Here is a 57,671-nt window from a genome sequence, read left to right on the forward strand (position 1 = left end):
TACGAAGTGCAGGCAGTGGATTACCTTCTTAAACCTTTTACATTTGAGCGTTTTACGGCGGCTGTCCAAAGGGCACAACAGCGTTTACAGGCATTGCGGCAGACGGCTGGCACAGCCACTGACGGTGAACCGGCTCATGTTTTTTTCCGGGTGGATTATGGCCTGGTAAAAGTCGGGCTTAATGATATTCTTTTTATTGAAGGCCTGGATAATTATCTCAAAATCCATATCCGTAACACGCGTCCCCTGGTGGTGCGTATGACCATGAAAGCGATGCTGGATAAATTGCCTCACACAAACTTTTTGCGCGTGCACCGTTCCTACATTGTTGCATTGGACAAAATCCAGGGTGTCCGCAGCAAGATCATCGCCATTGGAGATGAAGAGATCCCAATCGGCAACAGCTACGAAAACGATTTTACTACAAGATTTCTTAACTAATACCTGCCCCAGATTTTGCTTCATTGATAACAATGCAATCTTCTTGGCCACCACATTCGCCTGATTAGCCACAACTTTCTCACACTTTTGTCCTCACCTGCGAAATTTGAATCATAGATAAACAGCGAACTATTATTCACTTATCAATCAGACAGATGAAAGCAATTCTAAAATCAGGATGGGGCCTGATCTTTTTTACCATTTTTACGTTGGCCTGCAGCTCAGATGATACCGGCGTTACGCCGGAAACCGGCAGCACTTCGTCTTCAATCACAGCGGCATTGCTTACAACAACCAGCGGTAACACCGCTTGCAGTACTTCCACTGGCGTGGCCAGAGCCGTTTGCCTTGCCGAAGCCTTCAAGGCAACGCTGAGCAGCAGCCAGGTTGCCACCATGCAGCTGACTTACAGCCAAACCAATGCTAAAAAATGGTCCAATCTTCCGGCAGGCTTGTCGAGCCGGATCGGGATTAAGCTGGGATCACTCAATGACTCACAATTGGCTGCATTTCGGGACCTGATGGTGGCTTTGCTGGATGTAAGCACAAGCAATGAAGGCTATGACGAAATGCTGGGCAACCTGGTAGCGGACGATTATCTGAACACCATCGGTGGCGGTTCCGATTACGGGGCGGGTGAATATTATCTGGCATTTCTGGGGACGCCAAGCGCAACAGGGCTCTGGGAAATCCTTTTTACAGGCCATCACTATACACAACCCTATACTTTCAACAGCGGCAAGCTGACTGGCGTGACACCTGCTTTCCGTGGCGTTGAACCGGCAAGCGCGGTAACAGCAAATGGTAATACCTACCAGCCTTTCGAGCAGGAAAGAGCCGTATTTGCTACGATGCTGGGCGGACTAAGTACTGCTGAGCAGGCAACAGCAAAACTTTCCAGCACCTTTTCGGATATATTGCTGGGTCCGGGCAAGGACGGATCTTTCCCTTCAACCAAATCAGGGTTACAGGTCGGCTCCCTGACTGCGGCCAAACAGGAACTCGTTCTGAATGCTATCAGGCTTTATGTCAATGACCTGGATCAGGCTTCTGCTGCATCGATACTGGCTACCTACACCAACGAACTGGCCGACACCTACATTTCCTACTCGGGAACAACAACCGTTGCATCACAAAATGACTACGTACGTATCGACGGCCCCAGTGTTTGGATCGAATTCTCCTATCAGGGAGGCGTTATTGTACGCAATACCCCGCACCCACATTCTGTCTGGCGTGACCGGAGCAGGGATTACGGAGGGAACTAACCTTTTGTTCTAAAGTCAATGGCTGCTTTGTAGCATTTGCACCGGAACGCTTGTCCGGTGCAAGAAGTAAAATTTAGTATCACTTAACAAACCTGTAAATATCAAACAACTATGAATAGACTATTTTCAATTTTCACACTTCTGCTCGGCTTCTTTCTGGCGACGATGATTGCCTGCGACGACCATGTAACGCCAGATCCGGATCCGGAGGTGCCAGGTGACTCGACAGGAACAGGCATGCCCGGAGATTCGGCCGGAAGCCCGGGTGGTCCCGGCGGAAATGGTGGCCCGGGCGGCAGTGGTTCGGGTGCATCCGTGGATACTTCTACGGCTATAACCGCTGCCATGTATACGATGACGATGACCAATACGAGCTGTGCAGGTGCTACTGGCCTGGCAAAAGTCGTTTGTCTCACACAGGCTTTTGAAGCAACACTGAGTGACAGCCTTTTATCTGCTGTACAACTTCCGTACACCCTGGCCAATGCGCAAAAGTGGTCTAATTTACCTGCCGGATTGTCTGCACGTTATGGTATCAGCCTGGCCTCGCTTAATGGAACCCAGCGCACCGCTTTTAAAGATTTGATGCTGGCGGTACTTGCCTTGAACGGAACCGATGAAGGCTATGATGAGATGATCGGGAGTATGGTTGCCGACAATTACCTGGCAGTAAACGGAGGTGGGACTACTTACGGCGCAGGTAACTTTTATGTATCAATCCTGGGCACACCAAGCACAACAGGCCTTTGGGAGCTACTTTTTACCGGGCATCACTACACGCAGCCGTATACGTTCAATGGTTCTGCCGGCAGTGGCTATACGCCGGCATTCCGGGCAATTGAGCCTACATACACGGTGACTGAAAATGGCAAGACTTACCAACCCATGGAGCAGGAGCGCCTGGCATTTGCAGCCTTGCTCACCAGTTTGAGCAGCAGCGAACAGACGACGGCCAAGCTGAGTTCTACATTTGGGGACGTAGTACTGGGTCCGGGGCAGGACTGGAAATTCCCGGCCACAAAGGTTGGCTTAAAAGTGGGCAGCCTGACTGCCGATAAGCAGACCCTTGTCCTGAATGCCATTAAGCTTTATGTCAATGACCTGGATGCGGCTTCAGCAGCGGCAGTTTTGGCCAAATATACCAGCGAGCTGGCCGATACCTATTTATCTTACGCGGGAAACACGAGCGTGACTGCTGCCAATGATTATATTCGCATTGACGGGCCAAACGTATGGATTGAATTCTCCTATCAGGGAGGGGTCATTATCAAAAATATGCCACATCCGCACTCAGTTTGGCGTGACCATACCACCGACTATGGCGGAACTAAATAAATCTATTTTGAAAAACCCGTTAATGATCATCAGTCACGCAAGAAAGTGGCTGATGACCCTGGTAATTTCTGCTACATGCTGCTTGAATGCCTATAACACGGTGGCGCATCCGATGCCAAACTCGGTTGTATTATTAACCGTACATTCCGATTACATCAGTGCCGAATTGCAGATACCACTTAGTGAATTGCAAGCTGCCATCGGTTTGGCAGTCAATGATTCTTCCGCACAGCTGATCGGCAGGCATGCTCCCCAGCTCCGAGCTTATTTAGTTCAACATATCAGGCCGAAAACAAGAGATGGAAAGCTTTGGCGCGTAACTGTCGGAGCATTAAAAGTGCATGAAACGCAAAATGCCATTCATGGTGTTTACCGCGAGCTTACTGCGCAGCTGGACCTTATCCCACCAGCTGATGCAGATGTCAGAAAATTCATTTTTGACTACGATGCAGTACTTCACCAGGTCGTAACGCATAAGATATTAGTATCAGTAAGCCAGGATTGGGCTGCCGGCAAACTTGCAGAAGAATCTCCCAATCAGGTAGGGGTAATCGAGCTCGATATTGTCAACAACAGGATATTACCCCTGCTAGTTAACCTTGAACCCGGAAATAGCTGGAAAGGCTTTCTATCCATGGTCAGGCTTGGCATACAGCATATTGCCGAAGGTACAGACCACTTGCTTTTTTTATTGGTGCTGCTACTTCCCGCACCGCTGCTATACACACGCAGGCGCTGGACTGGTTTTGGAGGTACCCGGTACAGCCTGTCACGTCTTTTGTGGATTGTAACAGCTTTTACAGCCGGGCATTCTATAACATTATTGCTTGGCGCATTTGGCTGGGTCAGACTGCCGGGGCAACCTGTTGAAATACTGATTGCCTTGTCTATTCTGATTTCTGCCTTACATGCCATGCGGCCATTTTTTCCAGGCAAGGAAACCTGGATCGCTGCCGGTTTTGGGCTGATCCATGGGCTGGCTTTTGCAAACACACTGGAAAATCTATCCCTTGATGCCGGCAGCATGGCACTCAGCATTTTGGGGTTCAATGCAGGTATCGAGCTGATGCAGCTGCTGATTATTTTGGTTACCATTCCCTGGCTGATTTTATTAAGCCGCACACCTGTTTATCGATCTGTCCGGCTTACAGGTGCCGTATTGGCTGCGGTGGCTGCCATTGCCTGGACGGCCGAACGTGTGACCGGAAATGCAAATGCCGGGGGCGCAGTAATCGAACGTATCGCGGATTATGCCCCTTTTATACTTTTGGCTCTGGCTGTGTCGGCGGTTTATTTTACGTTAAAAACCAGGCAAGCAAATAAAGCCTGACTTCCATATGAAATCGTTATTACTCTCATTTTTGCTTTTGATCATCCGCATAGCTGCTTATGCGCACCTGGGTTCGCTGGAAGGGCGCGTGACAGACGCAGCAAGCGGCCTTCCGCTTCGCGGGGTAAGCGTGCAGCTGGCAGGAACAGGTAAGGCAACCTTGACCAATGAACTGGGTCAATATCGGTTTAGTGAGCTGGTGGCATCGGCTTACAAGCTGGAATTCTCATACATTGGCTATGCGCCCCACATTCAGGAGGTGACAGTAACTGATGAATTGACTACAAAAGTCCAAACTAAAATGACCGTAGCGCCTGTTATGCTGAGCACCGTTACAGTATCGGGTTTGAAAGCACATGATCAGCAGTTGATCAGCAGCCTGGATATCCGACTGCGCCCTGTTACCAATTCTCAGGAAATACTCCGGATTGTGCCTGGCCTTTTTATTGGGCAGCATGCAGGTGGTGGGAAAGCCGAGCAAATTTTTCTGCGCGGGTTCGATATTGACCATGGGACTGACATTCGTCTAAGCTTGGATGGCATGCCGGTCAACATGGTCTCGCATGCACACGGGCAAGGTTATGCTGACCTGCATTTTGTGATTCCGGAGCTTGTCGAAACGGTTAATTTCAAAAAAGGCCCCTACACCACCGATATAGGCAATTTTACGACTGCGGGTTGGGCCAATCTGAAAACAAAAACAACTTTGGATAACAGCTTTATAAAACTCGAAGGAGGCCAGTTCGGGACATTTAGGGCGGTGGGCGGACTAGATTTGTTGAGGCGAAAAGACAAAAATCAATCGGCTTACCTGGCTTCGGAATATTCCTATTCGGATTCCTATTTTGACAATCCTCAGAACTTTAAGCGGTTCAACCTGCAAGGAAAATACCACGGCCATTTATCTGCAAATACCAATCTGACTGTAACTGGCTCAACATTCTGGAGTAAATGGAACCACTCCGGGCAAATCCCGAACCGGGCAGTTGCATCCGGGCTCACCGGCTTTTTCGGATCGGTGGACCCTACGGAGGGTGGCCAGACCAGCCGGACCAATTTCAATGCTGAAACAGTAACCGTCACGTCAAGCGGCTATACCTTAAAAAATCAGCTCTTTTACAGCAATTACCATTTTGAGCTTTATTCCAATTTTACATTTTTCCTCAAAGATTCTATCAATGGCGATCAGATCCGCCAAAAAGAAATGCGCGACCTTTTTGGTTATCAGGGCAGCATTGCACGCACCAATTACGTCGGGAATGTAGCCTTGATCTCTACCGCCGGCTTGCAGTACCGCCAGGACCTAACTCGAGGAACTGAACTTTCGCATACCAAAAACCGCACAGAAACACTTGAACGCCAGCAGTACGGCAAAATCAATGAGCTTAATGCAAGTGCTTATCTGGACGAAGTGATCCAATTTTCAGATCGCTTTTCTGCCAATGCCGGCATACGGTTTGATTATTTCCGAAACCAGTATGAAGACTTGCTGCTAACCCCGGCAGCCAAAAGGCGAAGTACATCGGCTATCATTTCGCCGAAATTAAACCTTTACTATACCGCCAATCCCGGCCTGCAATTGTATCTGAACTCGGGCAAGAGTTTTCACTCCAATGATACCAGGGTTGTAGTGGCAGATAATGGCCGCAAAACCCTTCCCCCGGCTTACGGGTTTGATGCCGGTACGATTTTCAAGCCATTTCCGAAGCTTCTGGTCAACGCGGCTGCCTGGTATTTGTGGCTTGCGCAGGAGTTTGTGTATGTGGGCGACGAAGGTGTTGTAGAGCCGAGTGGCAAAACAAGGCGCTACGGCCTGGACCTTTCCATACGCTACGAGCTGACCCGGCATTTGTATGCGGACCTGGATCTGAATGCTGCCAAACCGCGGACAATTGGTGTTGAGGCGGGCCAGGACTATCTGCCCCTTGCCCCTACCCTGACTTCTGTCGGCGGATTATCGCTTCGCAATGCCGGTGCATGGAGTGGATCACTGCGCTACCGTTATATGGGTACAAGGCCTGCCAATGAAGACAACAGCATCGTTGCCAAAGGTTATTTTGTAAATGATTTACAGCTCAATTACACCAGGCCCAGCTATGCGCTGGGACTTTCCGTACAAAACCTTTTTAACACACGCTGGAAGGAAACACAGTTTGCAACCGAAAGCCGGCTGCGAGGCGAGACTGCATCCGTTGAAGAAATCCATTTCACTCCCGGCACGCCATTGGCTGCCAAGCTTAGCTTTACCTATTTTCTTAAATGAGAAAATACCAGATGAATAGCTTGATAGGTGTTCAAGGTAATTAAATAAACCATTTTTCAATTAAAGTTCACGGTTCCGGAATCCCGGTGATCCTTGCTGATTTTTGTTATTTATTACAATCCAGAAAAGGAATGCTTTTAAATAAAATGAAAGCAATAGTCAGGTTAATCAACCGGACGGCGGTCGCATCGTCTGTAAAAAGACGGGAATGGTAGTAACTTTTCCAATTTTCGGCCAGGGCCACTCAATTTGTATTTCCATTTTTATAGGTACGCCTTTAGTACTGATCTTAATAAAATCCGTAAATTCCTGTATACGCTAAATTTACTATATGACTGCTATCTTGTCCAATGCCGATCCCTTTCGTCTGGAAGCTGCCATCGCTCAAAATCACAGCGACCTGTTTTATTTGGATGCCCTTGCGAAAGGAGGAATGGTGCGGCAGGAAACCGGTTGCAGCTGGACCTACATACCCGAAGAACAGTGTGGGGACATCCTTTTTCCTAAGCAGCTTAATGGCACTGCTGCGCTGGATGCAATGTTCGACTTCTATCGGACGCACCCGGTGCGCGACCTGTGCTGCTGGTCCCTGAATCCTCCTGAGACAACCGATCTGGATGTTCTGCTCCTGGCAAGGGGATTTCAGCCAGGATGGAAGCCATGCTGGATGGCGCTTGAGATTTCCGCAATTCGCCCCAGCTTTGTTGCGCCAGCAGATCTTGTGATAAAACCAGATAATGAAATGTCGCTGAGCGCCATTGCCGGTCTTCCTTATGCTGGAAACAATGATCTTGGAAACAAGAACCTACCGCAGCTAAATCCCAAACAGGTGCAGCGTTTCGTAGCCCTGAAACAGGGACGGGTCGTGGCGCAGACCTTGATGCTATTTGGTGGCGGTGTCGCAGGTATCTACAATGTCGGTGTAGTACCCGAGTACAGTAGGCAAGGCATAGGTAAAGCCATTGTTACAGCAGCTTGCCTACATGCCTTTCAGGAAGGCTATCATTATGTGACGCTGAACGCCAACTCCAATGGTCGACCATTATATGAGCAGTTGGGTTTTAAATGGATCAATGATGGCCTTACCTGGTCCATCACTGATGACCGACTGAATACCCGTTCCCCCGGCCCCGCACAGGTGGCCTTGGCAGAGGCCATAGGCAAAGGCGATTTAACCATGCTTGACAGTCTTCCGGCTACTGACTTGAATGTGCCGCTTTGCAATGGCATGCGACCATTAGAGCTGGCTGCACATTTCAGGCAAACGATCTGTGCTGAATGGCTGATCGCGCACGGAGCTTTGTGCAGCGTTCTCGATGCTTGGGATATGGGATGGAGAGATCGCAGTGCCGCCCTGCTTGCCGACGATCCCGAAGCGGTAAATCAATTGTATGGAGTCTATCAGTATACCCTGCTGCATGTCGCTGCAGAAAGAAATGATAGTGTGCTGGCGCAATTAGTCTTGTCCTTTGATCCTAACCTGCAGCTTCGGGACATGGTATACCAAGGCACCGCATTGGAATGGGCTAGGCACCTGCAACGAAAGGAGATAGAAGCATTAATCGGCATCCATATGTCAGGGGTAAGCGACTGAGGAGGCAAATGCTGTTGCACAACTTTTACTGGCAATTACTATCTCACTTGGCTCGTCACCTTACACGTTGAGAATTGTACTGACGATAGAGAAGAATTTTCGATTGACCACCTATGGAAACCTCGTAGGCTTTAACGCCAGTAGGATTGTTACCGATTAGCAGTATTCGAGTTGTGCAACAGCTACGGGAGTATTTCAGAACAATTGCTTTTTATCAACCTAAACTCTGGACAGTAGAATTTTTAATGAATTTGGCCTATGAAGAAGTGTCGGCTTTTCAAACTGAAACATCCTGTGCAGTCCTGCCGGTCAGGACTATTCTTTTATCCAGATATTCAGATTCTTAACATGTTGGCAGTACTATAAGGGAGCTTAACAGACATGCTTTTTGCAAAAAAGTTTAACATTAGATTAAGAGCAATTTTCAGACTGCAACATTTCCTCTCATTTTAATATGATGAGTCCGTGTAAACACTCTTTCAAATAATGCCTGGCAGGCTGGTTCACCAAATCTGACTGCATGGAAGGCTGGAAAAAATGGCAGCTATTTTTGCCCTTGAAATACCCTGTTAAAAGGTGTTTCGGCAACTCTTGTAAAGCTGCTGAATCCGGCCAGGATTGCAACCTCTTCTAACGCATCATCACTGGCAACGGTTCCTAAAGCGTAAGGCCCAAAGGCAATGGCATTCGGCGTACAACATAATACGGATGCTCCCGAGTACACACGGCCGACCGGATTGAAGTTTTCTTCCGTCTTTCTTCCGGCCATAGGTTCTATCACCATTACCGCCCCATCCTGTGAGAGCGCTTTATAAGCCTGCTTCAAGGAGCTGACAGGATCACCCATGTCGTGAAGGCAGTCAAAATAAGTGATCAGATCATTGTTCTCACCAGAAAATTCCTAGGCGCTGGCTACATTGAATTTGACCCTGTTTTCCACCCCTTGCTCTTTGGCAATCTGATTGGCACGCTCAATGGAAGGCTGATGATTATCAAAACCAAAGAAAAGAGAGTCAGGAAATGCCTGGGCCATGATCATAGTAGAAATACCATGCCCGTGCCAATGTCGGCAACCTTAGCGCCTGTTTGAAGTTTTTGTACGGCTCCTTCTACTGCCGGTAACCAGTTCTGTAATAAATTTCTGATGTAACTGGGTTTGGAAAAAGCGTTCGGTACCCTGAAATAAATCATGGTGGTGCTCACCCCATAGCATTCCTTTTCCGGTACGAAAGCCGTCTATGATCCGCTCATTTGCCTTGTTCATCGCGTTCACAATCTGAAACCCGCCTACAACATAAAACGGGCTGTCCTCTACCGTCAGGGCCATAGCGTGCTCATCAGGCAAAGTGTATTTTTTGCTCGGCGGATCATAGTCCAAGTATCCCCCGGCTGCCTGGTTAACAAGCCATTCCCGCACATAGCGCGGATCAGTATTGGTTTTCTGAGCCAGTTCTTCGCTGGAAAGTGGGCCGGCAAAAGCCATCGCTTTGTATAAACCCAATTTATCGCCAATGTAGCATAGTGGAGCACTGAAGGCAGCGCCGAAGTCTGTTACTACCTCCCCCAGAAAAGCTTCTATTTTCTGATTATCCATGGTAGGCACTTCGGCCCAATAAAAGGTTTCGGGTTCTTTGATATTAACTCGTAATCAAGATAGCCGAGCAACTGGTTAGAATGATTTCCTCCAATGGAACAAATTATGGCACTTATGCTGGAATCCGAAAACATCTCGTGGATATCATCAACTCTGGCCTTTATGGAGTCCGAAACATATCCAGTAGAGCTGAGGGCATTTTGCGCTGGCCTAACATTCAGCCCCATTCTTTTAAGGCAATCCACACTTTGCTTGTAGCGATGCGGAAACGCTCCGGCGCCACCAAAAGACGGAGAGATCACTCCGATTGTGTCGCCAATATGAAGGCATCTTGGTGTAAACATTAAATCTTTTTGGTTTTGTAGTGATCTTCTTTCAGATTATAAGACAGTTTGAATTTGAGTTTGCGGTGTATTTGGTGATCTTCCAAATTCCGGACAATCAAAGCTGGAAAATCGGGCTTTTTTTCTTCTCTTTTCACCAGCAACCCGACTTCATTTGATGCCGTCCGCGGTTAAATTCCCAAGTGAACTGTGTGGCCGAAAACTGTTAATTTGATTCGCCAACTAATTAAATGAACTAATCGCACCGGCTACCAGGCTGTTTTTACAATTTTGTCCAACTGTTCAGAGCTCTAAGACAGGACGAAACTCGAACCGCATTATTTGCCCTATGCAAAACCAGCTTAGAGCGGAATGATTGTCAAGGGTTCTGACGAAGGAGGAACTTGCAAAGCCCTTGACAATCATGGAGCGAAGGCTAGCTTTGCATTGGTAAATAAGACGCATAGTCTTCTAAACTGATTTGCCAAAACAGTCCGAATAATAGGGGGTCGAAACAGTTGGACAACTGCCATCCAACGATATAGCGGCTATACAGATCAATTGTGGCTGTCAGATACTTAAACCATGCTTCATTGGTATATAGCTGATGTCCAAAGCCCAAACCTGATTGGGACGGTTAATTTGAAGGCCTCTGAGTAAATATGGGTGAATGTATTTTGCTTTTCCCAAACGGCTAAGGTTACGTTTTGGATAAATCGGCTAAATAGCCATCTTCCTCATCAGCCGACGGATGCGCTTGACATTGTAGTCCAGCCCTTTTTCACTCAGCTCATCCTGCATTCCCAGCACACCCAGGGTTGGATCAGAAAGGAACAGCTTATCCATAGTCTTCATCAGCACCAGGTTTTCTTTCGCTTCGGCGATCCGATTTTTCACCAGCAGGCCTGTAATACAACTGGCTGCGGTTAATGCTCAGAATTTCTGACTGCCGACGAATGCTCAATGGGTGGCTAGTATCGATCAATGCTATGCGCTCTTTCATAGACTGGCTTATTTTAAGCTTTTTTTTAAATAGTCGTTCTCCACCTGTAGCTGACCAATCTGCTTAAAAAGATTGTCAACATCCACGGATTTTTCCTCATTGGCTGTTTCATCTCCGAAAGCCTTCTCAGCCCGTTCCAGAAATTCACGCTTCCATGCAGAGACCTGCGTCGGGTGGATTTCAAATCTGGTTGCCAATTCAGTCAGTGACTGCCGCTCTTTTAAGGCTTCAACGGCTACTATCGCCTTAAACTTTGATGTAAACTTTCTCCGGCTTTGTTTCATTTTGTTCATCGGTTTTATGTTAAGTTACTAAACTTAACCGATGGTCTCAATTTTGGGGAGTATTACACAGTTTCTTCCTCGCTGACTGTTTCATCTCCGAAAGCCTTCTCAGCCCGTTCCAGAAATTCACGCTTCCATGCTGATACCTGGGTTGGATGAATCGCCAGGCGACCCTGTTCAAATCTGGTCGCCAATTCGCTTAGCGATTGCCGCTCTTTCAAGGCTTCAACGGCTACCATCGCCTTGAACTTTGCTGTAAATTTTCACCGGCTCTGTTTCATTTTGTTCATCGGTTTTATGTCAAGTTAATAAACTTAATCGATGGTCTCAATTTTGGGGAGTATTACAGCAGAGATCTTTGCTTACATAATACTAAATATGTATATGTGACACTCCTTTTCTGCTGCTCTCCATGAAACACCTTTTATCACTAATCGTTTGGTTAATTAACTGGATGCCAGCTGGTGCGCAGTCCACTTCGTACTCCAGAGATGTGAATGAAAAAATTCGGCAGGTCGAGCAACGCTTAGCCTCAGGTATACGCCTGCCTGCCGATAAAGACTGGACCATCCAGGAACGAATGCAGTACTATGACGTGCCCGGGATCAGTATTGCAGTAGTGAATAATTACCAGATCGAATGGGCCAAAGCCTACGGATGGGCTGATGCTGATCAGCGCCGGCCTCTCACTACCCAAACCCGTTTTCAGGCAGGTCGGATCAATCAGGCCGTACATGGAACAGGCGTCATGGTCCAGGTACAAAACAAAAAAATCGATCTTTTTGCCGACATTAATACTTACCTGACCAGCTGGAAGTTTCCTTATGATTCGGTTGCAAAAGGGAAGCGGATCAACCTTATGCAGTTGCTGACTCACCGGGCAGGCCTTGTGCCCGTTCTATTTTCAGGTTACCCGGTGGGAGTACCTTTGCCTACTGTCGTACAAATTCTAGAGGGTCGCAAACCGGCCAGTACGCCGGCTATCCGGTCTGTTTCCGAGCCCGGCGTCAGGACAAAGTACTCTGGTGGCGGCCTGATGATTTCCCAACAGCTGCTCATGGACGTGACCGGCCAGACCTATGATCCATATATGTCAGAGAATGTGTTCAAGCCGCTAGGAATGATAAACAGTTCTTATATCCTGGCTTCTGGTAAGGACGATGACTTAGCCAGTGGCCACGACTTTACCGGTCAGGTAATAGAAGGGCACTACAAAATTTATCCTGAACAGGCTGCTACGGGCTTGTGGACTACCCCCAGCGATCTGGCCCGTTATATGATCGAAATGCAACTGGCATATGGAGGAAAGTCAGGTCAGGTGCTGACACCAGAAACCGCTCGGCTGCAGTTGATGCCCTATGAGGGTAGCTCAAACGCTGTGGGCCTGAATACATTTCCCGATGCGCAGCCTCCGCTCTTCACCGATTCATATGGCCCGTCTACGGCAGGATTCAACGTTTCCTTTGTAGAAAGCCTGACACAAGGCTATGGCGCCGTAATCCTGATGAATTCCGTTAACGGCTTTATTGCCGATGAAATCCTGAATAGCATTGCACGCGTTTATCAATGGCCAAATTTTTACAAGCCTACGGTCCGGCAAACAGTAGTTGTTCCTGAGTCAGTTTTGGAAGCCTATGTTGGCAATTATCAGGAAGACAATCTCATTTATACTATTACACGAGAAAACAACAGGCTGTTTGAGCACGTCAAGGGTAGCAGTCGGGCTGAACTATTCCCCAAGTCCCCCACCCAGTTTTTCTTTCGCAGCTTTGACGCAGAGGTTGAGTTTGTCCGGGATGCGTCGGGAAAGGTTGTCAAGCGGACGATGGTATACAATGGGCAAAAAAGTGAAGCAAAGCGGATCAATTAATTGAATTACTTGTAGGGGTTCATAGTTCCGCTGCATCGAATAGCCGGTAAAATTCAGGGCAATGCTACGTTTTATTTTTCATTGCTGACTTTACCATCCATAGGTCTCACTACCAGGCCTGTTCCCTGATGCGTTCTTTTGTTCAAGTGCAGCGAATGTTATGAACCAGCACACATTAATGCATTTAATTCTTCTGTGTCGCCATGCTTGCTCTACTCTCGCTTCAACACAAAATATCCATAAACCTCATCCATGCTTAGTCCTGTAACCTGACCTTTTTGTTCTTGAAACAAATAATTGCTATTCCCATCCGACCACATATTTCCCTTGCTATAATTAAGCGTTTGAGGCTTTTCCTTTTCAAGTGCTACAAGAAGAGAGAGGCCGTTTTTACTAATTTTTACATTCATGTCCTGGCCACGTCCTCTGCCTTTGTAGCTACCTGTAAATTTTGTTAGGTCATCCCGAAACTGAACAGGCTCATTGAATTGGAAATCCTTTAAAACAAGATCTGCTATTTTATCAGCAACCTCCCTTGCACCAACACTGGTGGTGTTGATCAAAACAATGATGCTTACATCTTCATCCGGAAAATAACTGTTCTGGGAAAGAAAGCCGTTAATTCCCCCACCATGTTCCACAAGGCGTTTTCCCTTCCAATTTGTTACTGTAATGCCCTTTGCATACCGAGTCACCGTATCGTCGTTCAGGCTTACAGGTGTTAAAAATTCATTATAACTTTTCTTATTAAGGATTTTCCCATGATGCAGAGCATTGTTCCACTTCTCCAGATCTTCTACAGTAGAGCACAATGAACCTGCTGAAAAAGGCCAGGTATGATCAAGATATGCGGCTCTCACCAACCCTTTTTCGGCTTTGTCATAACCGTGAGCCCTGTTTTTGGTAATCTTCTGTTCGCTGCAGTAATAGGAGTTTGTCATCTGTGCCTTATCGAACAAATTCTTTTTAACATATTCTTCGTAGGACATTCCACTCACCTTTTCGATGATCAGGCCCAACATGAAAAATCCCGTATTATTATAAATCAATGCTTCACCGGGTTCGAAATCAAATTGTTCTTTTTCGACAATGCGTAAATGGGTATCTCTGCTATGTTTTTGAACCGATAACATTTCAAAACTGGGTAGCTCAGTGTATCCTTTAATGCCGGAGGTGTGACTCAGTAACTGTCGTATCGTAACTTTCCTGTTACGGGTATTAAAATCCAGATACTTTTCTATATCATCATCCAATGTTATTTTCCCTTGTTCGGCAAGCTGCAAAATGGCTACTCCGGTAAATTGTTTCGTAACCGAGCCAATTTCGAATGAAGCATTAATCGGAAGCTTGACATCCAACTCCAGATCAGCGAACCCATAGGCCTTATGAAACAAAGGTTTGTGGTTTTTAAAAACACCGATGGCCATGCCTGCCGCTTCAGTTTTGTCGATGTGCGGTTTGACAATACCATCAATCTTGGCTTCCAGGCCGGAGTCAGTTGAGGACTTGTTTTGGTTCTTCTCGCAGGAAAGAATTAACAACAATGGAAGCAAACCAAGTAAGTATTTCATAAAGCCAAAATATTGAGGTTGACTAGGATACAAATTAAAGATTTAATAGATTTTTAAACCTTGATTATCTCCAAATAATCCGGTTCATTTTAAAATGTTAATTAAGCTAGCTTTTTATTAATGAGATGAATTTGAATCCGCAACGCCCTATTTTATTCGCAACCCTCCGAATCTGCCAGTGGGAATTGCGATAAAAAATAAGCATCAAGTTAACGAATATCCAGCACCATCAAAGATGCAATTAAAATGCTTTATAGAATTGATGAGTGGCTGTAAGTGTAGCGAATGTAATGAACCATCAAAGCTAAGAAGTGCATTGCTCTATCAGGGTCATACGCTATTTAGCAACCTGTTTCTTTTCTCCGGATTTTAGATATTTATCCAAAAATACAAGTGTCCTGCTGTCCGTAGTGATCTGGTTCTTCTTCTTTACAAAGCCATGGCCTTCATCGGGATATAGGACATATTCCACAGGCACACCATTCTTTTTGACACCGGCTACAATTTCGTCACTTTCTATTTGCAACACACGCACATCATTGGAACCCTGAAATACGATCAGCGGTTTTTTGATTTTTGTGTAATTGTATAATGGCGATGTGTTTTTTAGCATGACGCTGTCCTTTGAATCGGGATCGCCCATTTCGTCATACAAAGCCTTTTTCGCCGACTCCCAATAAGGAGGTATACTGCGCAGCGTACGCAGCCAATTGGCAACACCAAACAAATTCACCCCGACCTTGAATTCGTCCGGATGGAGCGAAAGAGCATTCAGCACCATGTTACCTCCATAGCTGCCGCCCAAGATTCCAATTGCATTGCTATCTATATACGCTTGTTGGCTCAGCCATTTTTTTCCCCAAATACAGTCTTTCAGGTCACCATAGCCATGGTCTTTATTGTCGAGTTTGTAAAATTCCTTTCCATAGCCACTGCTACCGCGGTTATTAACAGCGAGTACCGCATAGCCATGGTTAACCAAAAACTGAATACTGTTGCTGAAATCGGTCCGACTCTGGCCACCAGGACCGCCGTGTACCCAAACCAGGGCCGGCACCGGATGATCCTTGTCGGCCTGAAGGGGTTTATAATAAATTGCAGGAATCTTCCGGCCGTCAAAAGAGGTAAACCGGACTACTTCTGCAGGAACCAGATCCTGCTGGTCAACCGCTTTGTTAAGCGTGCTGGTGAGCTGCTTTACGTTTTTGGCTTCTGCATTATACACATATAAATTAGAAGGGCTCGTGCTGCTGCCTACAGTGAGCAGGAAATTCTTTTCACTCCTGCTGATGGCCACATCCTGGATCTCTCCACCTTTGATATCCGGAAAACTGACCGGCTTGATCGTGGCATGGTCAAACAGGAGCACTTTATTCTTGCCATCTTCATTGATGTAAATGGTATGGTACTTTTCATTTTCGCTTAATCCGAAACCAACCACGTCCCATTGGGTTTCAAACATTTTTTGGCCTTTACCACTGGCTATGTTGTACCTGACCAGATAAGCAAATTCTGCTTCGTCATTGGTGATGTAGTACAATGTACTGTCGTTTTTTTCAAAGCCCGAAGCGTACCAAACCGCCTCATGATCATTGCTTATAGCCTTGATGGATTTATCGGTGCGGTCAAATAGATACAAATCTTCCTTATCCGTTGTAATGCTTTTGCCCAGTGCAATGTATCGTTCGCTTTTGCTGACAGAGGAAATGTTGTAAGCCTGATCATTTTTAAAAAGCAACACCGGCTCCCATTGAAGCGTATCGAGCTTCCACAAATCAAATACCTTGGGATCTCGTTTGTTGCTCACCACATACATGGCCTTTTTGTCTTCGCTCCACCCGAAGAAATTGTTTTTACTGCCTGGCCACGGCGTGATGTCCTTTGGCCTGGTGCTTCCTTTTTTACTCAGATATAAATGGTTGTTTTCATCGCCGTTATTGTCAGCTGAATAGATGAACGCATCCTGGCCCGGAAGATAGTCAACCGAAAAAAAGGACTCCTTGCCAGATTCTGTTAACGGCATGCTGACAGAGTCGGCCATGTTGATCTGGTATACATTGTAAATTCCGGTCACATTGCTGCTCAGCAGCACTCCGGATTCATCTGCATTAAACCCTGATCCGAATACGTTTACATTATTTCGCAGCTGCTCTGCGGAATATTGTTTCGGGATTCTCAATTTCTGTGTATCGCGTTGGCAGATGCCAAGTGCCGCAAACAGGACAGGAAGTACATACAGGAGTTGGTAGTTGCTTTTCATATTCATTAGGTTTAAAAATGTTTGATAAGACATAAGACATATGAAAATTGAGCTTTCCAGTTATAAAAGGCGTTTTGCTTAGTCGGTAGTGGGCTATCGTCGCTAAAATCACACATTCCTTGTAGATAATATGTTGCCCAGTGTGGGTGTTAGCTTGCAAAATGGCTTCCAACAATACCTTGTATTTCGTCGGATTCGTACAGCGCCTAAGCTGTTCACTTAAATGCAAAAAACTTTAATAACTAATGGTGTTCATGATTAAACGCTTTCGCCCCCGCCCGGCTCATGCGCAGCATAATTAGAGCCGAGTAGCGTGTGAAATCTGGCTTGCTCACCGGAAACGGTCATTGCATTCACAAAGCCGCCAATCCGCTTAATGTCTTTCAGAGCATTTGGATTCAAGAGCATAGACGCGTTCTGTGCCAGGAATGCCATGCCGGATAAGCTGCCCGCGCGTACCCAAAGCAGGAAAAAGCAATGTTTTTTCATGGGAAAAAGGATACTTTGACCAAACATAACAGGTAATTCCAATACCTTGGTCACTGGCTGATCACCTTGTCCCAAACTTTATAGTTTTTGTCTCAAACCAGCTGGTTACACGCTCCATAAGCAGAGATCTTTGCTTCCATTCAACTCAGTTGCTACGATCCTTTACGCCCATTTCTTCCATGAAACATTTGGCTTCAATGGTTTTTTCACCCCTTTACCTGGTCGCAGCAACCTATCCTGCTCCTGGGCAAAATCCCTCATCCACCCAAATGCCTACTCTGAATGGCCAGACAGGCAAGGATGTCAGGAAAGACTCCATGATCTCCGGGCAGATGCTGTTTTCCCTGGCGCGGCTAAATCCGGAGAAGCCGGCGCCTATCCGGCCACGATTTGGCAGGACACCATTTCATTTATTGATAAAACCTATTCCACTTTATTCTACCCATGGCAACCTTGAAACGAACCTGGAAATACTGGATATCCCGCTCGTTATTGCTGATTCTGTTGATCGCTGCCGGCTGGCTTATCAATCTGATCTGGTTTCGCCCGTTTAATATTCGGCATTTCTACGACCGCGTTTTTATTACCGGCATGCTGCGTAGTCCGGAAACAATCACCTATCTGGGTCTGCCTGTCCTGTATGACTGGACCAAAGACAAATGGGATGATGCAACGGATGCTCAGCAATGGCGCAGTTTTGAACAAATGAAAGACGATTTCCAGATGCTGCAGCACTATGATTTTGAGAGTCAGTCGCCGGAGAATAAGTTAAACACCAAAATTCTAAGCTGGTATTTGGAAAGTAACACAGACGGCAAAGTATTCTTCTACTATAATTACCCGCTCAACCAGATGGATGGAGCCCAGCTTGAAGTTGTCGATCTGCTACTGAACAAGCACAAGCTACGGAACCGAAGCGACATGGATGCCTATATTACCCGACTTAAAGGCATTGCCACCAAGTTTGATCAGGTATTGCAAGGGCTGATCATCAGAGAGCATAAAGGCATTGTCCCACCCAGGATTATTGTGCAGCGAGTGCTGGAACAGATGAAAGCATTTATAAATGGTGAAATTAGCAAGAACGTACTTTACACCAATTTCAATCAAAAGATAGCACGCATCAGGGATGTATCAGCGGAAGAAAAAAAGATCTATTCCAACCGGGTTGCCAAGGTTATCCGGACATCCGTTTTTGGCGCTTATCAAAAACTAATCCGCTACAACCAGTTCTTATACCAGCGTACTTCTCCGGATGAGGGCGTCTGGAAGCATCCTTATGGTGATGACTATTATAGTCATCAGCTAAGAATTCATACCACGACCGATCTAAGCCCGGAGCAAATACATCAGATTGGTTTACGCGAGGTTCGCCGGATTACGCAGGAAATGAGGGCCATTTTGAAAAGTCAGGGTTATGCCGATACCAGCCATACGATTGGAACGGTTCTTCAGCGGCTGGCTAAAGAACGTCGCTTTTTGTATCCAGATACACCCGCTGGCAAAGGGTTGATTCTGGCTGAATATAAACGCATTATTGACGACGCCAGTAAGCGGGTGGATGTCGCCTTTACCCTTCGCCCGAAAGCCTCCATAACGGTTGAGCCAATGCCCGTGTTTCAGCAAAATACAGGCGCTCTCGGTAAGTATGATCTGCCTGCCCTGGATGGCTCGAAAGGAGGAGTTTTTGTGGCGAATCTGCGAACGGCATCCGAACACCCGAAATTTTCCATGAAGACGCTTGCCTATCACGAAGCTATCCCCGGCCATCATTTCCAATTGGGTATACAGACCGAACTAAAAGGCTTGCCCATCTTCCGTACTGTCATTCCCTTTAACGCGTATATCGAAGGATGGGCTTTGTACAGCGAGCAACTGGCTTATGAAATGGGCTTTTACCAGCATGATCCGTTCGGAAACCTAGGCCGTTTGCGTGATGAGCTATTTCGAGCCGTCCGACTCGTGGTCGATACAGGAATTCATTATAAACGCTGGTCACGAGAGCAGGCCATTACCTATATGGTTGCCAATACGGGCTGGGCTACCAGTGCCATAACAACTGAAGTCGAGCGGTATATAGTCTGGCCGGGTCAGGCCTGCTCGTACAAGATTGGAATGATGAAGATTCTGGAACTACGTGAAAAGGCCAGACAAGCACTTGGTTCCCGGTTCGATTTAAAGCAGTTTCATCAAGCCGTGTTGGCCAATGGCTCTGTGCCACTGCCCATTTTAGAAGAAATTGTCAATACTTACATCCAGCAGACAAAACCTTGATTGAATATTAAGAAATAAACCCAACCTATTTTTTACTTACCTCTAATCCCATGTTTATGCCATTTGCTACCAAAATGATTCCGCTAGGGATGCTCATCCTGACTCTGACAGCCTGTCAGTCCGGCGAAAAGTCCGACCCAATAATGCAGCAATCCAACTATCCTCCCCCTCCGACTGTGACCAGCAAACCGCAGACGTTCACCGAACACGGCTACTCCCGTGTAGATAATTACTTCTGGCTCAAAGATAAAACCAACCCGGAAGTAATCAACTATCTGAAAGCCGAAAACACTTATACAGACACCGTACTGGCGCATACGAAGGCCTTGCAGGATAGGTTATTTGCCGAACTGAAGGGTCGGATCAAAGAGGAAGATGAGTCGGTGCCTACTCTTAATAATGGCTACTATTATTACTCGCGCGACCAAAAAGGCAAGCAGTACAGTATTTTTTGCCGAAAGAAAGGAGCGCTTACTGCCCCGGAAGAAGTTCTGCTGGATTGCAATAAAGTATCCGAAGGCAAATCAGCGTTCATTTTTGCAGGATATCAGATTTCTGACGATAACAACATCTTTGCCTACGCCAGCAATTTCACCGGCTCTTATGCAGAGTTTACACTTAAGTTTATTGACCTGCGCACCGGTAAGCCGCTGCCCGACGTGGTGGATAAGGTCGTGGGATTTGCTTGGTCGGCCGACAACAAGACATTTTTTTACACGACCTATACCCCAGCTTTAAGGCCGTATCGAGTGATGCGCCAGCAGCTTGGCGCGAAGGCACCAGCCTCGCTGGTGTATGAAGAAGAAAATGAGCTATTCAATGTGTATGTAAGCCGCAGTAAATCGAAGAAGCTTATTTACGTGACAACGGAGAGTTTCACGAGTTCGGAAACCCGGTTGCTGCCCGCCGATCAGCCCACGACTACGCCTGTCATATTTCTACCTCGCCAGAAGGACATACAGTACAATTTGAACGATCACCCGGACCATTTTTTTCTGATGTGGAAAGACCCGCGGAATAAAAACAAGAAAGTATATGCGCTACCCAAAACGGGTTATCAGGACCGCAAAACATGGCAGGAAGTCATTCCACATAATCCTAAAACACTCATAGAGCGCATAGATGTGTACCAGACGTTTATGGTGATTCAGTCGCGGAGCAACGGGTTAGTAAATATTCAGGTGCGCGATTTACAAAATGGCCAGACGAAAAATGTTGATTTTCCGGAACCGGTCTATGCTGCTTCAGAGGTCAGACTACCCGAATTTGATGCGAAGCAGATCCGGTATGCCTATACCTCGCTGAACCGTCCAAACTCGACTTTTGAGTACGACGTTGCAACAGGCATAAGCAAACTGCTCAAGCAACAGGAAATTCCTAGTGGCTTCGATCCTGATAAGTACGAGGTAAAACGGCTGTGGGCACCCGCTAAAGATGCACGGTCCGGCGTAACGGTGAAAATACCGATGGCAATTGTCTACAAAAAAGGGCTGGACCTAAACGGCCAGAATCCAACGCTGCTGTACGCATATGGATCGTACGGGGTCACTATGGATGCCAACTTCAACCGCAACGTGTTTAGTCTGGTGGACCGTGGATTTTTGTATGCCATTGCGCAGATTCGGGGCGGTTCTGACCTGGGCGAAGCATGGTATGAAGACGGTAAACTACAAAAGAAATTGAACACGTTTACGGACTTCATTGCCTGTGCCGAGCATTTGATCGCCGAGAAATACACCAACCCCAAAAAGCTGGCCATCGAAGGTGGCTCAGCAGGTGGGCTTCTCATGGGTGCGGTAACGAACCTACGGCCTGACCTTTTTCAGGTAGTAGTTGCTAAAGTGCCGTTTGTAGACGTCATCAACACGATGCTGGACACGAGTCTGCCGCTAACCACGCAAGAATACGAGCAGTGGGGCAATCCGAACGTCAAGGCCGATTACGACTATATCCGGCAGTATTCGCCTTACGATAATGTGGACAAAAAGGCCTATCCGAATATCCTTGCTACTGGCGGATTGAACGACTCGCAGGTCGGCTTTCAGGAACCCACCAAATGGGTGGCGAAGCTACGTTCGTACAAAACCGATCAGAATCTGGTTTTACTGAAAACTAATATGGAATCGGGGCACGGCGGGGCTACAGGCCGCTTTGATTACCTGAAAGAAGAAGCACTGATTTACGCCTTCATCCTGGATCGCTTGGGATTAACAAAGTAAGGTAACAAACCTAGCGCCTGTTTCAAACTTTACAGTATTTGTCTCAAATGACATGGCCTCTCTATGCATAAGCCACTTATTTAAGAGTGGCTTATGCATTTAGTCACTGGATTTTTGATTCTGTACACACCATGAATTACCACCGTTTACCCTTCCTCTTTTTTATAAGCCTCATAGTTCTGTCCAAAGGGTTGCCTTAGCAGCCTACTCCTAACCACCGGATCACTCGAACGCATCTGCTTCGACCATATTACCGTAGATTATGGGCTTAATCCAGAGTTGGTAAATAGAAAGATTTTCCAGCTTTTCTTCATCACCAAGCCGACAGGCGAGGTAACGGAGTTAAATTTGTTATAAAGAAATGCCTTACGCTGTTTCAGAACAAACCAGACAACACACCATTTCTGGCTATCTGCCAATGATTTAGATTTAAAAGCAGCATCTGACGAATACCGGAATGATCCAAGTTTGGCACAACGGCAAGTATTCCCGACTCGGTAAAGCCTAAAATATTCCAACCATTTTTCACTACTAAGCCTACGACGGGCGAGGGTACCGGCTTGGGCTTGTTCATGAGCTATAACATCATCACCAAAGGACATAGAGGAAGCTTAACAGTTGACAGCACGTCCAACGGGGAGACCAATTTATGATTACCCTGCCGCTTTTATATTTCAACGGTTAACGATTGCAAAACATGAATCAACTTGTCAGTCGTCCAAAGTTTTACCGTTAAATATCAGGTTATTGACAAGCCGGAATATTCGATTATTTTTGTTTGCCACCCTAAGACCTTACTCCTTTGATGACGACCAAAATTCTACTGGCCGATGATGAAACAGATCTGGAAGACTTATTCCGTCAGCAGTTTCGTCAACAAATTCAAGCAAAAACCTACGAATTTATTTTTGCCACGGACGGCCAGCAGGCTCTGGCCATTCTCGAGCAACATCCCGACATTGATGTGCTGCTGAGTGATATTAACATGCCCATTGTCGATGGCTTGACCTTGCTCACCAAAGTACCGCAAGTAAACCCCAGATTACGAACGGTTATTATCACCGCTTATGGCGACATGAGTAATATTCGTACCGCCATGAATGAGGGCGCCTTCGACTTTTTGACCAAGCCCATTAAGTTCTCTGACCTGAAAAAAACGCTGGAAAAAGCCATTCACTCCGCTGCACAACAACGTGAACTGGTTGAATTGAAAGTGATGGATGAGATGAAAACACGTTTTTTTGCCAACATCACCCATGAACTCCGCACCCCACTCTCGTTAATAGTTGCTCCCGTAGACAATCTGCTGGAAACGGCTGAGCTTCCACCCGCCCACCAATACCAGTTGGCTACTGTACAACGCAACGCTCGTCAATTACTGCGGTTATTCAATCAATTGCTGGATATCAACAAACTCGAAGCCCAACAGATGAAACTGGCCAACGAGGTAGGCGATTTGCCCGAATTCGTCCGTCAAATCGTTGAGCTGTTCCGCCCCTCAGCCAATATTAAACAACTGTCACTAAGTTATCAGACCGATTTTCCAACCGGCAACTATGTTTTCGATGCCGATAAATGGGAGAAGATCCTGTACAATTTACTGGCAAACGCCATCAAATTTACCGAGGCCGGGGGAATTTGTGTAAGTCTATTTAAAACATCAGCAACGGCCCAGTTGCTGGTGAGTGATAGCGGTATTGGTATTGATGCTGAACAGCTGCCCCATATTTTCAACCGGTTTTATCAGGTCAATCAGTCATCCAGCCGAACCCCAATTGGTACCGGCATTGGCCTGGCACTGGTACACGAATTAGTCGTCCGACTGGGCGGTACTATTCGGGCCTACCAGCAGGAAACCGGTTCGGGTACCCACTTCCTGGTGGAGCTACCCATCCAATCAGCAGGCGCTGAAGGAGCTTCGTTCAACCTGAGCTCACTTCCCCAGCCCGATTTATTAGCAGCACCACCTATAACAGTCAGTTCTCACGCTGAATGGGTATCCGAACAGCCCGAAACGGCCCCTCTGCTCCTGATCGTCGAGGACAATTCTGAACTGCGGGAGTTTATGATGACTGAATTAATTACTACGTTTCGGATTCGGTCAGCCGCCAATGGGTATGATGGCTGGTTGATCGCCAAAGACGAAATGCCCGACCTCATCGTGACGGATCTTGTGATGCCCGTCCAGACCGGTCCGCACCTGGATGGCTACGCGCTAATTGAGCAACTCCGGCTTCATCCAGAAACCGATCATATTCCAGTTGTGCTGTTAACGGCAAGTCATGATCCGGCAAAGCGGCTGCACGGCTTACGGGCTGGCGTCGACGACTACCTGACCAAACCGTTTAGTATGGGTGAGTTGCGGTTACGTCTACGTAACATTCTGAACCGGCAGGATAAACTGCGGGAAGCGTATCGCCGACAACTTTCTGAGCTCCAAGCTAATCAAAGATCCGAGCCAATGGAAACGGTTCAGGACCAGTTTCTAAATCAGCTGTATCAAATCCTGGAAAGCCGACTCGATGATTCGACGCTGAGTGTCGAATGGCTAGCCGACGAATTAGCCATGAGCCGTCGAAAGTTACACCGTAAGCTTCAGAGTTTGCTGCAATTATCTCCTCACGATGTGATGCGTCAATATCGGCTACGGAAAGCTGTTGATCTACTGCGAGTAGGCTATAATGTATCGGAAACGGCGTATAAAGTAGGCTTTGAGTCTCCCTCCTATTTTACGAAGCTTTTCAAAGAGTTCTACCATCAGACGCCTACCGATTATACGCAGCATTAATGGAAAATCTATTCTTTTCAAACAAAGCATGAACGACGTAATGGTTACAGCTAGTCCTCTTATAAAAACTGTCTTGTATTAATATTAAGTATCCATTACACTTGTCCACAAGAATCATAGTCTAGTTTCAAGCGTGACAGAAAGGCCAACTCCAAAATACGTGTCCCAACACATGGAAAACGGAGCCAAACAGGAAAATGTAACTTGTTAACTCCCGCTTGTCCTAAACGAGACAGGCTTTGTCCCAAACGAGCTAGGTACGGCCAAAGCCACCAGGCTATCTTTGGTCTATTCGAACACCTATCCCCTTTCTAACGCCATGAAACGCTCCGTAGACACAATCTTTACGCTGGTAGTAATCGCTTTCGTTGGGATCTTTTGCATTACCTTGTTGATATCTACATCACGCTTAATTAGAAGCGTAGAAATTCCTCAGATCGTACTTCCAACTGACTTCTAGCCTCCCGAATCAGTGTTCAATTCCAAGTCCAAATTTCCTTTCACCATAAACCTATTCTCTATGAGCATGCCAGTAACTGAGGCTGCCCCAGCCAACATCACTGCACCACGTCCCGTAGCGCAAGCCGAACGTATCCAGATTATCGACATCCTGCGAGGTGTAGCCCTGCTGGGCATCCTGATGATGAACATTCCCGTGTTTTCTATGGCCGACCGATTTTCGGATACCTTCCGCAACGATCCGACCAACGTCAATTTCTGGGTCAGTGCTGTCATTACCGTGCTTTTTGAAGGTAAGATGCGAGCTTTGTTCTCCATGATCTTCGGAGTAGGTATCATCTTGTTTATCGCTCGGAAAGAGCAATCGGGTCAGGCAGTAACGGGCCTGTTTTTCCGGCGCATGGGCTGGCTGGTACTGTTCGGCCTGATTGATTCACACGTGCTGCTCTGGATGGGTGACATTCTATATTTCTATGGGATCATCGGGATGATTGCCTTCTGGTTCCGAAAAATCAAACCGGGCTATCTGGCGTTGGGCGTAATTCTGGTCGCCATCTTTGACAATGTGATGTATGTATCCTTTTATCAGGATATGCGCAACAAACGGCTGGCTTACGTGGCTGTTGAACAGCAGCAGAAGCAGGGGCATAAACTGACGGCGGCCCAGGAGCAGACCGTTAAAGACTGGCAAGACGTACAAAAATCGTTTTTACCCAACAAAGTCGAAGCTGCCGAGCATACCCGGCTCATGAAGTCGCCCGATTATTTGACAGTTGCTTCACGTTATCGAAAAGAGGTATGGGATTTTCAAACCAAATACCTGCTTCATGGAATCTGGGACCCGCTCGCGCTGATGTTACTGGGTATGGCGCTTTACAAATGGGGGTTCGTGACAGGCCAATGGCCACGACGACGTTATATTCAAACCATGCTATTGGGCTACGGGCTGGGCCTGCCGCTGGTAATGTTTAGTTTTTATTACGGCTACAGTCGGCACATCACCGATTCAGAGGCCTTCATCCGGTATATGGAAAAGCATTCAATTATCTGGGCCAATCTGATTTATCCATTCCAGCGCATTCTGCTGGTGATGGCCCATGCCAGTTTAATAATTCTGATTATACAATCCCATAAGGGACAGGGGCTCCAGTATCGGCTGGGTGCAATCGGCCAGATGGCCTTTACCAACTACGTCATGCACACGGTAATCTGTACACTGGTATTCTACGGCTATGGCCTCAACCAATATGCCGAGTGGGAATTCTATCAACTGTATTTTCTGGTAGCTGCTATCTGGGTTCTGCAATTGATTGTCAGCCCTATCTGGCTGCGTCACTTCCAGTTTGGGCCCCTCGAATGGGTATGGCGAAGCTTGACCTATTGGCAACGGCAGCCATTCCGCCGAACTATACCGGTTTCAAAGCTTTAAAATCAAGAAAGCCTGAGAATGGAATTTATATTATCCATCTCAGGCTTAACGCTCATCGCATGAAATTGTTTCTACTCTTTATTTTTATGAATCGAATTCACCTGGTAGCCTGAGGGCAACCTATTTTCCGCCTTGACAATTTATCTCAACAAGGGAATCATTCTCAACTAACAAGTATTTATTTGCTTACATTTAATTCGTATCTTGGCTTTGCTATCTTTCACTGCCATGCATCGATGTGTAGTAACTTGTTTGCTCTTTTGGTTCACTATTCAGGTGGTACTGGCCCAGTCTCAGCCAATTAACAGCACTTTGAAGGCTAGAATTGATAGTCTGCAGAGATTGCTGACCAAACCGTCTTCCTCTGATACGCTGAAAGTTATCCGATTACATGCACTTGCCCGACTATGCTTTGCTGATTTACAATTTAAGCGTGGACTACTGGCCACCAGACAAGCCCAAATGCTTACCAAACAAGTACAATATGCCAATGGAGTGGGACTATATCAGCAAACATTAGCCGCCTTTACTTATACAACAAGTCTGTGGTATTATTACGAGTTCCAGTCGGGCATAGCTGCTGACAAGCATCAGCTGGCTCCACCCTTCAAATCTGGAATGAGTTTTAGTCTCGGTTATCCGCTTAGCCTAGATTATTCAGCCGTAAATCGACAGTTGGAGACGGCCTTAACTTACTTTACCGCGGAACAGGATGCCGAGATGATGGCCGTTATCCTATGTTTTATCAGTACAAACTATCGCTATCTGCATAAAGTTGATGAAAGCTTAAAGTACTTAGACCGTTCCATCCAAGCTTTCCGGCAAGCCCATCAATTTGAAGCTTTTTATTACTTATTAGCCTATAAAACCCGGCTGCTCCAAGGACCGAATCGGTTGCCAGAAGCCAAACGTTTAGAAGGTCTCGTCAACCAATTTATGACCAGGCACGCCAACAGCCGGCAAGCCGCCCTGATTGCCTATCAACTGAGCTGGTATTACGTAACCAGGAACCAACTAGTTCGCTCTTTTGAGGTATCCTTTAAGGCCAATGCTGTGTTGGAGCGCCAAGGTGAAGTGCATCTTCGCCCATTTATCCTTGAAAATTTAGGATATATATATACCACTCTGAAGGCACCTAAAAAAGCATTGGCTTACTATAAACAAGCAGCCTGGCTATTGGAAAAAACCAATAACCAGTCAAGGCTGGCCTGGATGTACAATAAAGTAGCGTTCACCTTAATCGAATTAAAACGCTTCGATGAGGCCAACGACTACATTATCAAAGCAAAACGTCTTGCAGATACCGGACTCGGGTCCTTGCAGCCCAAAGTAGATTTAGCAAAATATTATGACGCTACAGGACAGCGGTTGATGGGCCTGGGGCATTATCAGCAAGCGGTGCCTAACCTCTTAAAAGCACTCCAGATTGACCATACACCAGGTGGCAATGGTCTAGCGTTCTATTTTAATTTTTATCTCGCCCAATGTTACCAAAAGCTGGGTAATTTCCCGGCTAGTATCAGCTACGGCCTGAAAAGCTATCAAAAAGCCATTGGCGATAGCAGTAGTGACGGCCGGGTAATCACGTTGAAATCAAGCCAACTTTTGGTTGAAAATTACCAGCGACAAGGGCAGCCTATGGCCGCTTATCCATATCTGAAAACATATTACTTGTTTCGCAAGGCAATGGACGACCAAAATGCGGCCAATCGCCTAGCGGAAATTGAAATTCAGACGATTATCCAGAAAGCTGAGCAGGACAAAGCTCGTTTAGAACAATCTCGTTTGTTGAAAGAGAAAGAAAACCTGCAGCAGCGCTGGTGGTTGTTTAGCAGTGCAGCGGCCCTCGTCTGCACACTGATTTTACTGAGCTTGCTTTACCGAAACAATCAGCACAAGCAGCGAGCCAACAGCTTATTAAACCAGCAAAAGCAGGAAATAGAGCGTCATCGATCCAAGGCGGAAAAAGCATTGCAGGACTTAAAAGTGACGCAAGACCAACTTATCCAAAAGGAAAAACTGGCTAACCTGGGCGAACTAACGGCAGGCATCGCTCACGAGATTCAAAATCCCTTAAACTTTGTTATTAATTACTCGGAAGTCAGTGCCGACCTGCTCAACGACCAAAAGCTGGCGTTAGTTAAAAGTGATTTTCAGGGAGCGCAATTGATAGCTGACGACTTAATACATACCCTGCACAAGATTCTTCATCACGGAAACCGGGCTAGTAGTATCGTTAATGGCATGCTGGAGCACAGTCGCCTAGATTCTGGAGAGAAGCGGCCGATTAATCTCAACGCTTTGGCCAATGAATGTTTCAAGCTGGCTTTTCACGGCCTGCGGGCTAAGGACACCGCCTTTAATTGTCAATTGGTAACCGAATTAGACACTCACCTGGACCCGGTAACAGTAGATCCACAGGAAATTGGGCGGGTCCTGCTCAACCTTTATAACAATGCCTTCTATGCAGTCCGAGCGCGTCAACAGCAATCCGACGCTACTTATCAACCGACAGTCATAGTTACCACCGCGAAGACCAAAGAAGGGGTTCAGATAAGCGTTAGTGATAATGGTATCGGAATGCCCGAAAGCGTTATGCAGAAAATATTCCAGCCTTTCTTCACCACCAAACCCAATGGGGAAGGCACAGGGTTAGGGTTGTCTTTGAGTTATGATATTGTTACTAAAGGGCATGGGGGCTTGCTGAGGGTGGAGAGCCAAATGGGCGTTGGGAGCGTCTTTACCATCCAGTTGCCCCAAGCAGATCAATCGAATGTCTTGATTTGAGGCAGAGTTCCTTAAGATGAAACGCCCCATGAGTTTACCACAGGAATTGGTTGTTGGAAATACTACATCAAAGATCCAGATTTGCTGCTAAACGAAATACTGAAATCTCACTCCTTTCTAACTTTTCTCCCATCTAGTTTAATGGTTATCTCCAAGCCAAAGGCTTCTACTTGCCATATAATGGTATTATGGAATAAAATACTACTTGGCAAATATTCAAGTGTAATACTCCCCAAAATTGAGACCATCGGTTAAGTTTATTAACCTAATATTGAGGGTCTCCCAAATTTTGGACAATCAAAGCTGGAAAATCGGACATTTATGAGGGTCTCCCAAATTCTGGACAATCAAAGCTGAAAAATCGGGCTTTTATTTTCTTCTTTTTTCACCCGCAACCCGACTTCATCCGGGGTTAGATTTCCCAGTGAACTGTGCGGCCGAAAGCTGTTATACTCTTGTCGCCAACTTTCAATTTTTTTCTGTGCATCTTCTAAGGACAAAAATCAATGAGCATTCAAACATTCATCCGCGCGGCGTCCGCTCTGAGGCTTCCATTAAATGATTCAATAAATGGATTATCTGTTGGTTTTCCAGGCCTGGAAAAATCAAGTGTGACACCGTTATCATAACACCATTTATCTAGCACTTTGGAAATAAATTCTGCACCATTGTCGACCGCCAAGCGGCTATAATACTCCCAAAAATCTGGACAGCTACTTAAATTTCTAATTTAGTAGTTGACTATGAAAAAGGAACGTAGAAAATTCAGCGCGAGCTTTAAAGCCAAGGTGGCCATTGAAGCAATCAAAGAGGTTCAAACCGTCCAGGAACTGGCCTCTAAGTATGAGATTCATCCAACGCAGATAGCGGCCTGGAAGAGAGAGTTTCTGGAAAAGGCGGAGCTAGTGTTCAGTAAGGAATCTCCACCGACTGGGCATGACGCTGAAAATACAAAGGAGAAGGAATTATATTCCAAAATCGGAGAGCTGCAAGTCCAAGTGGATTTTTTAAAAAAGGTAAATGCAATAGGTCGCCTTGCCGACTTTCATGTTACAACATACCTTTAAACAGATACTCAGGTGTCTGTTTGACGAAGCACAATATGGATTTGGGTTTGTGTAAGTTTCATTGTTTTCACAAGTGATTTTTTAATAGTTAAGTTATCAAATTCATTCGATTTTTTTATAATTATCGATTGTCCAGCTTTGTAGGGAATGTCAAGTTTGCTACTAATTGGAAATATATGATTTTCAACTTGAATAATTGTTTTTTGTTTAATCAAAATATGTAATTTCATAGAGTAAACATAACAATGACAACAACTTGATAATCTGAAACATTATGAAAATACGTCTATTGTTTGGCATATTATTTGTTCTGCCCGGGATTATAAATGCCCAGCGCATTGAACTGTTGAAAGATATCAACCAGACTCCAACCGGCATTCAGGTTTATTCCAGTGTTACTGCCAATAATCTGCTGTTTTTTAGTCTCTCGGTAAGAAATGCCGGCCAGCTCTGGCGAACGGATGGTACTGACGAGGGCACCATTCAGCTGACGGACAATCAGGCAAATGAGAATGATTATCTTACAGATGCGGGTAGTTACATGGTTTATACCACCTATAACGGGAATGAAACCTGGCTTTACCGTAGTGACGGTACGGTCGGGGGTACTTTCTTAATTCATAAAACGGGTGTTTATTCAAGAATTACTGCGATTGCAAATGTAAACGGGACCGCCTTTTTCTCTGTTGAAGTACCGGTTTCCGAAGAGGTTGTCCGGCATCAGCTATGGAAAACCGACGGATCTGTTGCCGGAACAATGCTGGTAAAAGACTTTGGCACCACTCCGGCCGGCGAATCCGGGCTAAGCAGTCTTTTCAACTTTAATGGAAAGCTCTCTTTTATAGTCCAGGGATCACCAGCCATGCTATGGCTCAGTGACGGAACCGAAGCAGGCACACAGCCCGTAGGTACATTGACAGAAAACAATATCCAGCCTGCTGTTTTGGGTAATTACCTGTATTTCGACCAGGGCAGCGGCTTTTACAGAACCGATGGCAAAACAATCTCATTGATCAAAGATGGTTTTGTTTTCATCCGGGAGGGTCTGGTAATCGGCAATACCATCTACTTTGCTGCACGGAACACAACGTACGGAGCAGAGCTCTGGAAGTCCGACGGTACTACGGAAGGAACTGTTCTTGTAAAGGATATTTATCCCGGGCCCAGCAATTCATCCGACCCTGCTGATTTGTCCAACCTGAACGGAACCCTTTTTTTCAGGGTAAAGACTGCGGAAGGGTTCCGGCTCTGGAAAAGTGACGGCACACCGGAAGGAACCATTCAGGTATCCAGTACAGAACTCAACGTTGGCAGTTACTTTCCATCCGGATTTCGCACCGTAGGCAATCAGATTGCATTTCCTGATGAAACCGATAAACTTTACAAATCAGACGGAACAGAAGCAGGAACAAAGCAGCTTACAACATTTAGCGTCCGGATTCATGGTCAGCTCGGAAATGAAATCTATTTCTCCGGCTCGGATGGAAGCGGTACCCAACTTTACAAAAGTGACCTTACAGAAGCTGGCACAAAAGCGGTTACAAACCGGTCTGTTACCGCAGGCTCCAACCCACGACAACTGACCGATGTGAACGGCAATGCCTTTTTTATAGCTTCTCCTCAGAGCGGTCAGTTTGAGCTTTGGAAAAGTGACGGCACGCCGGATGGCACCGTGAAGATCAAAGATACCAGCACGAAAAAAAGCGATTATCCTCCGGGCTTATTAACCAATGTCAATGGAACCCTGTATTTTGTGGTAAACCAGAATGAAATCTGGAAGAGCAATGGCACTACTGAAGGTACCGTGCAGGTTTACAAGGAAAACGATCCTGATTTTATCAATCCGATTAATGAATTGATTCAGACGGACAAGATCCTTATCTACAACCAGAATTTCTTCAGAAATCATTTATGGAGAACAGATGGTACCACAGCGGGAACACGCCGCTTTACGGGCAGCAATGCAGTTGAATTGGGTACCATTACCGGGTTGACCAACGTGAATGAAACCGTATTCTTTGGCTCCCGAAGAAGTAAGTATAATGATGCTACGGATGAATTTGAATATTTTACTGACTTGTGGAAAACAAACGGTGAAACTCAGAACACAATCCTGCTGCGGACATTTAACCCGCACCTGACTTTCAATCCGGTTGCATTCAAAGGAGAACTGTATTTTGGAGCCTGGGACGAAACCAACAGTGTGGAACTCTGGAAGAGCGACGGCACCGTAACAGGCACCAAGGTCGTAAGCCAGGTTACGGACAGCCTGGGTACCATTCTGGAACAGGCGGGAACAATCGTCACTGCCGGAAATTACCTGTACTACATTACCAATGCTGCGGGAAGTTACCCGCTGGTCAGAACGGACGGAACACAGGCCGGTACAAAGGTGATCAAAAACCTGTTCCCCGGTGGAAATCTGAAAGACTTTAATCTTTACACGGCTATGGGACTCGTGTATCTCACGGCACATGATTCTGACAATAACCAGGAACTCCTCTGGAGAACGGACGGAACTGCGGAAGGAACTTATCAGCTTGGCACTTTTGATGCATTTGAGTCCAGTGATTTTGGAAAACCAAGGCCGGCCATCCGCATAAAAGGGGAAGTGAACGGTAAGCTTTTGTTTGTGCCGTTCAGCCGGCAACTCGGCGATCAGCTCTGGACTACGGACGGAACATCAGAAGGCACCATCATGCTCACGCCGCCTGTTTCAACACCCTATGATTTTACCATTTCTCCAACAGTCCGCTACGGCAATCTTTTCTATTTTGTCATGCATGATCCGCAAACCGGAACAGAGCTCTGGCAAAGCGACGGCACGCCGGAAGGCACGCACCTTGCCGCAGAACTGAACCCGAAAGGCAACGCAGTGATCACCGAATTGGCCCTCATAGGCGGTACGCTGTTCATGTCGGCAGGTGATGGCAATACAGGCGTGGAACTTTATAAATATATCCAGTCACCCGCTGAGGATCAAACACTATATCCCGTGGCAGATGCATTTATACGCAATGTGCCTTTTGAGAAAACCAACTTTGGTACCAGTCAGGAACTGGGCGTAAAAGCCGGCAGCCGAGAAGGGTATCAACGGAAAACATACTTAAAGTTCCCGCTTGTCAGCAAAGGCAACGTAACGTCGGCCAGGCTCAGGATCTACGGTTTTAATTACCAGAATGAACAGCAAGTCCAAATGGCCGTGACAGGCATTGAAAACGACAATTGGACAGAAACGGGCATTATCTGGCCGAATGCACCTTCGGTTTCGGGCGAACTGCTGGATTCGGTATTTGTAAATGATCAGCAACGGTACCACGAACTGGATGTAACCAGCTTTGTGCAAGCGCAGCTTGCGGGTGACAAGACGGCTACTTTTGTCCTGACCAATCCTACGGAAAGCAACATACGCCTGTTTTTGAGCAGCCGTGAAAACAAAGTGAACCCGCCGGAGCTGATCATATCCAGCCACAACGACTCTGATGCAAGAAGGTCAGCTATGAATGAACCGGAAAAAAAGCGCAGAGAAGCCTCTGTTCTCTATCCCAATCCGGTGCGGGACCGGTTTTCCGTTCAGCTTTCAGAACAGCATAAAGGGAATGCACAGCTCCTGCTCACCTATCCGAACGGCAAAACACAAAAGCTCCATACGGCTGGCAGCACACCACAGATGCAAGTTGATATTTCCTCCATGAAGCTCACAACCGGAAAATACCTGCTTCAGGTAAAATCCGACTCACATCAGGAAACTTTCAGCGTGATTGTTTCCAACTGAGAATGCGTATAGCAATTTTTTAAATTTTATTTCTTACAGCTATTTTTCTGAAAGTTACTGTAAGAAATAAAATGATATAGCAAAGGGCATTGAAAGAAGTTGAAAAGCCAAAACGAAACAAACAAATAGACTGTCACTTACTCTGCCACCATTACCTTGATTGTTTCAACAGCCTGCTCGGACTGAATCTGCAGCAAGTAAATGCCCGGTTTCAAAGACAGGTTTGAAATGTCAATGACATCAGTACTCGCCTGTTGAATAGACCTTTTGACAGCAAAAGATCTTCCTGACCGATCAATCAGTTTCATGGCCATGTCACCTTCATGCCTGCCGGAAAGTTTTAGTCTGATCTGCTTTTTCACAGGGTTCGGAAAAACAACGGAACCGCTTTCTTCTTTCCGGAACGCTTCTGCCACAAGCTGCGGTTCTGCCGACGCTCTGGCAGCGTTGCCGACCGGCCTGTGCGAGGTAACAAGCAGTTGCGGGGCAAAACCGGATGCATTTTCCTTGCTGTGAAATACCAGTTTTTTGTTTACAAAAAAAGGATTTTTCAGCACCAGACTGACTACTTTATCGCCGGCAACTTGCGACTGAACAAAATCGGTTACGTCTACTTCTCTGTATCCCGGGTCATCGTTGATCGTCGTATGGGACAGTTCCTGTGGATTGTTCTGCGGTGCATTGTTGTAAGTAATGCCTGTTTCTGTCCATGAATCATTATCAACGCTGTATACAAACGTGCCTACCTTCATCGTGCTTTGCACATTTACCCCGTAAATCCTGAGCCTCGCGGAAGTAATCTGCTCGAAGCCGTTCAACTGGAATTTCAGATAGGTATTTCTGGTGATGTTTAATTCACCGGATTTCACGATCAGCTCGGGCGCCGTACCAAAATTTTCGTCTGGAAAGTAGGTATGTACATAGGCATCAGCGACGACAGGCAATGTGCTGATGGTCTTGACATATTCATTTTGCGGAACAATTTCAATGGCTGAAACCGAAGGCAGGTTTGCAGCTCCGCTGATAAAATCAATGTTGATTGTGCCGTCCGTAACGCTCACCGGAAATGTTTCTTCGATGGCAGTCAAAGGACCGTTTCCCTTGGCATAAATATCATAGTCGGCCAGCTTTCTTTCTCCTTCCACATCGACATGAAAACGCCTTGAACCCGGCCCGTAATTGTACCCGTCGGGAACACCAAACCAGATTTCGGCAAAGTGCAGCACAACCACATAGTCGCCATTGTTGACAGGAATATTGTACTGAAAGGAAGTTGCGCTGCGTTCGGTCCGGTAAAGTTCATCGTCGGCTGTGTATTGAATTCCGTTTGCGTCCGAAGTCTTGTAAGTACGGTCCACTCCGCTATAATATTGATCGGCACTAAAAACGCGGCCGTCAGAAGTTGTAAATCCGCTGCCCCCTGCATCTATGCGGATGGTCACCAGCGATTCAAGCGGTTTTACAATCAAATTTACTTCCAATGTATCACTGGTATAACCGGAGGCTCTGGCAATGACTGACGTTGTATAAGTACCTGGAAGCAATCCTGCGGCGTTAATACCAAATGAAAGGGTACCTGCGGAAGGTGCAGGCAAAACCAGCCATGAATTATCAAGGGACTTTGTCAGCGTAACAACCGGGTTTCCCTGAAAAGCTTTCAGATAAACAGTCTTTGGTACCGTGGAAGCACCCTGTACGAGATTGAAATCCAGTTTTGATTCTGAAAAAACAAGGCGGTTATCAACGGGTGGCGCTGCCAGTTTTACCAACCAGAAATCCTCATAGAATCCATGGCCTGGTTCGGACTTGTCTGCGCCTGCATCCGAGGCAGAAAACCCTCCCAAAATAAAGCCTCCGTCCGCAGTTGGTTCCAGATGGTAAAGGACATCGCCAGACAACCCTCCGATTGTTTTATCCCATTGCCGGACGCCATTTGCATCTGTCTTAATGATCCAGTAATCATCACCGCCCCTGCCCTTCCGGTCTTCGGATTTGTCATTCCCGGCATGTTCATTGGATCCACCCCCTATTAAAAAGCCGCCGTCCGGAGTGGGCCGCACTGCATAGAGCGTCGCTGTGGGCGCCGGGTCTGAAATTGGATTGGTGACCGGGCCGCCCACATACGTTTTCCGCCAGACCAATGTTCCCGTACTGTCTAATTTAACCAGCACATACGGCGCATCCGATACGGACTGATCCTGAACCGCTGCCAGATAGCCTCCATCGCTGCTCGGAATGATATCGTTTATTTCTGTGCTGAGCATGCCCAGGTTTCTGGTCCAAAGAATGCTGCCTGTGGCAGAAAGTCGGGCTACGAATGCTTCGGCACTGCTGGCATTCAGTGCCCTTACGCCGCCACCCAGTATGTAGCCGCCATCCGGCGTGATATCAATTCTTGTAAACCGCTCCGAATGGCTGCCTCCGATGCTCTGCGTCCATTGTATGTTTCCAGCCGAGTTGATACGAACCACCCAGATATCGCGCGAACCGGCAGAAGGCTGCGTCTTGTCGGCCCCGGTCCCAGATAGGGAAGAACCGGCAAGAATGTATCCGCCGTCTGCAGTCTGTTTGGCATCTTCCAGCAGATCTTCACTGGTGCCGCCAATGGTTTTGTCCCAGATCTTATTTCCGTTTGCGTCAATTTTAACAATCCAGAAATCGCCGCGCCTTCCATTGCCGGCAACTTTATCGTTTGCACCCTTCTCGGATCCTGCATCAGATTTGGAATAACCTGCAAGCACATAGCCGCCATCAGCAGCCTGAAACGTCTGAACAAGCCGGTCGTCCATTGCTCCGCCAAAAGTTTTATCCCATTGCTTGGTTCCGTCCGAAGAGATTTTAACAACCCAGTAATCAAAGTCCCCCCGGCCAGCCTGTGTTTTGTCGCCACTTACCGGTCCGCCAGAGAATCCGCCTGCAATAAAGCCGCCATCCGAAGTAGGCCTTACACTTGTAAGAACGTCACTGGAGGTGCTTCCCAGGGTCTTTTCCCATTGCAGCAAAGGCTGCGCAATTAAACTTGTATTCAAGTGCAAAAACACAATGGCAATCATGCACCGGGTGAAGGTTTCCAGGATCGCACGGAAATATAGATTTGTTTTCATAGGGCTGGTTTAAAATTTTGAAAGACAGGCACTTAGTTAGAAGCTACTACCATATTAGATCTACTGTGTATACTTAAAAAATTGGATTTCAGCTAACGAGCTCTTACATAATCAGCCAGTGGTTTATATTGGCTTTGCAAGACATCGATAAGACAGCCAATCCTATGTTGCTGAACATGTACCTTGCTTAAGCCGGAAGGATTCGCTAGCTACCAGGTGGCTTGTATTACTCCTCTGCAAAAAAATAGAAAGAAGCAATGGTTTGTGACAGAATCATATTGAAAGAAGTATACTACTAGAAAGAAGCTGAGAGTATAATAATCTATAACAAGTATTGTATTAATCTCGCTTTCTTTTATTGCTTGGTAAGATCAATCCGCTGATTAAAGTATTGTTGTGACAAGTGAATCAACTCTCATGCATAGTAAAAAAGCATTTTGGATTTAAAATCTTCACTTTCCTTGTTTAGCTCACTTGCCAAGACTTCTGCTTTGTACTTTTCAATTAACGCATTGCTTCTTAGCTGGTGTTTTTCAGCAAGTTGCTTTTCTTCTTCATTAAGGTTATTAGCTGTTTTTATTGGTATAAATGTATATCTTTTAAACGCGTAACAATAATTTCATTAACTGACCTCCCCCCGCAAAACTGGACAATTGATAACTAGAGAAAATCTGGCGATTTTGATAACTTAACCATTAGAAAAATCGCTTATGAAAACAACAAAATTCACGGAAGCGCAGATCATTTTTGCGCTTCGACAGGCGGACACCGGAGTGCCCGTTTCAGAGGTTTGCCGTAAAATGGGAGTCAGCGAGGCAACCTATTACAATTGGAACCGCGGCGGCGGACCGCAAGAAGTACGCCGGTTTAGGTGTACCTGAACTGCGGAAACTCCGGCAACTCGAGGAGGAAAACCAAAAATTGAAACAACTTGTGGCCGACCTAAGTTTGGACAAGCAGATGTTACAGGATGTGCTCAAAAAAAAGCTTTAAGGCCGGCCCAGAAGCGGGTGCTGGCCGCAAGCTTAATGAAAAACTACCGGGTTGCTACCATGCGTGCATGTTCAGTCGTTTGCCTGCAAAGATCCTGTTGGTATTATAAACCGCACCGGCGTGATTGTTTCGAACCCCTATTATTCGGACTATTTTAGCAAATCAGTTTAGAAGACTTTGCACCTTATTTACCAACGCAAAGGTAGCCTTCGCTCCATGATTGTCAAGGGCTTCGCAAGTTCCTCCTGCGTCGGAACCCTTGACAATCATTCCACTCTCAGCTGTTTTTGCATTGGGCAAATAATTCTAGAAAAATAATTGCCAGTATTTTTCCGGACTCATCATTTTGATAGATCCATGCCTTCGTTTACTGTTATAAAAGCGGTAATAATCTGCAATTTTCCACTTTGCATAATGGTAGGTATCAAACCAGTAATGCCTAATCACTTCTCGATCCAAGATACTATGCAGCGCTTCAATATGGCCGTTCTCTTCTGGTGTTGCCACATGTGTGAACTCCTGCACAACATCATTTTCTTTTAAATATTCCCTTACTAAATGAGCTATAAATTGACTGCCATTATCATTTCTTAATCGAATGCCCTTTACCTGGTATTCCTGCAACACGCCGTCCAGCAGTAAAACTACATCGTGCTTTTTGATACTCGGCTTTAAAACATGGCCTAGCACCTTACGGGTACAGATATCAATGACCGTTAGCAAAAATACATTCCGTTTTTCTCCATGGATGTACACGTATTTGATGTCCATAGCTAAAAACTGCATTGGGTACTTAGCTTCTACCTTCCGAACCTTGACAAACTCCCGTTTTCCAGAAGTCAAAATAGCTTTTTTGTTTAAGAGCAGTTTCTCATCAGCCATCAACCTGTAAGTCTTTTTTGGATTGATAATAAAGCCTGCGTCCCTGAGCTCTGACGTGGTTTTCTGATAACCATAGCAAATGAATTCTTCATTCAAGATCTTCCTGATAGCTCCAACAACTTCTTGGTTAGGTACCGAACTGCCAGTAACAGTCATCGTATGCGTGCTGGGCTTTCTGCCAGGCCTATTTTCAGACTGTCGATAATACCAGCTGCTCTTATGCTCTGAGAACCAGGCAAGTAAACGGCTGAGCCTAACTTTGCACTTGAACTTTTCGACTGTCATCTTCCTTGCATGCGCATCTGTTCCGTTTTTTTTAAAAGCTCAGTTTTAACAGCCAGCTCTAAAGCCTGGTCAGCAACAATCCTTTTCAAGCGTTCATTTTCCTGCTGGATGGCCCGTAGTTCCGGATTAATGGTTTTGTACTGCGGTAGAAGCCCGTCCTTACCCTTGAGCTCGAACTGGTGCTTCCAGCGGTAAAACAAAGCCTGTGATAATTCGAATTTGCGGCAGGTCGTCAACATGCCCTCAGATTCAGCCTCCCGTAGAATCTGCATTTTTTGCTCTAATGTAAATTGTCTGCGTTTTCCCATTTGAAATCTAATTTAACTCTACTAAATCTTTTTTAAAATTTAGTCCGGTTAATTTGGGGGCTAGAACACTTTTGCTGACGCAGATAAATTTGACATTATCATCTATGGCCACTCCTGTTCAAATACTGATCGAACACTCTTAAACACGTTGTTTGAACATCCAAACTGTATTTCAATTCAGCCATTTTTACGTAAACCAGAAAGCGCCTCGATCTATACTAATATATACAGATGTTTTAAAGATAAGGCATTAATGCGCAAACGTGTAGTAGATGCAACAAATACGATAAGAGGTTTCTAGCTCTTATTTTAATTTCAATTATGCTATGATTATAATCAGGTTTTAGCATTGTTACGACCTAATTGCTTTTAGCTTGTCATACGTTTATTACATTTGCATATCTAATTTGATTCATGGAAAGACTATATATTGTTGCCCTTATCTGGGCCGTTGCAAACTTGATCCTTTTTGGCTTAATGATGTTCATTAAAAAAAATGCAGGTTCACACGATCTGTTTGTTGTTTGCCGGATTGCTTTGTCTGCCAGTATGATCATGATGCTACTTTATGGTTTGGGTTTTTACAAACTCGACAAAAGCGGAATCCTTTTTTCTTCAATACATACACACTTAAATATTAAAATTCATGAAACTTGAAATTCCTTTTGAGCCGCACGTTTACAAATTCTTGACTTCTCTGGAAATGTACGGAGCCAAGTTGCCACTCAAAGCAAAAAAGGATAATATCTTAGGTCTGGTTATTATTATGCTTGCCACAAAAGGAACCATCGAGTTAGGGGACTACTACCATGACCGGTTGTTGCCGGTTGAATCCACTTTATCATCGAGAAGGAATTCATTAAGGAAGAGAACTTAATGTATGACGACCAGCTGCTTTCCATGATGTTTGAAATGAAAGTAATTTTTTACGCGCTTGGCTACATGGCTTGTCAAGGTAGTGAGCGTGGTGCCATTTCAAAACTTTAGGAGTTAATCACCACTTGTAAGTATGCAAGTTAGGATCCGTTCTCAGGCCTAATGATTTCAGGTAAATATCTGTAATCTGCACGGATGAATGACGAAGAAAGTTTTGAAGCTCCTTCAATCCGATACCTGCCAAATAAGCATTTACAGCACCGGTATGCTTCCAGGAATAAAACGTATATCCTTTATTATCTAATCCCAATTCCTTCAATGCTTTTTCATGTCTTCTGAATGGTACCTGTTTTCCAGACACCTTAATTCCTGGCTTCAAACCGGATGAGAACAGCAGTAAATTCGGTTTCTTGTCTTTGAGAATTCCGGAATCATCCATGTGCTTCATAAGTGGCGGAATGATCGGAGCTGTTTCAGTTTTGCCGTTTTTGCTTATCATACCTTTTATTGTAATGTACCTGTTTGCTGTACTTACATCTTCAATCCGGATGTTGAGAAGTTCACCCGGCCGGATAAAAGCGTAATAAATAAAACGGGTAAAAAGAAACACTTCCGGTTCGTGCTCCATCAGGTAAGATTCAATGATTGCCCTGTCCTCATCGGTTATCGCGATATTCTTGTTGGTAGCTTGTTGTTTCAGCTTGTTAATCTTGAACGGGCTTTCTTTTAAGGCCGTCCGGCTTTTCATGTGACCATATACCGTGTTCAAATGAACCAATGTGTTGTTGGCTGTCCGCGGCGAGTTCTTCAACGTAATAATCAAATGATCCCTGAACCGGATGGCATCCTGTGTAGTGTAGGCTGAAACATCTACCGGATCAACCAGAAAATCCTTCAGTTTGGCAATTGCAGAATTATAGGTAACCACGGATTTTGGCCGCAAAGTCGGGCTGATTGTGGAAAGTGTTGCTTCCAGACTTAGGATCAGTTCATTTTTAGATTCTGTTACAATGTCGGTTGCTGGTGAAGGCTTTTTAGGTGCAAAGTGGAATCCTTGTTCCAGAAGTTTGTTGGCTTTTGCAATAAGCTTGTTGGCATGCTCTACCCTACTCTTTTTGTCCCGAAATGACATCGGGATCTTGATCCGCTTACGGACCAGCTTTTCTTCCAGCTCGGACCAGGCGTAAAATTCAACAAACCATTCTTTGGAAAGATCGCCTTTCCTGTCCCTGAGAACGGCTCTTTTATAAGGTAAGTGTGTGTTGTGATCTTTAACCATATCGTTCAATACATTTGTCCCGATATTTGTCCCGAAAACTAAAAATGCCCCTACTGAGTACAGTAAGGGCATTCTGCAGAGAGAGAGGGATTCGAACCCCCGGACCTGTTACAGTCAACGGTTTTCAAGACCGTCGCAATCGACCACTCTGCCATCTCTCTAAAAATCATTTCGCCAAATGCGAAACGTGGTGCAAAGGTAAAAACAAATTTTATAAGTGCAACAAGTGACCCTATATTTTTAAATCTTTAACTTGATCCGTAATTGTACCGGATGCCCGTTTTTCCTACTTTTGATTTTGCGAGATTATAATAACTTGTCTTGTATAATCCTGAATACGAAAGCGTTCGTCTGATCTTACGCCTACAACCCAGATGATTTCGCCATTCCTATTTTCCAGTATATAAATATTTTCTTTTTGAAATAAATCGAATTTAAGGTCAACCAACAGATCACTGATTTTCTTCTTTTTCCCTTTCATCCCAAAAGGCATAAAATAATCTCCTGTTTTCCATTTTCTGATCGTCAATGGAAAAATCAGTTTAACAGCATCTATGTATGCAGTGTGTTTTTCTTTACTGATCACTAACTCATCAACGTCCAGAACCTTGCTGAAAGTAAGCGAATAATACGGCAAAACAATATTAGTATCCGGTTCTGTAACGTATATATTGTTTACATCCTCAGCACCCTGTTTCGGTTTAAGAATCAGCTCACTCCTGTCCATCAGCAGGCTGTGTGTGGATGATGAAAACAGTCTTCCTGAAATGCCGCTGAGATTATTTCCTATTTGCCGGACCTGACTATATGTAAATCCAAAATCCTGCAAAATTGACCATAGTCTGTAAATCGGTTCATTTGCGGAGATTATTTTGCTGATCGGTATGCGTACAAGTTCATTTTCAATGTGCAATACCTCCTTTTTCCAATCTTCAAGATACACCCTGAGCAAATTGTCTGCTGCTTTTAGCCGTTCAGAGCTTGAAACAAAAGTTGATTCCAGTGACGGATTCATTTCCCTGAATACCGGAATTACTTTGTGCCTGATCAAATTGCGCTTGTAATCATCCGAATCATTGGAGCGATCTTCCCGCCATTTCAAATCGTGCGCTGCTGCATAATTCATTATTTCTTCACGGCTTGCAAAAAGAAGCGGCCGGATGACAAAATTATTTCTGGAAGAAATTCCGTACAAACCGGAAATACCCGTTCCTCTTACGAGATTTAACAAACTGGTTTCCAAAGAGTCATTGATATGATGAGCCGTGGCAATCCATTCCAGGTTGTAAGATTTCCTGACCTCTTCAAACCAGCTGTACCTTAGCTCCCGAGCCGCCATCTGTGTAGATACAGATTGTTCCCCAGCAAACAACCTGGTATCAAATTTCTTTGAAACAAACGCAAATCCATAGGCTTCTGCAAGTTGATTTACAAAGGTCTCGTCACCATCAGACTCCGCTCCTCTCAAACTAAAATTACAATGTGCGACAACCGCAGCATATCCCATTTTGTAGAATAAATGCGTCATAACCACAGAATCGACCCCCCCGCTTACCGCAAGTAAACAAGATTGGTCTCGGAGATCAAGCCCCTGCTGGTTAATAAAAGTTAAAAAAGAATCCAACATGAACCTTGAAGAGGTATTTGATGTAATTTTGCGTATATAAGTAAACTTTATCTTTTACAGTGCAATGGTACAACGGGCACAACCAAAGGTAAAAGAAAGAACACCAACATGAATAAAAAAATATATATAACAAACTGCAACCCTTTAAAACTTTTGTGCGTCTTCGGTATTAAAGGAAATTTATCCTTTGCAGTGTTCTTTGTCATCATGATTGTCTCATCTTTTCCGGGCGTGCAGCAGGTCTTGGCGCAAGTTAAGCCGGCACAAAGTGAGGATCTGGTGGAAATACTTAAATCGGATGAGCTGGAACTTATCAATGAAAACGGTATTGATTCCAGGCGTGTAACCAACGGCGTTTTCAGGCACAAAGGTGCTCTTTTATACAGTAATCTGGCCATTCAGAATATCAGCACCAACGTGATTGAAGCTTTTGGAAATGTAAAAATTGTTCAGGGCGATACGGTGACGGTTACAGGCGATACGCTTTATTATTACGGAAATACGCGCCTCGCTATTGTCAGCGGTCGAAAAACAGTACTTAAAGACCGCAAACGTACGCTTACTACGCAGAAAATAGAATATAATATGGCTCAGGGAATAGCCAGTTACAAGGTTCCCGGCCGCACGGTGGATGAAGAAAATATTCTGACCAGTACAGAAGGTTTTTACAATACGGCAACAAAGGAATTTACTTATTATAAAAATGTAAAACTGGTCAATAAAAAATATACGCTTACAACCGATACGCTGCTCTATCATTCGCTGACAAAATGGTCCTATTTTAACGGAGACACCAAAATCACGAACAAAGACGGTACCGTTAAAGGCACAAAGGGCCGCTATAACACCGAATCTGCAGAGTCCGCATTTCAGAACAGAACAACGGTTGACAATGAAACGTATACACTGACCGCAGATTCGCTGGAAGTAGACGGAAAGAGCAACAATGGAAAAGGAAAAGGAAATGTTGTAATCGTTGCAAAAAAAGATAAAACCATACTGAACGGCGACGAAGGATATTATTGGAAAACGGCAGGTTATTCAAAAATATTCGGCCATGCATACGTCAGAAATGTAGTTGCCGAGGATACCCTTTACATTCGTGCCGACACTTTGTATTCTTATGAAAACAGCAGGGACAGCACAAGAAAGCTGATCGGAAACAAAAATGTTTTTATCTATAAATCTGATTTTCAGGGCAAATGCGACTCCATAAGCTACAATACAGCAGATTCTGTCATCCGTTTTTTTCAGAAACCGATACTCTGGAGCGAGCAGCATTATCAGATGGAAGCCGATTCGATCACTGCATTTCTTGTAAACAACCAGATTAACCGGATGCTGCTGAAAGGAAAATCTTTTGTGATTACCGAAGATACGCTTGTAAAACAGTTTAATCAGGTCAAAGGCCGTACAATCAATGCGTATTTTCAAACGGGCAACAAGCTGAAACAAGTGCTGGTGGATGGAAATGGAGAAAGTGCTTATTATGCAGTTGACGATAAGGAAAAGAATATCGGGCTTAACCGGGTGGAATGCGGAAGAATGAATCTTTTGTTTGAAGACAACCGGGTCCAGGGAATTTCCTTCATTGGAAAGCCGGACGGAAGACTGATTCCCCCGTCAAAAATAAAGCTGACAGAGAGACAATTAGAAGGATTTAACTGGCGGATCACGGAAAAACCAACCCGCGAAAAAACGATTTGGGCGGAGTTATAAAAAACATTTAAAAATATTACAAAAAACTTTTCAAACGGCATGGTTTTTTATTTGGAAAAATAAAGACAGACGTTCACACAATATATTTTGAATATACAATTATTTCTCTATATTTTTGTAGTGTACTTTAACTATGTTGATGAAAATATTAGTCAAAAGTATCCTGATTATCAGCTATGAAAAGAACTATACTTTATTTTATTATATTGATCGCATTAACCTGGCAAGGGCTTAGTGCACAAACGGTTTCGAATGGAAGCCGGCTGAATATGGTCGGCAAGAAAAAACCGGCTTCTGGTGAAAACATGAAATTTGCAGGCCTTGCATCGGGTCTGACTTACAAGCCTTTGTCGTTGCAAAATCCGAAAGCGCTTAACAGTTTTTACCGTTCATTTCTTTTTTCGACACCAAGCGCTTCGGAAAGCACCAGTGTTCAGGTCACTGAAATCGTTGAAAAAAATCCTGAAAAAAGAAGCCCGGCAATAGAAGCACCTGTAAAAGTAGAAGAGCAGTTGTTTGTTAATGAAAAGATTTCTGTTTCCAACATGTATCCAAATCCGGCCAGCGAATATGCTGATCTTGATTTCAACATAGCTTCGGGCATCAGAGATGCAAAAGTAATTATCTACAATGTCCTTGGCTCTCAAATGGTTGAGCTGCCACTAAACAAGAATGAAAGAAAGATAAGGGTAAATACCAAAGATATGCCGACAGGACTCTACTTTTATCAGCTGTCGCTCGACGGCAAAAAGGTAGCAACAAAAAAAATGCTTGTACGTCATCAGCAATAAGCTCATTCTAACACTATATAAGCTACGCATTCGTTAGGAATGGTGTAGCTTTTTTTTATTACCTTTGCAGTTAATATGCGAAAAAACAGTTTAGCAAGTTATTTCTTGCTTTTTATCACGCTTCTTGTTTTTACTTCCTGCAGTAAATTTTCTAAATTACAGAAAACCGGTACGGACCAGGAAAAGTATGATGCTGCCATGTCATACTACAAAAAAGGGGATTTTTACAAATCCGGCCTGTTGTTCGAAGAGCTGATTCCGCTGCTTAAAGGAAGTACCGAATCCGAACTGGCGCAGTTCTATTATGCCTATACGCAGTATCAGCAGAGCCAGTATAATACGAGCCAGTTTCTGTTTAAAAAGTTTTATGATACTTATGCGCGCAGTGATTATGCTCAGGAAGCATTGTATATGCATGCATTTTCTCTTTACAAGGATTCCTCGCCTTACAATCTCGATCAGACAAGTACATTTACGGCCATTTCTGCCATGCAGGATTTTATCAATACTTATCCTGAAAGCGCGTTCCGTGAAGAATGTACAAAATACATACTGGAACTGCGGTCAAAGCTGGAAAGAAAAGCTTACGAAAGAGCCAAGCTTTATCATAAGGTCAGCGATTTTAACATGATGTCCCTGAAATCGGCTGTTATTTCCATTGAGAATTTCCGTAAGGATTTTCCGGATTCGCAGTACAATGAAGAGCTTGCATTTTTGAAAGTCGAATCGCAGTACAATCTGGCTTCCAACAGTTTTACCGGCAAGCAAAAAGATCGTTATCAGGACGTTATCAAATTTTATCAGGAACTGATCGACAAATATCCGACCGGCAAATTCAACAGGGATGCGGAAAGGATGTTTGAAGACAGTCAGAAACAATTAGAAGTTATTGCAAAGGCTGATCTGGAAAGACAGAAATTACTGCAAACCGAGCCCGAGCCGGATAATAAACCGACGAAAGTAACTGCTCCGACTACTCCGGAAGCAAAAGCGCAGTAAACCGGACTTAATCACTACATTAAAAAATTCAACTAGATAAAACCAATTATGGCAACGAATCCATCAATTATCACGCGGGATACGGACAAAATAGCGGACGTAACCGGAAATTTATATGAGTCGGTATCAGTAATTTCAAAAAGAGCACGTCAGATATCCAGCAAAATGAAAGAAGAGCTGAATAACAAGCTGGCAGAATTTGCATCCGGCGTAGATAACCTTGAAGAAGTTTTTGAAAACAGAGAGCAAATCGAAATCTCCAAATTTTACGAACGCATGCCGAAAGCAGGCAGCATTGCTATCGATGAATTCATAGAAGGCAAAACGTATCACAGCTACCGCGAGAATTCGGAAGAATAATCGGAAACATAAAAAAGCAGCCGCAAGAGTATTTTGCGGCTGCTTTTTTATGTATGAACCAAAATAAATCTGAATGTAAAAGGTAACTTTATACCTTCATAATCCGTTCCACTTCAATAATCAGAATACGAGTTGAATCTTAAAGGAAAGAAAATACTGCTCGGCGTTTCCGGAAGTATTGCTGCATACAAGGCTGCATTGCTTGTCAGGCTGCTGGTTAAGCAGGAAGCGGAAGTTAAAGTGGTCATGACCGAGTCGGCAAAAGACTTTATTACGCCGCTTACTTTGTCCGTGTTGTCCAAAAATCCGGTTTTCAGTTCATTTTCCAACGATGCGGACGGCACATGGAATAATCATGTCGAACTTGGGCTTTGGGCCGATGCAATCATCATTGCGCCTGCAACCGCAAAAACTTTGTCCAAATGCGCAACCGGAAATTGTGATGACTTGCTTACAGCCGTTTACCTGTCTGCAAGATGCCCGGTTTTTTTTGCACCCGCCATGGATGCGGATATGTTTCAGCATGGAACGACCAAACAGAATATCCATACTTTAATTTCATTTGGAAACCATTTCATAGATCCGGATCATGGCGAACTGGCCAGCGGGCTCACCGGTGAAGGGCGGCTTGCGGAGCCGGAAAAGATCATTCACGAGCTTTCGGTATTCTTTTCCAGAGTTCCGGTTGCTGCGCGGAAAAAAGTACTGATCACTGCCGGCCCGACGCTGGAAGCAATTGATCCGGTGCGCTATATCGGCAATCGTTCCTCGGGAAAAATGGGTTATGCCATTGCCTCGGCCTTTTCAGCTGCCGGCGCATCCGTAACGCTGATCAGCGGCCCGACCAGTCTGAAATCTGCGGATCAGTCGATTAAGCTGCATTCGGTGCAAAGTGCAAAGGAAATGTTTGAGGCTGCAAGTGCGGAATTTGACCAGCATGATGTTGTCATTTTTGCTGCTGCTGTTGCCGATTACACACCCAAATACGTTGCCGGACAAAAGATCAAAAAACAGGGTTCCGAAATGAGCCTTGAACTGACGCGTACGCCGGACATTGCCGGAACACTCGGAAAGCTGAAAAAAGAAAATCAGCTGCTCATCGGTTTTGCGCTGGAAACAGAAAATGAACTGCAATATGCCATCGACAAGCTGGAACGGAAAAATTTTGACTACATTATTTTGAACTCGCTGAACGATCCCGGCGCTGGCTTTGCACACGATACGAACAAAATTACCGTTATTGACAAAGACAAAAATGTGAGCCATTTCAACCTTAAATCAAAGGAAGATGTTGCCCGTGATATTTTAAATATTGTTTTAGCCAAATGGATGGAGGCATGAAAAAGATACTTTTTTTACTGTTGCTGTTTTTCTTTTTAAAAGCTCCTGAAAGTTTATACGCACAGGAATTTCAGTTTACGGTTAACCTGAATTATGAGCAGCTCGTTGCCCAGCAAAAAACAGATCCGCAGTCGATGAGTCAATTGCAGACTTACATGAACGATTTTCTCAACAATACGCGCTGGACAAACGACGAGTTTAACAAAGAAGAAAAAATCAAATGCAAGCTCAACGTGAACCTCACGCGTTCCCTGAACCAGGGAAGTTATGAAGGGAACGCACAGCTTGTGGTTTCAAGGCCGGTTTACAATTCCAGTTACGAAACGGTACTTTTTACTTATGTAGACAAGAATTTTACATTCTCCTATTTGCCGAGTACGCAGCTGTATTTCAATGAAAACAGTTACACTGAAGAACTGCCTTATATTCTGGCATTTTATGCAAATGTCGCACTTATCTTTGATTACGATTCTTTCAGCAGAATGGGCGGCTCGCCTTATGTTCAGAAAGCCTTTAACCTTGTAAATCAGGCACGTAATTCTTCTCCGAACAAAAGAGGATGGGACTCCAACGGCGACACGCGCAACCGCTACTGGCTGATTGAAAACCTGATGAGCCAGCAATTCACGCCTTTCCGGGAAGGAATGTACAAGTATTACCGCGAAGGCCTTGATATTGCCATTCAGAACCCTGCTGGAACACGTGCAAGCGTACTGGAATTTCTGGATATCCTGAGCAGTGTAAATCAGCTCAGACCGGCAAGCGTGGTGATCAATTCGTTTTTTGATGCAAAATCGGATGAACTGTATAAAATCCTGATTGAAGGTTTACCTGAAGAAAGGGCGCAGGCATACAATATCCTCGTAAGCCTCGACCCTTCCAAAACACAGCTTTATCAAAGGCTCACGCTTTAACCCGGTAACAAGCATTTTCCAGATCATTTTATGAGTAAAAGATTGACGCGCGTCCGTGCGGGTAAAATTCATCCTTTATCCGAAAAACTGCTTGGCTGCGACATTCATGCCGTCCTGCAAAATGGAAATACACATTTCGGGAAACTGGAATCCCTGACTGAAAATCACCTGTTGATCCGTGATCCGCGCAATCATCTGCACAATCTGGCTGTAACCGATCTGTATGAAATTGTTTATGATGCCGTGCAGCTTAAACAATAAAATTACTTTTACGAACAGGATTGATTTTCTATTTGTTGATATCGTAACTATATTCGTATCGGAGACATTATTATGACTTTCCTTCTTGAAGGCATGATTGCTCGATCTCCGGTAATCTGCCTGAAATAGTCATGCTTTCTAATTTACTGATAAAAAATTACGCATTGATCAAGCAACTGGAGATGTCACCTGATCCGGGGCTTAATATCATAACCGGTGAAACCGGTGCTGGAAAATCCATTATGCTTGGTGCCATCGGCTTGCTTCTGGGCAATCGTGCCGATGTAAAATCACTTTATGATGCCAGTCAAAAATGCATTATAGAAGGAAGTTTCAACCTTTCCGGCTATGATCTGGCACCCAATTTCGAGGATGAAAATCTGGACTTTTCGGATGAATGTATTATCCGAAGGGAAATTTCGGTTGCCGGAAAATCACGTGCTTTCATTAACGACACGCCTGTTAATCTGGATGCGCTGCGGCGGATTGGTGGCCAGCTCCTGGATATTCATTCGCAGCATGATTCCGTTATGCTCGGAAACAATGAATTTCAGCTGAAAGTGGTCGATTCCTATGCGGATAATTCAGGTTTGCTGAAAACTTATACGACGCATTATCAGGCTTACCGCGAGGCTGTAAAATCTTTCGAAGACCTTCGGAAAAGAGCACTTCAGCTTCGCAAGGAATTTGATTATGACCAGTTTTTGTTTCAGGAATTAAGCAATGCAAATCTCGAGGCGGATGAACAGGACAGACTGGAACAGGAACTGACAATTCTCGAAAACGCCGTTGAAATCCGGGAAAAGCTTCAACTTGCGCATGCCTATTTTGATAATCCTGAAAATTCAATTCTGGAATTGCTGAAAAGTGCAATCGGTGTACTCGGGCAAGCTGCAAAACTGGTTCCGGCATACGATTCGCTCAGACAAAGAGCGCAAAGTTCATTGATCGAACTGCGTGATCTTGCCGATGAAATTGATCAGGTCAACAGTTCCGTGGAAGTGGACCGCAGCCGGAGCGAAATTGTACAGGAACGGCTGGATTTGATTTATTCCTTATCCAAAAAGCATCAGGCATCTTCGGTAAGCCAGTTGCTGCAAATACAGGAAGAGCTGCAAAACAAGCTGAGCCTGGTGATGAACCTCGACGACGAATTGATAAAAGCGGAAAAAGCGGCTTTGCAGACGAAAGAAAAAATGCTGAAAAGTGCAGGCACGCTTTCCGCCAAACGGCATAAAGTAACGGCGGCAATTGAATCGCTGATTCTGAACCGGCTTGCGGAACTTGGAATCCCCAATGCTACTTTGTCCATTCAGATTTCTGAAATACCGCCGTCCGTCAACGGCATAGATTCTGTTGTTTTTATGTTTTCCGGCAACAAGGGAATTGTCCCGCAGGAGCTTAAAAACGTCGCTTCCGGCGGGGAATTCAGCCGGCTGATGATGGTGATCAAATACATTCTGGCGGACAAGCGGAAACTTCCTACGATTATTTTTGACGAAATTGATACGGGCGTTTCCGGGGAAACGGCAAAAAAAATGGGAAAAATGATGCTGAAAATGTCCCATAATCACCAGATTATTGCCATCACGCATTTGCATCAGATTGCGAGCAGCGGAAATGCGCATTACTTCGTTTATAAAGATCATTCTTCTGACAAAACGGTAAGCAAGATCAAAAAGCTTTCGGTTGACGAGCGCGTTCAGGAAATAGCACAAATGATCGGCGGACATAATCCTTCGGAAGCCGTTCTGATCAATGCAAGGGAAATGATTTCAAAGGAATAAAATTTTCAATATAACCCTCAGTTTAACAGAATAAACCTCATAAAATGAAAAAGTATTTACTGGCTGCTGCTGCTTTGTTTCTTGTTTACGGATGTAACAGCGATGCAGAGAAAGATAAAATTACAGGCCTTGAAACTGAAGTACTGACTTTGCACGATGAAGTAATGCCTAAAATGGATGAGATTATGACTTTAAAGTCACAGCTTTCCAGAAAAATCCAGCATATGGACAGTCTTCAGAACGAAGGAATCAGCAGCATTACCTTTGCCGAAGAGAGAATAAAAGCCGTTGACCTGAACCAGAAACTGAACGAATCGGATAAACTGATGATGAAGTGGATGCATGAATACCGCGGAGATTCTGCAAAGAAGCTCAAATCAGATCAGGCATTGGCCTACTTTGAAAAAGAGAAGGAAAAGATACTGAACGTAAAACAAACAACATTAAAATCAATACAGGAAGCTGAAACATTCCTGAAGTAAGTTATGGCATACAACTCAAGGTTCAATTTGATATACCTATTTATTCTGACCGTTTTTGTGGCAGGATTCTCAGCATGCTCCGATAGTGAAAGGAAACTTCCGATTTACGGAGAAAGAGATACCGTTACCAAAACGGTTGACGGAAAAGAAGTTGTCGATACAATTTACAATACGATTCCGCCCTTTTCTTTTGTAAATCAGGAAGGCGATACCGTTTCGGAAAAACTGGTGGAAGGAAAAATTTATGTAACGGACTTTTTCTTCACAACCTGCCCGACGATTTGCCCGGTAATGAAACGTCAGATGATCAAGGTTTTCAATGACATAAAAGGAAAACCGGATGTTATGATCCTCTCCCACTCTATTGATCCGGAACATGATACGCCGCAAGTGCTCAAAAAATATGCGCAGGATCTCGGCGTTGAAGGTTCGCAATGGCAGTTTCTGACCGGCCAGAAAGAGAAAATCTATGAAATTGGCCAGAAAAGTTATCTTTCAACGGCCAAGGAAGACAAATCTGCCGAAGGCGGTTATATTCACAGCGGCGCATTTATTCTTGTTGACAAGGAAAAGCATGTAAGAGGCATGTATGACGGAACAACGGAAGAAGGCACACAAAAGCTGATTGCCGATATCAAAACATTGCAGGAAGAATACAACACCAAGTAAATGTTCCGATTTGCAATGATAAAACAAGCTGCTGCCTTCATGGCTCTGTGCGTACTGGCCTCCTGCCAGAATGCCGAGGAATTAAAAAGCGAGCAATACTTTGTCGAAGGTTATCATTTGTACACGGCCAATTGTTCCAATTGTCATCAGCCAGACGGTAAAGGAATGTCCAATCTTTACCCGCCGCTTGCAGGCTCCAAAAAACTGGCTGACCGATCAGGTATTGCCTGTATTATCAGAAACGGAATGAAAGGAACCATTCTGGTTAACGGAAAAGAATTCAACCGTCCAATGCCTGCGAATGCAAAGCTGACTGAAATCGAGATTGCAGAGATTGTAAGCTATGTAAGTATGAAATGGGGAAAAGACAGCCTGTATACGCCGATTACTTACGTGCAGAATGCGTTGCAGAACTGCAAGCCGGATTAAGGTCCTGTAAACTTGTAAATACCCGTTGCCTTCCTGAATTTTATCCGCGTAAAATCCTGTTCGGCGTCCATCCCGATTGCATTGGTTATTTCCGAAGTTCTGGTATTTTTAACGGCAAGCGGCTTGTCTGTAAAAACCTTTCTGGTTCTCGGACTCCAGTTTAATTCCGTTGTAGTCAGCGTTTCCTGCGTTTCGGATTTCACAACGCGGACATTTCCTTTCACAATGTAAACGTCCGCATTCTGGTCGTATCTTCCCGAATCGGAACGGAGGCGCGTTACAACAGTTCCCAGAGAATCATAAAAACTGATATTGATGGTATCCGGAAAAATTTTGGTTTCATTCTGATATCGAAACGACTTCGGCGTCTTCATCAGTACTTTGAGCCTTCCCTGCTCGCTGTACTTTACTTCCACATTATTGACAATTTCCAGCGGACCCGTATAAAGCGCACCGATTTTGTTCTTCTTACTTTCACAGGCAGTTACAAGCAGGAAGCTGCACAGCAATACACAAAAAGGAGATAAAAATTTATCTCCTTTTTTCCAGATTTTATATTTAAGTCTGCTGAACATAAACTCCGGCTTAATCGATTTTTTGTTTTACAAACCATCTTTCAAGCAAAGTAATGCCAAGCACGGCTCTTCCGTATCTTTCGCGGATCATGCCGTTGCCTGTATTTCCTCTTTGTCCTGCCACAAGGGCAATGGAAAGAAAATTCTGATAACCGCGTCCCATTGGGAAAGTGAAGCCGAGACTTACATTGGTGTCATTTACATCCCGGTTATTGATGGAATAAGGCGTTTTGCCATGACTGAAACCGATGCGGTACCTTACCAGATCAAAATAGTTCAATGAAGTAAAACGCGGTAAGTATTCGAGGCCAACATTAACACGGCCTACATCTTTAAGACCATCATTGGTTCCGGCAATGCTTCTGTATTTGGACCACGACTGACGATTGTAATCCGCAGAAATCACAAGCTTGAACGGCCATTCAAGGCTTGCACCAACCTGATACTGTTCCGGGGTTTTCAGTCCGCCGCCGGCATTATTGATCAATGTGTCGGGATCTACGATATTAAATGTATTTTGTGTAACATCAAACGAAGTTGTCTGACTTGCATTGATGCTTGTACTTAAACTGTAAGCACCGCCCAGATTCAGGTTCAGCTTATTGTTCTTTTTAATCGGAATCCGCAGAGCCGCGCCGCCGCGAAAAGAAATATCCGAATAAGTGGTACGCTCATTCAAACTTACGAGATAATCATTCTCCAGATTAACTTGTGTCCCTTGTGGCAAAACCACTTCAGAAGCTTTGCGCACGTTTCCGAAAAAGTATGAACTCTCCAGACCGATGCTCAGGTATTTGCCAATCTGAAATGAATTGGTAAGAGAAGCTTTGTTGATGCCGCCCTTTCCGGTAGTACTGTAATGTGCAGTAGCCGGCGTCCCGGGTACGGCGCGCGTAGAAGTGTTCTCGTAATCTACAAAAGTGTAAGGCTTAAGGCTTACACCCAGTGCCCATCTGGGACTTACCGGGAAAGACAAAGATACATAACCCAGATTGCCGCCCGAGTTACGCTGGTTTTTACTTCCCGAAACAATGTCCTTGTACTGACCGATCAAGCCGATATCCAGCGTTGTAAACCGGTTTCGTACCCATAAGGCAGGATTCAGGTTATTGACCTGAAAACCCGAACTGGTACTTACGCCGGACTGGCCCATTCCTGTATTATCAGAATATGACTCACCATAAAATTCACCCATACCCAGAGAAGAGTAAGGAGAATTGCCCAAACCTTGCGCTTGGAGCGCCGAAGTCAGGAAAGTACAGCTGCAGGTGAGTGTAATTGCAAATGTGAGTATTCTGAATCTACTGTAAAGAGACATTATATGTTAAAATTCTGTTCAATCCTATTAAAACCAATTCCGGTACAAAGATGGCTTGTTTCATGCTACTTTCAAAAAAAGCAGCATCCCCGCCACATAGTACTACGCGTAAAGATGGTGATTTGTGCCGGTACCTTTCAATTATTCCGTTCATTTCTGCTAAAATGCCGTTCATTACGCCGCTTTGAAGCGCTGCCGCAGTACTTTTCCCGATCAGTTCCGGATTTTCCTCGGGCTGCACAAGCGGAAGCCTTTTAGTAAACGTATGCATGGCATTAAATCGCATCTTTACACCGGGAGAAATCAGTCCGCCCTGAAAAGTTGCGGTACTGTCAATCAGGTCATAAGTAATGCAGGTTCCCATATCCACAACAACGACATCTTCATTCGGGTAAAGAAAATTGGCACCTGCCGAAGCAGCAATCCGGTCTGCTCCCAGTGTATGCGGCGTATCGTAATTTTTTATGATCGGCAAAGGCGTTTCGGCCGAAAGATCATAAACCCGCACCAGCAGCCCGAGTGCTTCTCTGAATTCCTCCACCGGACGGTTTACGGACGAATAAAAAATATTATCCGGAACATTGGAGCGCACGGTCCGGACCAGTTCTTCAAAACTTAGGCCTTTCGTATAGCGTATCAGTTTTTCTTCCTGAAACCAGCCGATCTTTGAATACGTATTACCTGAATCAATTACAACATTCATATTGCATGCAAAAATCATACATTCTGTCAATAAATACTAATTGCCTGATGCAGACACTTTTTGGCTCATTTTCTATTATAATGCGCGGATAACGGCTTTTTTTCTTCAATTTAGAGGCAAAATCCCTAGCCTGAATTTTTTTAGCCTGAAAATTTGCAATTACACTTTTATTTAGTTACCTTCGTCACACTGAGTCCAGTATCGACTTGTAAATCCAAATTCCATCTCGCGGTAATCTTCAACGTTATCGAGGTTTTAAAAATCTTGCCGATTTATTGTCTTTACTTCCTGTATTATTTTGCAAACTTTTCATAGTTGATCCAACAAAGTTTTTCATTTTGTAAAGCCTTATACCCTAGCTTTCACAAAAAAATTCTTATTCTGATATCAATGACCAACACGTGACCCTCGAGACAGACTTCTCGCATTTGTCTAACCAAATACACAAACTTATTATCCATTTGGTAAAGCCCTTGCTTTACTTTCCATTTTATGTATGCCTACAATTGATGATTTAAACATTAAGCTTCTATCAGAGCTTAGAGAAATAGCAGGTAACTTGGGAATACCTGATCACACGAAACTTCCTAAAAAAGAGATAATCAACAGAATTCTGACGCAACAGGACGCCGCTCAGGCTGCCGGCACAATGCCTTCGGAACAGGCTGTACGCAATTCCGGTGACGGAGTTCAGGTTGATGGTGTTTCAGCGGCCGCTGTTGCCGATACTTCCGTGGAAGAACCCAAGAAAAAAAGAATCCGCCGGCCGTCCGATGTTGCCGAGCCTGCGGTGAAGCAAGGAAATAACCGTCCTGCACGTAATAAAAAAGATCAGGCTGCTGCGTCATCCGCACCGTTGTTTGATGCTCCTGCCAAGACAGAACTTCCGGCCAAAAATGACGAAAGGCCTCAAAATATAGATATTTCCGGAGAAAATGATTCGGATAGTGACACACTGAACGACTTAGGCAAAGCAGAAGCCGACAGCCAGCCGGAAAACGAGCAAACACCGGTTTCTGAAAATAATCAGGAAAAAACCGGTGAAAATGTTCAGGAAAGTTCGCCTGCTCCAAAAGCAGAAAGAGAATTCCGCCAGAACAATGAAAATACGGAACGTACGCCTCAGCAGCAAAATCACCGCGATGATCCTTCTTCAAAAATCAAGCGCAACTATAACAATTACGTTAGAGAGTTTGATGGTCTGATCGTCAATGAAGGTGTACTTGAAATCATGCAGGACGGCGGATACGGTTTCCTTCGCTCGGCGGATTACAATTATCTTGCAAGTCCGGATGATATATATGTGTCACCGTCACAAATAAAATTGTTTGGTCTTAAAACAGGCGATACTGTAAAGGGCCAGATCCGTCCGCCCAAGGAAGGTGAAAAATATTTCGCCCTGCTCCGGGTTGAAACCGTTAACGGCAAAACAACTGAAGAAATCAGGGACCGCATTCCTTTTGAATACCTTACCCCGCTTTTCCCGGATGAATGCCTTAAACTAAGCTCCCGTCCGGATCAGTATTCCACCAGGATTCTGGATCTT

48 protein-coding genes, 1 tRNA gene and 2 pseudogenes (2 of these 51 only partly in view) are annotated in these 57,671 nt (G+C 45.0%); 30 read left to right on the top strand and 21 right to left on the bottom strand.

The genetic code is table 11. From position 1 onward, the window contains the following. The 6 genes from FEM33_RS17900 to FEM33_RS17925 all read left to right on the top strand — a co-directional run. Positions 1-441, top strand: partial view of a LytR/AlgR family response regulator transcription factor gene (locus FEM33_RS17900; RefSeq protein ID WP_139013357.1) — the 3' portion only. Its footprint begins 264 nt before the window's first position; the window shows 441 of its 705 coding nt (coding positions 265-705); the start codon falls outside the window, past its left edge; its stop codon occupies positions 439-441. Positions 442-596: 155 nt separating this feature from the next. Next, positions 597-1,709: a DUF3500 domain-containing protein gene (locus tag FEM33_RS17905; protein ID WP_139013358.1), complete on the top strand. Its 1,113-nt coding sequence runs from the start codon at positions 597-599 to the stop codon at positions 1,707-1,709. 111 nt (positions 1,710-1,820) lie between these two features. Next, on the top strand, positions 1,821-3,044 hold the full coding sequence (locus FEM33_RS17910) for a DUF3500 domain-containing protein (protein WP_229214291.1): 1,224 nt from the start codon (positions 1,821-1,823) through the stop codon (positions 3,042-3,044). A 22-nt stretch (positions 3,045-3,066) separates the two neighbouring features. Then, positions 3,067-4,374 (top strand): HupE/UreJ family protein, encoded by a 1,308-nt coding sequence (locus FEM33_RS17915; protein ID WP_229214292.1) that lies wholly within the window; start codon positions 3,067-3,069, stop codon positions 4,372-4,374. Between the two features lie 7 nt (positions 4,375-4,381). Continuing rightward, complete coding sequence (locus FEM33_RS17920; protein WP_139013359.1) at positions 4,382-6,637, top strand: TonB-dependent receptor; 2,256 nt, start codon at positions 4,382-4,384, stop codon at positions 6,635-6,637. A gap of 331 nt (positions 6,638-6,968) precedes the next feature. Further along, complete coding sequence (locus tag FEM33_RS17925; protein ID WP_139013360.1) at positions 6,969-8,231, top strand: GNAT family N-acetyltransferase; 1,263 nt, start codon at positions 6,969-6,971, stop codon at positions 8,229-8,231. A 544-nt stretch (positions 8,232-8,775) separates the two neighbouring features. Here the strand turns inward: FEM33_RS17925 and FEM33_RS26565 are convergent. The 7 genes from FEM33_RS26565 to FEM33_RS26440 all read right to left on the bottom strand — a co-directional run bounded on the left by FEM33_RS26565 (position 8,776) and on the right by FEM33_RS26440 (position 11,674). Further along, complete coding sequence (locus FEM33_RS26565; protein ID WP_201747787.1) at positions 8,776-9,078, bottom strand: hypothetical protein; 303 nt, start codon at positions 9,076-9,078, stop codon at positions 8,776-8,778. Positions 9,079-9,132: 54 nt separating this feature from the next. Then, complete coding sequence (locus FEM33_RS26570; protein WP_201747788.1) at positions 9,133-9,264, bottom strand: hypothetical protein; 132 nt, start codon at positions 9,262-9,264, stop codon at positions 9,133-9,135. Positions 9,265-9,306: 42 nt separating this feature from the next. Further along, the gene (locus FEM33_RS26575; RefSeq protein WP_201747789.1) at positions 9,307-9,825 is read right to left on the bottom strand and encodes a hypothetical protein; all 519 of its coding nucleotides are present in this window, start codon (positions 9,823-9,825) and stop codon (positions 9,307-9,309) included. After that, positions 9,807-10,169 carry an LD-carboxypeptidase gene (locus FEM33_RS27085; protein WP_139013361.1) on the bottom strand — a complete coding sequence of 121 codons (363 nt, stop codon included), beginning with the start codon at positions 10,167-10,169 and terminating at the stop codon, positions 9,807-9,809. Before FEM33_RS27085 ends, FEM33_RS26575 begins: the two co-directional genes overlap by 19 nt. Before the next feature lie 699 nt (positions 10,170-10,868). Further along, entirely contained in the window at positions 10,869-11,045 is a 177-nt protein-coding gene (locus FEM33_RS17940; RefSeq protein ID WP_139013362.1) for an IS3 family transposase, read from the bottom strand. Positions 11,046-11,159: 114 nt separating this feature from the next. Further along, a complete protein-coding gene (locus FEM33_RS17945; RefSeq protein ID WP_139013363.1) occupies positions 11,160-11,444 on the bottom strand; it encodes a transposase in 285 nt (94 codons plus the stop codon). A 53-nt stretch (positions 11,445-11,497) separates the two neighbouring features. Then, positions 11,498-11,674: a hypothetical protein gene (locus FEM33_RS26440; RefSeq protein WP_161597182.1), complete on the bottom strand. Its 177-nt coding sequence runs from the start codon at positions 11,672-11,674 to the stop codon at positions 11,498-11,500. A 173-nt stretch (positions 11,675-11,847) separates the two neighbouring features. On the opposite strand from FEM33_RS26440, the gene FEM33_RS17950 reads away from it, so the two are divergent. Then, positions 11,848-13,305 (top strand): serine hydrolase, encoded by a 1,458-nt coding sequence (locus FEM33_RS17950; protein ID WP_139013364.1) that lies wholly within the window; start codon positions 11,848-11,850, stop codon positions 13,303-13,305. Positions 13,306-13,517: 212 nt separating this feature from the next. On the opposite strand, the gene FEM33_RS17955 is transcribed toward FEM33_RS17950, so the two are convergent. From FEM33_RS17955 to FEM33_RS17965, 3 genes are all read right to left on the bottom strand, one after another. Further along, positions 13,518-14,876 carry a serine hydrolase domain-containing protein gene (locus FEM33_RS17955; protein ID WP_139013365.1) on the bottom strand — a complete coding sequence of 453 codons (1,359 nt, stop codon included), beginning with the start codon at positions 14,874-14,876 and terminating at the stop codon, positions 13,518-13,520. A gap of 337 nt (positions 14,877-15,213) precedes the next feature. Then, positions 15,214-17,136 carry a S9 family peptidase gene (locus FEM33_RS17960; protein ID WP_139013366.1) on the bottom strand — a complete coding sequence of 641 codons (1,923 nt, stop codon included), beginning with the start codon at positions 17,134-17,136 and terminating at the stop codon, positions 15,214-15,216. 258 nt (positions 17,137-17,394) lie between these two features. Next, positions 17,395-17,625, bottom strand: a complete 231-nt coding sequence (locus tag FEM33_RS17965) for a hypothetical protein (protein ID WP_229214293.1) — start codon at positions 17,623-17,625, stop codon at positions 17,395-17,397. Positions 17,626-17,894: 269 nt separating this feature from the next. On the opposite strand from FEM33_RS17965, the gene FEM33_RS17970 reads away from it, so the two are divergent. The 3 genes from FEM33_RS17970 to FEM33_RS17980 are packed head-to-tail and all read left to right on the top strand — an operon-like array spanning position 17,895 to position 22,118. Beyond that, positions 17,895-18,179 carry a hypothetical protein gene (locus tag FEM33_RS17970; RefSeq protein ID WP_229214294.1) on the top strand — a complete coding sequence of 95 codons (285 nt, stop codon included), beginning with the start codon at positions 17,895-17,897 and terminating at the stop codon, positions 18,177-18,179. Beyond that, complete coding sequence (locus tag FEM33_RS17975) at positions 18,118-19,899, top strand: DUF885 domain-containing protein (RefSeq protein WP_201747790.1); 1,782 nt, start codon at positions 18,118-18,120, stop codon at positions 19,897-19,899. Before FEM33_RS17970 ends, FEM33_RS17975 begins: the two co-directional genes overlap by 62 nt. A 56-nt stretch (positions 19,900-19,955) precedes the next feature. Continuing rightward, complete coding sequence (locus FEM33_RS17980) at positions 19,956-22,118, top strand: S9 family peptidase (protein WP_229214295.1); 2,163 nt, start codon at positions 19,956-19,958, stop codon at positions 22,116-22,118. A 376-nt stretch (positions 22,119-22,494) separates the two neighbouring features. On the opposite strand, the gene FEM33_RS26755 is transcribed toward FEM33_RS17980, so the two are convergent. Further along, positions 22,495-22,692, bottom strand: a complete 198-nt coding sequence (locus tag FEM33_RS26755) for a hypothetical protein (RefSeq protein ID WP_229214296.1) — start codon at positions 22,690-22,692, stop codon at positions 22,495-22,497. Here FEM33_RS26755 and FEM33_RS17985 point away from each other — a divergent pair. From FEM33_RS17985 to FEM33_RS18000, 4 genes are all read left to right on the top strand, one after another. After that, positions 22,628-22,771, top strand: coding sequence for an ATP-binding protein (locus tag FEM33_RS17985; protein WP_229214311.1), 144 nt, complete (start codon positions 22,628-22,630; stop codon positions 22,769-22,771). The two genes, FEM33_RS26755 and FEM33_RS17985, sit on opposite strands and share 65 nt — an antisense overlap. Before the next feature lie 152 nt (positions 22,772-22,923). Beyond that, a complete protein-coding gene (locus FEM33_RS17990; protein ID WP_139013522.1) occupies positions 22,924-24,906 on the top strand; it encodes a response regulator in 1,983 nt (660 codons plus the stop codon). A gap of 520 nt (positions 24,907-25,426) precedes the next feature. Continuing rightward, positions 25,427-26,794, top strand: a complete 1,368-nt coding sequence (locus tag FEM33_RS17995) for a DUF418 domain-containing protein (protein WP_229214297.1) — start codon at positions 25,427-25,429, stop codon at positions 26,792-26,794. Between the two features lie 312 nt (positions 26,795-27,106). Then, positions 27,107-29,581: a tetratricopeptide repeat-containing sensor histidine kinase gene (locus FEM33_RS18000; RefSeq protein ID WP_229214298.1), complete on the top strand. Its 2,475-nt coding sequence runs from the start codon at positions 27,107-27,109 to the stop codon at positions 29,579-29,581. A gap of 347 nt (positions 29,582-29,928) precedes the next feature. On the opposite strand, the pseudogene FEM33_RS18005 reads toward FEM33_RS18000, so the two are convergent. Continuing rightward, positions 29,929-30,266 (bottom strand): annotated as a pseudogene (locus tag FEM33_RS18005) (integrase core domain-containing protein); the annotation flags it as partial. 58 nt (positions 30,267-30,324) lie between these two features. On the opposite strand from FEM33_RS18005, the gene FEM33_RS18010 reads away from it, so the two are divergent. Both FEM33_RS18010 and FEM33_RS18015 read left to right on the top strand, forming a co-directional pair. Next, a complete protein-coding gene (locus FEM33_RS18010) occupies positions 30,325-30,648 on the top strand; it encodes a transposase (protein ID WP_139013370.1) in 324 nt (107 codons plus the stop codon). Between the two features lie 274 nt (positions 30,649-30,922). Beyond that, the gene (locus FEM33_RS18015) at positions 30,923-34,423 is read left to right on the top strand and encodes an ELWxxDGT repeat protein (RefSeq protein ID WP_139013371.1); all 3,501 of its coding nucleotides are present in this window, start codon (positions 30,923-30,925) and stop codon (positions 34,421-34,423) included. 137 nt (positions 34,424-34,560) lie between these two features. On the opposite strand, the gene FEM33_RS18020 is transcribed toward FEM33_RS18015, so the two are convergent. Then, positions 34,561-37,527, bottom strand: a complete 2,967-nt coding sequence (locus tag FEM33_RS18020) for a CBM96 family carbohydrate-binding protein (RefSeq protein ID WP_139013372.1) — start codon at positions 37,525-37,527, stop codon at positions 34,561-34,563. A 710-nt stretch (positions 37,528-38,237) separates the two neighbouring features. On the opposite strand from FEM33_RS18020, the pseudogene FEM33_RS18025 reads away from it, so the two are divergent. Continuing rightward, a pseudogene (locus FEM33_RS18025) lies at positions 38,238-38,645 on the top strand (transposase); the annotation flags it as partial. A gap of 181 nt (positions 38,646-38,826) precedes the next feature. On the opposite strand, the gene FEM33_RS18030 reads toward FEM33_RS18025, so the two are convergent. Both FEM33_RS18030 and FEM33_RS18035 read right to left on the bottom strand, forming a co-directional pair. After that, positions 38,827-39,687 carry an IS3 family transposase gene (locus FEM33_RS18030; protein ID WP_139013373.1) on the bottom strand — a complete coding sequence of 287 codons (861 nt, stop codon included), beginning with the start codon at positions 39,685-39,687 and terminating at the stop codon, positions 38,827-38,829. Then, complete coding sequence (locus tag FEM33_RS18035; protein WP_139013374.1) at positions 39,684-39,995, bottom strand: transposase; 312 nt, start codon at positions 39,993-39,995, stop codon at positions 39,684-39,686. The genes FEM33_RS18030 and FEM33_RS18035 overlap by 4 nt, the downstream gene beginning before the upstream one ends. Before the next feature lie 646 nt (positions 39,996-40,641). Here FEM33_RS18035 and FEM33_RS18045 point away from each other — a divergent pair. Continuing rightward, the gene (locus tag FEM33_RS18045) at positions 40,642-40,872 is read left to right on the top strand and encodes a hypothetical protein (RefSeq protein ID WP_139013375.1); all 231 of its coding nucleotides are present in this window, start codon (positions 40,642-40,644) and stop codon (positions 40,870-40,872) included. A 117-nt stretch (positions 40,873-40,989) separates the two neighbouring features. On the opposite strand, the gene FEM33_RS18050 is transcribed toward FEM33_RS18045, so the two are convergent. The 3 genes from FEM33_RS18050 to tilS form a co-directional block, all read right to left on the bottom strand. Continuing rightward, complete coding sequence (locus tag FEM33_RS18050) at positions 40,990-42,222, bottom strand: tyrosine-type recombinase/integrase (RefSeq protein WP_139013376.1); 1,233 nt, start codon at positions 42,220-42,222, stop codon at positions 40,990-40,992. A gap of 4 nt (positions 42,223-42,226) precedes the next feature. Beyond that, positions 42,227-42,311 (bottom strand) — tRNA-Ser (locus tag FEM33_RS18055). 125 nt (positions 42,312-42,436) lie between these two features. Next, positions 42,437-43,777, bottom strand: coding sequence for a tRNA lysidine(34) synthetase TilS (gene tilS / locus FEM33_RS18060; RefSeq protein WP_139013377.1), 1,341 nt, complete (start codon positions 43,775-43,777; stop codon positions 42,437-42,439). A 207-nt stretch (positions 43,778-43,984) separates the two neighbouring features. Here tilS and FEM33_RS18065 point away from each other — a divergent pair, with 207 nt between their 5' ends. From FEM33_RS18065 to FEM33_RS18115, 11 genes are all read left to right on the top strand, one after another. Then, positions 43,985-45,496 carry an OstA-like protein gene (locus tag FEM33_RS18065; protein ID WP_229214300.1) on the top strand — a complete coding sequence of 504 codons (1,512 nt, stop codon included), beginning with the start codon at positions 43,985-43,987 and terminating at the stop codon, positions 45,494-45,496. A gap of 176 nt (positions 45,497-45,672) precedes the next feature. After that, a complete protein-coding gene (locus FEM33_RS18070) occupies positions 45,673-46,287 on the top strand; it encodes a T9SS type A sorting domain-containing protein (protein ID WP_139013379.1) in 615 nt (204 codons plus the stop codon). A 75-nt stretch (positions 46,288-46,362) separates the two neighbouring features. Further along, positions 46,363-47,286, top strand: a complete 924-nt coding sequence (locus FEM33_RS18075) for an outer membrane protein assembly factor BamD (RefSeq protein WP_139013380.1) — start codon at positions 46,363-46,365, stop codon at positions 47,284-47,286. Between the two features lie 48 nt (positions 47,287-47,334). Continuing rightward, the gene (locus FEM33_RS18080; protein ID WP_139013381.1) at positions 47,335-47,646 is read left to right on the top strand and encodes a DNA-directed RNA polymerase subunit omega; all 312 of its coding nucleotides are present in this window, start codon (positions 47,335-47,337) and stop codon (positions 47,644-47,646) included. Positions 47,647-47,778: 132 nt separating this feature from the next. Next, the gene (gene coaBC / locus FEM33_RS18085; protein ID WP_139013382.1) at positions 47,779-48,987 is read left to right on the top strand and encodes a bifunctional phosphopantothenoylcysteine decarboxylase/phosphopantothenate--cysteine ligase CoaBC; all 1,209 of its coding nucleotides are present in this window, start codon (positions 47,779-47,781) and stop codon (positions 48,985-48,987) included. Further along, positions 48,984-49,901 (top strand): type IX secretion system protein PorD, encoded by a 918-nt coding sequence (gene porD, locus FEM33_RS18090; RefSeq protein WP_229214301.1) that lies wholly within the window; start codon positions 48,984-48,986, stop codon positions 49,899-49,901. Before coaBC ends, porD begins: the two co-directional genes overlap by 4 nt. A gap of 30 nt (positions 49,902-49,931) precedes the next feature. After that, entirely contained in the window at positions 49,932-50,162 is a 231-nt protein-coding gene (locus tag FEM33_RS18095; RefSeq protein WP_139013384.1) for a hypothetical protein, read from the top strand. 131 nt (positions 50,163-50,293) lie between these two features. Then, positions 50,294-51,949 (top strand): DNA repair protein RecN, encoded by a 1,656-nt coding sequence (gene recN / locus FEM33_RS18100; protein WP_139013385.1) that lies wholly within the window; start codon positions 50,294-50,296, stop codon positions 51,947-51,949. Between the two features lie 44 nt (positions 51,950-51,993). Beyond that, complete coding sequence (locus tag FEM33_RS18105) at positions 51,994-52,431, top strand: viral A-type inclusion protein (protein WP_139013386.1); 438 nt, start codon at positions 51,994-51,996, stop codon at positions 52,429-52,431. 3 nt (positions 52,432-52,434) lie between these two features. Beyond that, positions 52,435-53,100 carry an SCO family protein gene (locus FEM33_RS18110; protein WP_139013387.1) on the top strand — a complete coding sequence of 222 codons (666 nt, stop codon included), beginning with the start codon at positions 52,435-52,437 and terminating at the stop codon, positions 53,098-53,100. Positions 53,101-53,115: 15 nt separating this feature from the next. Then, positions 53,116-53,529: a c-type cytochrome gene (locus tag FEM33_RS18115; RefSeq protein WP_201747791.1), complete on the top strand. Its 414-nt coding sequence runs from the start codon at positions 53,116-53,118 to the stop codon at positions 53,527-53,529. Here the strand turns inward: FEM33_RS18115 and lptC are convergent. Genes lptC through FEM33_RS18130 form a run of 3 tightly spaced genes read right to left on the bottom strand, consistent with a single transcriptional unit; the run spans position 53,526 to position 56,125 of the window. Next, a complete protein-coding gene (gene lptC / locus FEM33_RS18120; RefSeq protein WP_229214302.1) occupies positions 53,526-54,104 on the bottom strand; it encodes an LPS export ABC transporter periplasmic protein LptC in 579 nt (192 codons plus the stop codon). The two genes, FEM33_RS18115 and lptC, sit on opposite strands and share 4 nt — an antisense overlap. 10 nt (positions 54,105-54,114) lie before the next feature. Then, the gene (gene bamG / locus FEM33_RS18125) at positions 54,115-55,422 is read right to left on the bottom strand and encodes a BamG family beta-barrel-assembly machinery protein (protein WP_229214303.1); all 1,308 of its coding nucleotides are present in this window, start codon (positions 55,420-55,422) and stop codon (positions 54,115-54,117) included. After that, on the bottom strand, positions 55,406-56,125 hold the full coding sequence (locus FEM33_RS18130; RefSeq protein ID WP_139013388.1) for a type III pantothenate kinase: 720 nt from the start codon (positions 56,123-56,125) through the stop codon (positions 55,406-55,408). Before FEM33_RS18130 ends, bamG begins: the two co-directional genes overlap by 17 nt. Positions 56,126-56,621: 496 nt before the next feature. On the opposite strand from FEM33_RS18130, the gene rho reads away from it, so the two are divergent. Next, positions 56,622-57,671: the 5' portion of a transcription termination factor Rho gene (gene rho, locus FEM33_RS18135; RefSeq protein ID WP_139013389.1), read on the top strand. 765 nt of this gene lie beyond the right edge of the window; only the first 1,050 of its 1,815 coding nucleotides appear in the window; the start codon lies at positions 56,622-56,624; its stop codon lies off the right edge, out of view.

Source organism: Dyadobacter flavalbus (assembly GCF_006149045.1).
GTDB lineage: Bacteria > Bacteroidota > Bacteroidia > Cytophagales > Spirosomataceae > Dyadobacter > Dyadobacter flavalbus.

What these genes read in the sequence shown, in the direction of transcription:
- FEM33_RS26565 (WP_201747787.1), bottom strand. Translation starts at nt 9,078, where the DNA reads ATGGGTGATCCTGTCAGCTCCTTGAAGCAGGCTTATAAAGCGCTCTCA.
- FEM33_RS26575 (WP_201747789.1), bottom strand. Translation starts at nt 9,825, where the DNA reads ATGGATAATCAGAAAATAGAAGCTTTTCTGGGGGAGGTAGTAACAGAC.
- FEM33_RS18035 (WP_139013374.1), bottom strand. Translation starts at nt 39,995, where the DNA reads ATGGGAAAACGCAGACAATTTACATTAGAGCAAAAAATGCAGATTCTA.
- FEM33_RS17970 (WP_229214294.1), top strand. Translation starts at nt 17,895, where the DNA reads ATGCCTACTCTGAATGGCCAGACAGGCAAGGATGTCAGGAAAGACTCC.
- FEM33_RS18065 (WP_229214300.1), top strand. Translation starts at nt 43,985, where the DNA reads ATGATTGTCTCATCTTTTCCGGGCGTGCAGCAGGTCTTGGCGCAAGTT.
- FEM33_RS17955 (WP_139013365.1), bottom strand. Translation starts at nt 14,876, where the DNA reads ATGAAATACTTACTTGGTTTGCTTCCATTGTTGTTAATTCTTTCCTGC.
- FEM33_RS18115 (WP_201747791.1), top strand. Translation starts at nt 53,116, where the DNA reads ATGATAAAACAAGCTGCTGCCTTCATGGCTCTGTGCGTACTGGCCTCC.
- FEM33_RS17925 (WP_139013360.1), top strand. Translation starts at nt 6,969, where the DNA reads ATGACTGCTATCTTGTCCAATGCCGATCCCTTTCGTCTGGAAGCTGCC.
- FEM33_RS17905 (WP_139013358.1), top strand. Translation starts at nt 597, where the DNA reads ATGAAAGCAATTCTAAAATCAGGATGGGGCCTGATCTTTTTTACCATT.
- FEM33_RS18080 (WP_139013381.1), top strand. Translation starts at nt 47,335, where the DNA reads ATGGCAACGAATCCATCAATTATCACGCGGGATACGGACAAAATAGCG.
- FEM33_RS18070 (WP_139013379.1), top strand. Translation starts at nt 45,673, where the DNA reads ATGAAAAGAACTATACTTTATTTTATTATATTGATCGCATTAACCTGG.
- FEM33_RS17915 (WP_229214292.1), top strand. Translation starts at nt 3,067, where the DNA reads ATGATCATCAGTCACGCAAGAAAGTGGCTGATGACCCTGGTAATTTCT.
- FEM33_RS17920 (WP_139013359.1), top strand. Translation starts at nt 4,382, where the DNA reads ATGAAATCGTTATTACTCTCATTTTTGCTTTTGATCATCCGCATAGCT.
- FEM33_RS17995 (WP_229214297.1), top strand. Translation starts at nt 25,427, where the DNA reads ATGAGCATGCCAGTAACTGAGGCTGCCCCAGCCAACATCACTGCACCA.
- FEM33_RS18130 (WP_139013388.1), bottom strand. Translation starts at nt 56,125, where the DNA reads ATGAATGTTGTAATTGATTCAGGTAATACGTATTCAAAGATCGGCTGG.
- FEM33_RS18030 (WP_139013373.1), bottom strand. Translation starts at nt 39,687, where the DNA reads ATGACAGTCGAAAAGTTCAAGTGCAAAGTTAGGCTCAGCCGTTTACTT.
- FEM33_RS17910 (WP_229214291.1), top strand. Translation starts at nt 1,821, where the DNA reads ATGAATAGACTATTTTCAATTTTCACACTTCTGCTCGGCTTCTTTCTG.
- FEM33_RS27085 (WP_139013361.1), bottom strand. Translation starts at nt 10,169, where the DNA reads ATGTTTACACCAAGATGCCTTCATATTGGCGACACAATCGGAGTGATC.
- FEM33_RS18095 (WP_139013384.1), top strand. Translation starts at nt 49,932, where the DNA reads ATGAGTAAAAGATTGACGCGCGTCCGTGCGGGTAAAATTCATCCTTTA.
- tilS (WP_139013377.1), bottom strand. Translation starts at nt 43,777, where the DNA reads ATGTTGGATTCTTTTTTAACTTTTATTAACCAGCAGGGGCTTGATCTC.
- FEM33_RS18050 (WP_139013376.1), bottom strand. Translation starts at nt 42,222, where the DNA reads ATGCCCTTACTGTACTCAGTAGGGGCATTTTTAGTTTTCGGGACAAAT.
- FEM33_RS26440 (WP_161597182.1), bottom strand. Translation starts at nt 11,674, where the DNA reads ATGGTAGCCGTTGAAGCCTTGAAAGAGCGGCAATCGCTAAGCGAATTG.
- FEM33_RS18110 (WP_139013387.1), top strand. Translation starts at nt 52,435, where the DNA reads ATGGCATACAACTCAAGGTTCAATTTGATATACCTATTTATTCTGACC.
- FEM33_RS18045 (WP_139013375.1), top strand. Translation starts at nt 40,642, where the DNA reads ATGAAACTTGAAATTCCTTTTGAGCCGCACGTTTACAAATTCTTGACT.
- bamG (WP_229214303.1), bottom strand. Translation starts at nt 55,422, where the DNA reads ATGTCTCTTTACAGTAGATTCAGAATACTCACATTTGCAATTACACTC.
- FEM33_RS17945 (WP_139013363.1), bottom strand. Translation starts at nt 11,444, where the DNA reads ATGAACAAAATGAAACAAAGCCGGAGAAAGTTTACATCAAAGTTTAAG.
- FEM33_RS26570 (WP_201747788.1), bottom strand. Translation starts at nt 9,264, where the DNA reads ATGGCCCAGGCATTTCCTGACTCTCTTTTCTTTGGTTTTGATAATCAT.
- recN (WP_139013385.1), top strand. Translation starts at nt 50,294, where the DNA reads ATGCTTTCTAATTTACTGATAAAAAATTACGCATTGATCAAGCAACTG.
- FEM33_RS18075 (WP_139013380.1), top strand. Translation starts at nt 46,363, where the DNA reads ATGCGAAAAAACAGTTTAGCAAGTTATTTCTTGCTTTTTATCACGCTT.
- FEM33_RS18105 (WP_139013386.1), top strand. Translation starts at nt 51,994, where the DNA reads ATGAAAAAGTATTTACTGGCTGCTGCTGCTTTGTTTCTTGTTTACGGA.
- FEM33_RS17965 (WP_229214293.1), bottom strand. Translation starts at nt 17,625, where the DNA reads ATGAAAAAACATTGCTTTTTCCTGCTTTGGGTACGCGCGGGCAGCTTA.
- FEM33_RS17980 (WP_229214295.1), top strand. Translation starts at nt 19,956, where the DNA reads ATGCCATTTGCTACCAAAATGATTCCGCTAGGGATGCTCATCCTGACT.
- FEM33_RS18015 (WP_139013371.1), top strand. Translation starts at nt 30,923, where the DNA reads ATGAAAATACGTCTATTGTTTGGCATATTATTTGTTCTGCCCGGGATT.
- FEM33_RS17990 (WP_139013522.1), top strand. Translation starts at nt 22,924, where the DNA reads ATGACGACCAAAATTCTACTGGCCGATGATGAAACAGATCTGGAAGAC.
- lptC (WP_229214302.1), bottom strand. Translation starts at nt 54,104, where the DNA reads ATGTTCAGCAGACTTAAATATAAAATCTGGAAAAAAGGAGATAAATTT.
- FEM33_RS26755 (WP_229214296.1), bottom strand. Translation starts at nt 22,692, where the DNA reads ATGAACAAGCCCAAGCCGGTACCCTCGCCCGTCGTAGGCTTAGTAGTG.
- FEM33_RS18020 (WP_139013372.1), bottom strand. Translation starts at nt 37,527, where the DNA reads ATGAAAACAAATCTATATTTCCGTGCGATCCTGGAAACCTTCACCCGG.
- FEM33_RS17960 (WP_139013366.1), bottom strand. Translation starts at nt 17,136, where the DNA reads ATGAAAAGCAACTACCAACTCCTGTATGTACTTCCTGTCCTGTTTGCG.
- porD (WP_229214301.1), top strand. Translation starts at nt 48,984, where the DNA reads ATGAAAAAGATACTTTTTTTACTGTTGCTGTTTTTCTTTTTAAAAGCT.
- FEM33_RS17950 (WP_139013364.1), top strand. Translation starts at nt 11,848, where the DNA reads ATGAAACACCTTTTATCACTAATCGTTTGGTTAATTAACTGGATGCCA.
- FEM33_RS18010 (WP_139013370.1), top strand. Translation starts at nt 30,325, where the DNA reads ATGAAAAAGGAACGTAGAAAATTCAGCGCGAGCTTTAAAGCCAAGGTG.